The 57,671-nt window shown below is 47.4% G+C and carries 44 protein-coding genes (2 of these 44 only partly in view); 24 read left to right on the forward strand and 20 right to left on the reverse strand.

Annotated elements, in window-relative coordinates:
* The 3 genes from EYR25_RS10775 to srmB form a co-directional block, all read right to left on the reverse strand.
* On the reverse strand, positions 1-762 hold the start of the coding sequence (locus EYR25_RS10775; RefSeq protein WP_133180014.1) for an efflux RND transporter permease subunit. It extends 2,442 nt beyond the left edge of the window; the window shows 762 of its 3,204 coding nt (coding positions 1-762); it begins with the start codon at positions 760-762; its stop codon lies off the left edge, out of view.
* Positions 762-1,979, reverse strand: coding sequence for an efflux RND transporter periplasmic adaptor subunit (locus EYR25_RS10780; RefSeq protein WP_133180017.1), 1,218 nt, complete (start codon positions 1,977-1,979; stop codon positions 762-764). Before EYR25_RS10780 ends, EYR25_RS10775 begins: the two co-directional genes overlap by 1 nt.
* Before the next feature lie 244 nt (positions 1,980-2,223).
* Positions 2,224-3,486: an ATP-dependent RNA helicase SrmB gene (gene srmB, locus EYR25_RS10785; RefSeq protein ID WP_023266598.1), complete on the reverse strand. Its 1,263-nt coding sequence runs from the start codon at positions 3,484-3,486 to the stop codon at positions 2,224-2,226.
* 374 nt (positions 3,487-3,860) lie between these two features.
* Between srmB and EYR25_RS10790 the strand changes: the two genes are divergently transcribed.
* Complete coding sequence (locus tag EYR25_RS10790) at positions 3,861-7,205, forward strand: MHYT domain-containing protein (RefSeq protein WP_133180019.1); 3,345 nt, start codon at positions 3,861-3,863, stop codon at positions 7,203-7,205.
* A 2-nt stretch (positions 7,206-7,207) separates the two neighbouring features.
* Positions 7,208-8,203, forward strand: a complete 996-nt coding sequence (locus tag EYR25_RS10795) for a response regulator (RefSeq protein WP_133180021.1) — start codon at positions 7,208-7,210, stop codon at positions 8,201-8,203.
* A 56-nt stretch (positions 8,204-8,259) separates the two neighbouring features.
* On the opposite strand, the gene EYR25_RS10800 is transcribed toward EYR25_RS10795, so the two are convergent.
* Positions 8,260-8,985, reverse strand: coding sequence for a tRNA1(Val) (adenine(37)-N6)-methyltransferase (locus EYR25_RS10800; RefSeq protein ID WP_133180024.1), 726 nt, complete (start codon positions 8,983-8,985; stop codon positions 8,260-8,262).
* 524 nt (positions 8,986-9,509) lie between these two features.
* Here EYR25_RS10800 and brnQ point away from each other — a divergent pair.
* The 6 genes from brnQ (at position 9,510) to EYR25_RS10830 (ending at position 15,432) form a co-directional block, all read left to right on the forward strand.
* Positions 9,510-10,925: a branched-chain amino acid transport system II carrier protein gene (gene brnQ / locus EYR25_RS10805; RefSeq protein ID WP_023266594.1), complete on the forward strand. Its 1,416-nt coding sequence runs from the start codon at positions 9,510-9,512 to the stop codon at positions 10,923-10,925.
* An 82-nt stretch (positions 10,926-11,007) separates the two neighbouring features.
* Positions 11,008-11,910 (forward strand): site-specific tyrosine recombinase XerD, encoded by a 903-nt coding sequence (xerD, locus tag EYR25_RS10810; protein WP_133180026.1) that lies wholly within the window; start codon positions 11,008-11,010, stop codon positions 11,908-11,910.
* Positions 11,911-12,060: 150 nt separating this feature from the next.
* Positions 12,061-12,786: a bifunctional protein-disulfide isomerase/oxidoreductase DsbC gene (gene dsbC, locus EYR25_RS10815; protein ID WP_133180028.1), complete on the forward strand. Its 726-nt coding sequence runs from the start codon at positions 12,061-12,063 to the stop codon at positions 12,784-12,786.
* A gap of 92 nt (positions 12,787-12,878) precedes the next feature.
* A complete protein-coding gene (recJ, locus tag EYR25_RS10820) occupies positions 12,879-14,603 on the forward strand; it encodes a single-stranded-DNA-specific exonuclease RecJ (RefSeq protein ID WP_133180030.1) in 1,725 nt (574 codons plus the stop codon).
* 44 nt (positions 14,604-14,647) lie between these two features.
* A complete protein-coding gene (locus tag EYR25_RS10825) occupies positions 14,648-14,977 on the forward strand; it encodes a hypothetical protein (RefSeq protein ID WP_039977826.1) in 330 nt (109 codons plus the stop codon).
* A 35-nt stretch (positions 14,978-15,012) separates the two neighbouring features.
* Entirely contained in the window at positions 15,013-15,432 is a 420-nt protein-coding gene (locus EYR25_RS10830; RefSeq protein WP_023266589.1) for a GNAT family N-acetyltransferase, read from the forward strand.
* Positions 15,433-15,507: 75 nt separating this feature from the next.
* Here EYR25_RS10830 and ahpF read toward each other — a convergent pair whose 3' ends face one another.
* From ahpF to EYR25_RS10850, 4 genes are all read right to left on the reverse strand, one after another.
* Positions 15,508-17,091: an alkyl hydroperoxide reductase subunit F gene (gene ahpF / locus EYR25_RS10835; protein ID WP_133180032.1), complete on the reverse strand. Its 1,584-nt coding sequence runs from the start codon at positions 17,089-17,091 to the stop codon at positions 15,508-15,510.
* A 231-nt stretch (positions 17,092-17,322) separates the two neighbouring features.
* Positions 17,323-17,892, reverse strand: a complete 570-nt coding sequence (gene ahpC / locus EYR25_RS10840; RefSeq protein ID WP_011718128.1) for an alkyl hydroperoxide reductase subunit C — start codon at positions 17,890-17,892, stop codon at positions 17,323-17,325.
* 347 nt (positions 17,893-18,239) lie between these two features.
* Positions 18,240-19,775: a leucyl aminopeptidase gene (locus EYR25_RS10845; protein WP_023266587.1), complete on the reverse strand. Its 1,536-nt coding sequence runs from the start codon at positions 19,773-19,775 to the stop codon at positions 18,240-18,242.
* A gap of 89 nt (positions 19,776-19,864) precedes the next feature.
* Positions 19,865-20,608, reverse strand: coding sequence for a spermidine synthase (locus tag EYR25_RS10850; protein ID WP_023266586.1), 744 nt, complete (start codon positions 20,606-20,608; stop codon positions 19,865-19,867).
* A gap of 98 nt (positions 20,609-20,706) precedes the next feature.
* On the opposite strand from EYR25_RS10850, the gene EYR25_RS10855 reads away from it, so the two are divergent.
* Both EYR25_RS10855 and EYR25_RS10860 read left to right on the forward strand, forming a co-directional pair.
* Complete coding sequence (locus EYR25_RS10855; protein ID WP_133180034.1) at positions 20,707-21,252, forward strand: mechanosensitive ion channel family protein; 546 nt, start codon at positions 20,707-20,709, stop codon at positions 21,250-21,252.
* A gap of 246 nt (positions 21,253-21,498) precedes the next feature.
* Positions 21,499-22,026, forward strand: coding sequence for a DUF3332 domain-containing protein (locus tag EYR25_RS10860; RefSeq protein WP_133180036.1), 528 nt, complete (start codon positions 21,499-21,501; stop codon positions 22,024-22,026).
* A 104-nt stretch (positions 22,027-22,130) separates the two neighbouring features.
* On the opposite strand, the gene EYR25_RS10865 is transcribed toward EYR25_RS10860, so the two are convergent.
* From EYR25_RS10865 to fccA, 3 genes are all read right to left on the reverse strand, one after another.
* A complete protein-coding gene (locus tag EYR25_RS10865; protein WP_133180038.1) occupies positions 22,131-22,868 on the reverse strand; it encodes a dienelactone hydrolase family protein in 738 nt (245 codons plus the stop codon).
* Between the two features lie 67 nt (positions 22,869-22,935).
* On the reverse strand, positions 22,936-23,925 hold the full coding sequence (ldhA, locus tag EYR25_RS10870; RefSeq protein ID WP_088210283.1) for a lactate dehydrogenase LdhA: 990 nt from the start codon (positions 23,923-23,925) through the stop codon (positions 22,936-22,938).
* A gap of 244 nt (positions 23,926-24,169) precedes the next feature.
* Positions 24,170-25,960, reverse strand: a complete 1,791-nt coding sequence (gene fccA / locus EYR25_RS10875) for a fumarate reductase flavoprotein subunit FccA (RefSeq protein WP_133180040.1) — start codon at positions 25,958-25,960, stop codon at positions 24,170-24,172.
* Positions 25,961-26,458: 498 nt separating this feature from the next.
* Between fccA and EYR25_RS10880 the strand changes: the two genes are divergently transcribed.
* From EYR25_RS10880 to EYR25_RS10890, 3 genes are all read left to right on the forward strand, one after another.
* The gene (locus EYR25_RS10880; protein ID WP_133180042.1) at positions 26,459-26,869 is read left to right on the forward strand and encodes a hypothetical protein; all 411 of its coding nucleotides are present in this window, start codon (positions 26,459-26,461) and stop codon (positions 26,867-26,869) included.
* Entirely contained in the window at positions 26,866-27,390 is a 525-nt protein-coding gene (locus EYR25_RS10885; RefSeq protein ID WP_133180044.1) for a class I SAM-dependent methyltransferase, read from the forward strand. Before EYR25_RS10880 ends, EYR25_RS10885 begins: the two co-directional genes overlap by 4 nt.
* 61 nt (positions 27,391-27,451) lie before the next feature.
* Positions 27,452-27,742 carry a hypothetical protein gene (locus tag EYR25_RS10890; RefSeq protein ID WP_023266578.1) on the forward strand — a complete coding sequence of 97 codons (291 nt, stop codon included), beginning with the start codon at positions 27,452-27,454 and terminating at the stop codon, positions 27,740-27,742.
* Positions 27,743-28,107: 365 nt separating this feature from the next.
* On the opposite strand, the gene EYR25_RS10895 is transcribed toward EYR25_RS10890, so the two are convergent.
* From EYR25_RS10895 to ohr, 3 genes are all read right to left on the reverse strand, one after another.
* The gene (locus EYR25_RS10895; RefSeq protein ID WP_023268062.1) at positions 28,108-28,293 is read right to left on the reverse strand and encodes a hypothetical protein; all 186 of its coding nucleotides are present in this window, start codon (positions 28,291-28,293) and stop codon (positions 28,108-28,110) included.
* Between the two features lie 98 nt (positions 28,294-28,391).
* Positions 28,392-29,816 carry a cytochrome C biosynthesis protein gene (locus EYR25_RS10900; RefSeq protein ID WP_133180046.1) on the reverse strand — a complete coding sequence of 475 codons (1,425 nt, stop codon included), beginning with the start codon at positions 29,814-29,816 and terminating at the stop codon, positions 28,392-28,394.
* A 225-nt stretch (positions 29,817-30,041) separates the two neighbouring features.
* Positions 30,042-30,467, reverse strand: coding sequence for an organic hydroperoxide reductase Ohr (gene ohr, locus EYR25_RS10905; RefSeq protein ID WP_023268064.1), 426 nt, complete (start codon positions 30,465-30,467; stop codon positions 30,042-30,044).
* A 128-nt stretch (positions 30,468-30,595) separates the two neighbouring features.
* Here ohr and ohrR point away from each other — a divergent pair, with 128 nt between their 5' ends.
* From ohrR to EYR25_RS10930, 5 genes are all read left to right on the forward strand, one after another.
* Positions 30,596-31,093 carry a transcriptional regulator OhrR gene (gene ohrR / locus EYR25_RS10910; RefSeq protein ID WP_133180048.1) on the forward strand — a complete coding sequence of 166 codons (498 nt, stop codon included), beginning with the start codon at positions 30,596-30,598 and terminating at the stop codon, positions 31,091-31,093.
* An 80-nt stretch (positions 31,094-31,173) separates the two neighbouring features.
* The gene (locus EYR25_RS10915; RefSeq protein WP_133180050.1) at positions 31,174-32,349 is read left to right on the forward strand and encodes a glycerol-3-phosphate dehydrogenase/oxidase; all 1,176 of its coding nucleotides are present in this window, start codon (positions 31,174-31,176) and stop codon (positions 32,347-32,349) included.
* 182 nt (positions 32,350-32,531) lie between these two features.
* A complete protein-coding gene (gene rlmC / locus EYR25_RS10920; protein WP_133180052.1) occupies positions 32,532-33,695 on the forward strand; it encodes a 23S rRNA (uracil(747)-C(5))-methyltransferase RlmC in 1,164 nt (387 codons plus the stop codon).
* Between the two features lie 441 nt (positions 33,696-34,136).
* A complete protein-coding gene (chrA, locus tag EYR25_RS10925) occupies positions 34,137-35,288 on the forward strand; it encodes a chromate efflux transporter (protein ID WP_133180054.1) in 1,152 nt (383 codons plus the stop codon).
* A gap of 129 nt (positions 35,289-35,417) precedes the next feature.
* Entirely contained in the window at positions 35,418-37,082 is a 1,665-nt protein-coding gene (locus tag EYR25_RS10930; protein WP_023268073.1) for a methyl-accepting chemotaxis protein, read from the forward strand.
* 102 nt (positions 37,083-37,184) lie between these two features.
* Here the strand turns inward: EYR25_RS10930 and fdhF are convergent, their stop codons facing one another.
* Complete coding sequence (gene fdhF / locus EYR25_RS10935; RefSeq protein WP_133180056.1) at positions 37,185-41,483, reverse strand: formate dehydrogenase subunit alpha; 4,299 nt, start codon at positions 41,481-41,483, stop codon at positions 37,185-37,187.
* Between the two features lie 516 nt (positions 41,484-41,999).
* On the opposite strand from fdhF, the gene prfB reads away from it, so the two are divergent.
* Positions 42,000-43,098 (forward strand): peptide chain release factor 2 gene (gene prfB / locus EYR25_RS10940; protein ID WP_161629216.1). Its coding sequence is split into 2 segments (ribosomal slippage): positions 42,000-42,074 and positions 42,076-43,098, totalling 1,098 coding nucleotides; the frame shifts between segments, so codons are not numbered across the junction.
* Positions 43,099-43,127: 29 nt separating this feature from the next.
* On the forward strand, positions 43,128-44,630 hold the full coding sequence (gene lysS, locus EYR25_RS10945; protein ID WP_037414843.1) for a lysine--tRNA ligase: 1,503 nt from the start codon (positions 43,128-43,130) through the stop codon (positions 44,628-44,630).
* A 106-nt stretch (positions 44,631-44,736) separates the two neighbouring features.
* Here the strand turns inward: lysS and EYR25_RS10950 are convergent, their stop codons facing one another.
* Positions 44,737-45,240 carry a lactoylglutathione lyase family protein gene (locus tag EYR25_RS10950; protein ID WP_023268076.1) on the reverse strand — a complete coding sequence of 168 codons (504 nt, stop codon included), beginning with the start codon at positions 45,238-45,240 and terminating at the stop codon, positions 44,737-44,739.
* A gap of 168 nt (positions 45,241-45,408) precedes the next feature.
* On the opposite strand from EYR25_RS10950, the gene EYR25_RS10955 reads away from it, so the two are divergent.
* The 3 genes from EYR25_RS10955 (at position 45,409) to EYR25_RS10965 (ending at position 49,379) form a co-directional block, all read left to right on the forward strand.
* Positions 45,409-46,335, forward strand: coding sequence for a LysR family transcriptional regulator (locus EYR25_RS10955; RefSeq protein WP_133180058.1), 927 nt, complete (start codon positions 45,409-45,411; stop codon positions 46,333-46,335).
* 292 nt (positions 46,336-46,627) lie between these two features.
* A complete protein-coding gene (gene pbpG / locus EYR25_RS10960) occupies positions 46,628-47,596 on the forward strand; it encodes a D-alanyl-D-alanine endopeptidase (protein ID WP_133180060.1) in 969 nt (322 codons plus the stop codon).
* A gap of 205 nt (positions 47,597-47,801) precedes the next feature.
* The gene (locus EYR25_RS10965) at positions 47,802-49,379 is read left to right on the forward strand and encodes a rhomboid family intramembrane serine protease (protein WP_133180062.1); all 1,578 of its coding nucleotides are present in this window, start codon (positions 47,802-47,804) and stop codon (positions 49,377-49,379) included.
* 41 nt (positions 49,380-49,420) lie between these two features.
* On the opposite strand, the gene EYR25_RS10970 is transcribed toward EYR25_RS10965, so the two are convergent.
* The 4 genes from EYR25_RS10970 to EYR25_RS10985 all read right to left on the reverse strand — a co-directional run bounded on the left by EYR25_RS10970 (position 49,421) and on the right by EYR25_RS10985 (position 57,211).
* A complete protein-coding gene (locus EYR25_RS10970) occupies positions 49,421-50,518 on the reverse strand; it encodes a calcium:cation antiporter (RefSeq protein WP_133180065.1) in 1,098 nt (365 codons plus the stop codon).
* Between the two features lie 210 nt (positions 50,519-50,728).
* Positions 50,729-53,041, reverse strand: a complete 2,313-nt coding sequence (locus EYR25_RS10975) for a toxin-antitoxin system YwqK family antitoxin (RefSeq protein ID WP_133180067.1) — start codon at positions 53,039-53,041, stop codon at positions 50,729-50,731.
* Between the two features lie 156 nt (positions 53,042-53,197).
* Positions 53,198-54,931: a toxin-antitoxin system YwqK family antitoxin gene (locus EYR25_RS10980; protein WP_133180069.1), complete on the reverse strand. Its 1,734-nt coding sequence runs from the start codon at positions 54,929-54,931 to the stop codon at positions 53,198-53,200.
* 9 nt (positions 54,932-54,940) lie between these two features.
* Entirely contained in the window at positions 54,941-57,211 is a 2,271-nt protein-coding gene (locus EYR25_RS10985; protein WP_133180071.1) for a hypothetical protein, read from the reverse strand.
* Between the two features lie 271 nt (positions 57,212-57,482).
* On the opposite strand from EYR25_RS10985, the gene EYR25_RS10990 reads away from it, so the two are divergent.
* Positions 57,483-57,671, forward strand: the 5' portion of a protein-coding gene (locus EYR25_RS10990; protein ID WP_133180073.1) for a dienelactone hydrolase family protein. 774 nt of this gene lie beyond the right edge of the window; the window shows 189 of its 963 coding nt (coding positions 1-189); it begins with the start codon at positions 57,483-57,485; the stop codon falls past the right edge of the window.

The raw sequence follows: 57,671 nt of genomic DNA on the forward strand, positions 1-57,671 counted from the left end.
CACCCGGCTACCATCTGGGCGCGTGGTGACGACGATATTGGCAAAATCATCGCCGGTGTAAGCTTGGCCTTTGGTACGCAGCAGAATGTCACCATCCTCCGCGCGAATAGAGCCGCCGGGTAAGTCGATAGAAGAGTTTTGCACCGCCATGGCGACTTGCGAGAAGGTTAAGCCATATTCCCGCAATTTATCCTCTGAGACTTCGATGCCGATTTCATAATCGCGAACACCCGTAACTTTAGCACGGGTCACGCCGGGGAGCTGGGTCAAATCATCACGAACTGATTTAGCTAATTCCTTCATATCGTGCAGTGACATTTCACCATAGATCGATACCCACAACACAAAGTTTTCGGGCTCCACCTTAAAAATTTCTGGCTTTTCAATATTTGCAGGGAAGGTGGAGATTGCATCTAAGCGTAATTTAGCTTCATCCAACAGGTTCTGAACATCGTAACCATCTTCTACTTCAATATTGATTGTACCAACTCCTTCACGGGCCACCGAGGTGACTTTTTTGATGCCGTTGATATCTTGGATGGCTTCCTCAATTTTAATGTTAATACCTTCTTCGATTTCTTGGGGGGCAGCCCCAGGATAAGCCACTGAGATATTAAGTAGATTGAGTTCAAATGGTGGGTATACCTCTTTATTTATCAACACAGTGCTAAATAGGCCACCAATCAGCAACGCCCACATTAACAGATTGGCCGCGACGTTGTTGCGGGCAAACCAAGCTATGATCCCTTTTTGTGTGTCCATTATTTCACTCCAGTCGCCGCAATATTCGACTCAGGAGCATCTTCCTTAGGCGTTGGCGTTTGCACTGGTTTGGCATTTTCACCGATCACTTTAACTAATTGACCATTCGCCATATTGTTAAAGTGGGTGATGGCAACGCGCTCACCGGTTTTTAAGCTGTCCTTGATAAATACGTTTTCAAGATCACTGCGCACGACATTCACATGGCGCATCTCGACAATATTTTGCTCGTTAATTAAGGCGACATGCTCATTACGCACTACATGGCGCGGCAGCTTAACGATTCCATCAACAGTGCGTCCCTTAATCACGGCGTTGACAAAACTACCGTATTTCAGCGGTAAACTGCCTTGGGTTTTGTGCTCACGCAGGTACGGATCTTTAATTTCGGCCACGAGGTAAACCATGCGGTTATCGGCATCAATTACGCCTTCGCTACGAATAATATTACCCAGCCAAGTGTTTTCCTTACCCGCCAATGAGGCGCTTAAGGTGACTTGGGTATCAGGATTATCGACCGATTCCAAATAGGCTAAATCATCGTTTGAGATAGGTAGACGAATTTCGGCAATGCTAGTGTCGTACAACTCTCCCAAGTTAGTGCCTAATGTAACATACTGACCTAAATCGACATTTCTGGCTTTGATAATGCCATCAAAGGGGGCGCGTATAACGGTGCGTTCTAAATTGCGCTGTGCGCGTGCTAGTGCTGCTTGGGCATATTTCACATTAGCTTGTTCTTTTTTCAGCTGTGGAATGCGTAAACCCAACTCTGGCGGCAAGCCTTTGTCATAACCCTTAAATTCGATTTTAGCGACTTCACCACGGGCGATTTCTTCATTCAGTGCTGCGGTTGCTTGAGCCAAAGTGGCCTCAGCTTGCATTAAATCGGCTTCGTAATCCGAAGGTTCGATTTGGGCTAACTGATCACCTTTCTTCACTATGCCACCGGCCACAAATTGCGGTGAAATGCTTAGCATTCGCCCTTGGACTTCAGTTACTAGTTGCGTCTTGTATTTAGGGGTAACCACGCCGTAGGAGGGAAGATTAAGCGATACGGTTTGCTGCTCAACCTGAGTGACATCCACAACAGGGATAGGCATTTCTTCGGGTTTCTGCTCCGGTGTTTCTTTGGTTTTCATTAACAAACCAGCGCCCACAATAAAGAGCAGTAGTATAAATAAAGGAGATAATCTCCTAAGTAAGGTTTTGATCATATGATTGTTACATCCGTGCTAAATCGCTTAATGCGCCTAAAGTATCAGAGTCAGGCAGTGCAATAAATTTATTTTTGTAAATAAAATGTGTCTAAAGATGATGGCAAGTGAGTACCAGATGCCATGTCTTTTTTGATAACAGTGATGAAATACGGATTGTTAGAGCGTTTGGGTCACTATTGGTTTCGTCTCTATCAGGTATGGTGGGCATAAAAAAGCCGCATTACGCGGCTTTCGGGAGGGTTTAAGCTTGCTTCTTGCGGGCAATTTTAGTGGCTTTTTTAGCAGCCTCTTTTTTGTTGGTCCGCTTTGCCGCTTCTTTGGCTTTTACTTTGGCCTTTTTCTTGGTTGGTACTCGCGCCTCTTTATGTTTAGGGCGCAGTTCCTCAATGATTCGGCGCTTAAGCGGTTGTTCGATATAACGCTCAATCTTACCGACAATCCGCATATCGTGGGCTTCGGCCAATGAAATTGCCGTTCCTTTTGCTCCCGCTCGGCCAGTACGACCAATGCGGTGGATATAACTATCGGCAGAACGCGGCATGTCGAAGTTAATCACATGGGTGATATCATCGATATCGATACCGCGGGCGGCCACATCAGTCGCGAGTAACACATTCACTTCACCTTTGGTAAAGCGACTTAAGGCTTGGAAACGTTTCTTCTGTTCCATATCGCCACGCATAAAGGCGCAGGGGATACCAGCTTTAAGCAACTGACCTTCGAGGCTAGATACCACATCGCGAGTCTTTACGAATACGATGGCGCGTTTAACCTCTTCCTGCTTGAGTAGATGGCACAGCAGGGCAAACTTATGTTCTTTATCGTCGGCAAGGTGGATCCATTGGTGGATCTTGGCTTTCTCTTTACGCGGCGCGTCGACATCGATTTCGATAGGGTCGTTAAGTACTTCACGGGCAAAACGGATAACGCCACTGCCTTCGAGGGTAGCCGAAAACAGCATATTTTGCTTACGACCTTGGGCTTCGAGGGCGATAGCTTTAACTACGGCGGAGAAACCCATATCCAGCATGCGGTCGGCTTCGTCGATGATCAGTATGTCGACCGATTCCGCACTGAATTTGCCTTTATCTAAATATTCCATCAGACGGCCTGGGGTCGCCACCAGAATATCGATATTGTCTTTTAGGGCTTCTTCCTGCGGGCCATAGGGCACTCCGCCGGTGATAATGGCGATATTCAGCCCTTGGCCTGTGGCTAAGTGGCAGGCATAACGGTGAATTTGGCTGGCTAACTCACGGGTAGGTGTCAGGATCAAAATCCGCGCATGACCCGAATAACGACGGGGAAAGTCGATTAAGTGTTGCAGCGCTGGCAATAAGAAACTGGCGGTTTTACCTGTACCCGTCGGGGCGCGCGCTAAAATATCCCGCTGCTCTAGGGCGTGTGGCAGGGTTTCTTGTTGGATAGTGGTGGGCGACAGGTGCCCCATGGCTTTAAGTGACTCTAATAAGCTAGGGTCAAGCTGAAAATCTTCAAATTGCATGCGCGGCGTCTCGACGAATAATAGCCATGTATTATACGGCTTATGCCCATTAACTTAAATAACTTAATCCCAATCAATTTACTTTTAAGCCAGGGTCTAGGATCGAGGTTTATTTGTGAAAATGTATTCAGCGTTTTAGGTGTTTTGCCGAGATTTATGGCATCTTGAGGCAGACATTTGGCAAAAGATGTATAAGATAAAAGTGATGTTGTAAAATTTATGGCTTTTGTTGAGAGTATTCGAAGGATTGACTCGTCGTTGTATGGAGTCTTAACAATAAATTGATGCTGCCCATAGATAATGGTCATTATTCTTTGGTTTTCAAGCGTTAGCCCTGCTTGTGTTGGCAGATTTTTTGGTTTTGAATATTTTATATGGGCTTGAATTTTATGGTTTTAGATTGGTCGTCACAGTTTTTTATCTCCTCCCAAGACAGCTTATTGCTGAACGTCTATTACGACCCGTCACTGGTGGTTATCTCGATTTTGATTGCCATTTTCTCGGCTTTTATGGCATTCCAAGTGGCGACCCAGGCAGCCTATACGCAATCTAAATCTCGCCAACAAATTATGTTGCTGACTGGGAGTGTTGTCCTAGGTGGTGGTGTTTGGTCAATGCATTTTATTGGCATGTTGGCCTTTGATTTGTGTACGCCAGTAACCTATCAATTCGGTCTGACGGCACTCTCATTATTACCCAGCATTGCCGCTTCATGGGTGGCTCTTAATCTATTATCAAAGCCCAGTTTTAAGTTTGCCCAAGTATTCGTGAGCGGTGTGTTAGTGGGCGCAGGGATTGGGACCATGCATTATGTGGGGATGGCAGCCATGGAAATGGCACCATTGTTACGTTATGACCCGGTATTTTTTGCCCTATCCATTGTGGTCGCAGTGATACTCGCCGTGATTGCTCTATGGGTTCGAACTGGGTTAAATCAGTTTTTCTCCTCTAAAATGCGAACGAGTAAAAGTAATTTTATTGCTAGCATTGTCATGGGGTTAGCTATATCAGGCATGCATTATACTGGCATGGCTGCTGCACGTTTTGTTAAACCAGAAGGATTAGAATTAAGCCTTCAGTCATCGTTTATTTCCTTTTATCTTGCCCTGGGTGTTTCTGTCGGCACTGTGCTAATTATCAGCTTGGTGCTGATTGTGAATGTGATTTTTAAATATAAAGATCTGTCTCTACTGGCTAAATCTAATGAAGACAGAATGCGTGCGATGATGGATACCGCAGTGGATGGTATTATCACCATTGATGGTCAAGGTATTATTATCAGCGTCAACCAAGCGGTTACCATGATCTTAGGTTGGTCCTCCGAAGATTTGCTTGGGCATAATGTCAAAAAAATTGTGCCCGAATCGATTCGAATCCATCACGATAACTATATTGCTAAATATGTTAAAACCCGTGAAGCACAAATTATTGGTACTGGACGTGAGGTATTAGCACAACATAAGAATGGTCATTTAGTGCCAGTTCGCTTAGGTCTGGGCCATATGATGCTGGGGAAATCCCATTATTTTGTGGGATTTATATCAGATCTCAGCCAGCGACATGAGATGGAGTTAGAGTTAAAAAATAACGAGGCCAAGTTCAGATCCTTAATCAGTAATATTCCAGGGGTTGCCTACCGTTGTAAGAATGTTGATGGTTGGCCGATGGTTTATATCAGCGACGCAGTATTGAATATAACGGGTTATCCAGCCTCAGATTTTGAACTCCCACAGCCTAAACGTGCTTTTTCAGAGCTTTATTATCCAGAGGATGTTGAGGCTATTTTTGCTCAGGTTCAGCCACCAACATTTTCAATGGAATATCGGATCATTCGTGCAGATGGCGAAGTTCGCTGGCTCTTTGAGCATGGAAATTTCATTTTTGATGAACATAGTGATGAAGGATGGATTGACGGCTTCTTGATGGATATTACTGAGCGTAAGGCTATGGAGCAGGATCTCCTAACCGCTAAAGATAATGCCGAGCAAGCCGCAGCGGCTCGCGCTGCCTTCTTAGCCAATATGAGCCATGAGATTCGAACCCCAATGAACGCCATCATTGGCTTTAGTGATATTTTGTTAGAGTCGACACTGGATAGTGAACAGCAAAAACAGCTCACAACCATCAATCGCTCCGCTAAATCCTTACTGCATCTACTCAACGATGTGCTCGATAGTGCGAAGTTAGATAAAGGCAAACTCGAGCTAGAAAACCGCGTATTTTCCTTAACTGATGAAATCGATACTGTAATTTCAACCCTTTGGTTGCAGGCGAAGAAGCAGCACTTATTACTTGAGGTGGATATCGCACCAAGTATGAATGCCAACTTCATTGGCTCGCCGGAGCGGATCCGGCAGGTGTTACTGAACTTGATTGGTAATGCAGTGAAATTTACAGCCCAAGGAAAAGTCACGGTAAGAGTGTTTCCGCAAGAAAAACACAAGGTAACATTTGAGGTTATAGATACAGGGATCGGCATGTCGCCGGAGCAGCTTAATCGAGTATTTGAGGCATTTGCCCAAGCCGATGCTTCCATGAGTCGAAAATACGGTGGCACAGGTTTAGGGACTACGATTAGCAAGCAATTAGTTGAGTTAATGGGGGGAAGCATAGAGGCGGAGAGTCAATTAGGTCTAGGAAGTACCTTCCGCTTTACCATTCCCTTAGTCCCGAGTATTGAAGACTTAGCCTTGCCACAGAGTGAAAAAATCTCGCTACCGCCGCTGACTATTTTAGTTGTTGATGACATTCAGCAAAATATCGATTTACTTTCGGTTTATTTGAGTCGCCAAGGGCATAGCGTGATCACCGCCCGTGATGGTGAGCAGGCGCTGTTGCGGATGCAAAAAAATGATATCGATGTCACCCTCATTGACCTGCAAATGCCGGTTATGGATGGATTAACTGCGGCAAAACATAGACGCCAACAGGAACTCGAGTTTGGGTTAAAACCTATGCCTATCATTGCACTTACGGCGAGTGTGCTTGAGCAGGATAGAATTGAAGCTAAGCAAGCCGGTATGGATGGTTTTGCGAATAAACCTATTGATTTTGAAATATTAAATCAAGAAATAGCTCGAGTCTTAACGTTGAATCTGCCTAGTTTGCCTAATCATGCGAATGAACCAGACCGCAATGCTATTGTCGATGAGCAAAGAGGAATAAAGCTTTGGGGAAGCAAAGAAGCATTTATTCGCGAGTTAGCAAAATTTATCGCTCAATGGCCAGATAAGTACCAACAGCTTGAGCATGCCTTAAACGAAAAGCAGAATCAGCTTATCAAGCAGTTAGCCCATGGGCTAAAAGGCATATCTGGTAATTTAGGCTTATTTCGTTGTATGAGTCTATTTGCTTCATTAGAACAGCAGGTCGATGCAAGTGGTGAGTCTGCTCTATCTATTCAACAGCTTATGGCTGAAATTGTTGCGACCTTAGCTCAAGTTTCTCTCTACATTCAGCATGCCGATAGCTCCTTGTATAAGTCGCATTCTGTGGACTTAAGTGATCCAAGTGAAGTGCTAGCCCATATTGATTCTTTACTGATAGCAGTAACTCACCATACCTTTGACGAGGCTGATTTGGCTGCCTTAAATCATATTAATAAAGATTATGAGTCTTCGGTTAGCGCCATAGTTGATGCTTTAGATAATTTTGATTTTGATATTGCCCATGATGCACTGACTAACTTGCGGCTTGCCATCAGTTCTAATAAGGAATAGCTATGCAGACAGTTACAGAGGATAAGAAGACCTTATTACTGGTTGATGATGAGCCTGTTAATTTGCGAGTCCTAAAACAAATATTGCAGCAAGACTATCGGCTAATTTTTGCCAAAAGTGGTGAAGAAGCCTTGGGGTTGGCCAAAATTGAGCAGCCATCTTTGATTTTGCTCGATATTATGATGCCAGATATGACAGGGCTTGAGGTATGCAAAGCACTCAAAAGTGTTAAAGAGACGCAATCAATTCCTGTTATTTTTGTGACTGCGCTGAACGATGAGCACGATGAAGCGGCAGGTTTTGCGGTAGGGGGCGTGGATTATATTGTAAAACCTGTGTCACCAACCGTCGTTAAAGCTAGGGTAAAGACGCACTTGTCATTAGTTCAGGCTGAAGAACTTCGACGCACCCGGCTTCAAGTTATCCAACGTTTAGGCCGCGCTGCCGAATATAAAGATAATGAAACGGGCACCCATGTGCTGCGCATGAGTCATTATTCAAAAATACTGGCTTTGGCTTACGGCCTGAATGAGGCGCAGGCGGATGATTTATTGCACGCGGCGCCCATGCACGATATTGGCAAAATAGGCATTCCAGATAGCATTATGCTTAAACCCGCTAAGTTGTCTGATGACGAGTTTGCCGTAATGAAGACCCATCCCCATATCGGTGCCGAAATTATTGGAGAAGCTGATTCCGAGTTGTTGCGATTAGCCAAATCCGTCGCACTGACCCACCATGAGAAGTGGAACGGTACTGGTTATCCAAATGGATTAAAGGGCAAAGACATTCCATTAGAGGGACGGATAGTTGCCTTGGCGGATGTGTTTGACGCGCTTACCAGTAAGCGTCCCTATAAAGAAGCTTGGTCAATCGAGCAGACCATGGAATATATCCACCAGCAGAGCGGCGTGCATTTCGATCCTGAGTTAGTGCGCTTATTTACCGAAAACTTAGACAAAGTGCTTGAGATCAAAAATAAATGGATAGATAGCTGAAATTAGATTCGCTACAAAAGATAAGGCTCTTGATGCGAGCCTTATCACTATACCAATTATAGTTTTAGGTAAAAATCTTTCGTTAGTTCAATCATTTGCTCGGTATAACGGCCATCTTCCCCACGTATGGTGAGCTCTGTGTGCTGATAGGGTTCATCCTGACTTTTAGTCAACAGAGTCTTAGCCAAGAGCAGCAGCACGCGGTTTGCAATCTTATCTTCCACGCTTTTTACGCTCACTTCTTGCACAAGATAAAGTTCAGTCTGATGTAGGCAAGCTTTAAAGCGCGTCAAGCTTTGGGTGGGTAGGATCAGGCTGGCGTGGCCCTCATGCGACAGGCACTGACCGATCGCCTCGAGTAAGGGCGTAAAGCCTAAGTTGTCAGTGTGACGTGCCATCGCCCTGTGTTGTTCATTTGCCTTGGGGCCATGCTCAAAGTAGGGCGGATTGCAGATGATATGGTCGAAATATCCTTTATACTCAGCTTGTTGGCAAACGTGCTGAATATCGCCATGGATGAGCTTACATCTATCCGCCCACGGACTTTGCGTCATATTGTATTGGCACGCCGCGGCGGCTTTTTCTTCCAACTCAACGGCTGTGATCTGCCCTTGGCTGCGCTGCGCCGCCATTAAACTCAATAATCCACTTCCCGAACCAATATCGAGAATGTGCTTGGCCTGCGACAGCGGAGCCCATGCACCTAATATCACGCCGTCGGTGCTGACGGGCATACCGCAATTAAGATCGTCAATGTGGAATTGTTTAAAGGTAAATGCCATTGGATATCAGACTATCGAGTGAATTAATGGGGGCGATTTAAGATTGCCACTATTTTAAAGGGCTGCTCGCGCTTTCGCTAAGATTTTTATGGGGGCGTGAAATAAGTCTATTCTTCCATTTAGATCTATTTTTTGTATTTTTTATGCTGTTTGGAGGCGAAGTTCACTTAATTAACGGTTTAATTTATTACCTCGGCAACGCATTGTTAGCAGTTAATTAGCATTACAGGGCTTTTTTTGTTAAAAACAATCTTGTCTGTTGTATTGGTTTTTGAATTCTGATATTAGTTTCGCCCCCATTTTTAATCAATTTTATGATTAACGGATAGGTGAACGGGTTTTTAGGTGAATAAATCGGCAGTGAAGCCAATTTTTAGTTCATTTTTGTTTATAAACTCAGCAGATATCGCACATATTTACCACGGAATTGTGTAAACATAGATTTGCACTCCGGATGGGCTTTGTTTTAGCTATGGCTAATCGACACATAATCACTTAAGTTTATTAAAAAACAATAAGACAAGATGGGGCTTTCCGTGCAAGACAATCAGATGAGTATTGGGGATACATTAGGCTTAGGTTTTATGACCTTCGCGTTTTTTTTGGGGGCGGGTAACTTAATTTTTCCACCCTTTGCGGGTATGTTGGCCGGGGAAAACATGTTCCTTGCCATGTTTGGTTTTCTCATCACTGCCGTAGGTTTACCTTTAGTCGGGCTTATTGCTGTTGCTAAGGCTCAAGGTAAGGTTATGGCAATGCTGCCAGTGTTTGCGGCTACCGCATTAGCCATTGCGATTTACATTATTATTGGGCCTGCGTTTGCGGCGCCGCGTACAGGCCTCGTTGCCTATGAAATCGGTGCTAAGCCCTTTATCGACAACACTACGGCGACCATTATGCTCGGTAGCTTGTCGCTGAATCTGTCGCAACTTATCTACACTCTGTGCTTCTTTACTGTGACTATGCTGCTGGCATTGTTCCCTGGTAAGTTACTCGACAGCGTCGGTAAAGTATTAACCCCTATCCTATTGTTATTGCTGGTCGGTTTAGCCTTATCTGTGGTGTTTTTACCCGCTTCTGATGTTGGTGCTGCCGTCGGTGATTATCAAAACCATCCGCTGACCAAAGGTATCCTCGAAGGCTATAACACTATGGATACCCTAGCGTCTTTGATGTTCGGTATGTTGATTATCGATCTGCTGCGTAAAAAGGGTATCGATCAGCCAAGCGCGCAGACTAAATACTTGATCCGCGCAGCCTTTATCGCGGCTGCAGGGCTTGCTTTTGTTTATGTGTCACTGTTCTTTTTAGGTGCGACGGCGGGTGATATTGCCGTGGGCGCGAAAAACGGTGGCGAGATTTTAACTAACTATGTGACTCGCGAGTTTGGCAGTTTAGGTACTGTATTGCTGTCTACCGTCGTGACCTTAGCCTGTTTAACCACGGCGGTCGGTTTAGTGAGTGCCTGCTCAGAGTTTTTCAATGAGCTGATGCCAAAGTTGTCTTACCGTTTCTTAGTAGTTCTGCTGAGCGCCATTTGTGCCTTGATCGCAAACGTTGGTCTGTCGCAGTTAATTACTATCAGTATTCCGGTGTTGATGGCGGTTTACCCTGTCGCGATTGCCTTAGTGGCGGTGACCTTCTTGACCGAATACTTCCCGCGTCCACAGTTTGCCCATCGCGCAGCACTGTCGGTAGCCTTGCTGTTTGGTATTTTCGATGGGATGAAAGTCGCGGCGAAAAGCCTCACTGGTGAAGACGGTAAAGGCGTGACGGAAGCGGCGCAAAGCTTTATCGACTTAGTCAGTGGTATGTCTCCAACGCTGTCTATCCTACCGCTGTATGAAGAAGGCATGGCATGGTTATTACCAACGCTAGTGGTGATTGTGCTCTGTTTAATCATTCGTGGTAGCGGCGCGAAAACAGTCAGCGCTGCATAAATAAGACGCTGCCAGAAGCAGAATAATTGAGTTAATATCAACGGCATATCTTTAGAGTGCGCCGTTTTTTTATGGAGTTTTTGTGGCTAAAACCTATCAGTGCGATCCGCTTATCGACGCCTTTCTCGATGATCTTTGGTCTAGCAAGGGCTTAAGTGATAACACCTTGAGTGCCTATCGCACCGATTTACGCCATTTTGACCGCTACCAACAGAGCCAAGGCCTGCGGTTAATTGAGGTGGGACAAGCCGATGTGCGTGCCTATTTAGCCTACCGCGTCGAGCAACAATTTGCCCGCACCAGTAGTGCACGTTTGCTGAGTAGTTTACGGCGTTTTTACACTTATTTATTGCAGACCAAACAGATTGCTGGCGATCCTATGGCGTTAATTGAATCGCCTAAATTGAGTCGGCAGTTGCCCGATTCTTTAAGTGAATCTCAGGTCGATAGATTGCTGGCCGAGCCCAATGTGGATGACCCCGTCGAGTGCCGTGATAAAGCCATGCTTGAACTCTTATACGCCACCGGGCTGCGGGTGAGTGAGCTGGTGGGATTAACCATGGAACAGATGAGCCTGCGCCAAGGTTTAGTGCGGATTGTGGGTAAGGGCGGTAAAGAGCGTTTAGTGCCCATGGGCGAGCTGGCCATTACCGAGGTTGAGCGTTACTTAAGCTTTGCACGCCACGAACTCTTGGGCAATATTCAGTCAGATGTGGTATTTCCTTCGAAGCGGGCACAGATGATGACAAGGCAAACCTTTTGGCATCGTATCAAGCTCTATGCGAGCCGCGCTGGCATCGAAACTGAGCTTTCGCCCCATACACTGCGCCATGCCTTTGCCACCCACTTGCTTAACCATGGCGCCGACCTTAGGGTGGTGCAATTACTTTTAGGTCATAGTGACTTATCGACCACTCAAATTTATACCCATGTAGCTCGAGCGAGATTACACGAGTTACATCAACAACATCATCCCCGTGGTTAGGTTTTATAGATCACAAAACTACAGATGGTTGAATTTAGTTACAGTATAAATTTGCATTCTAGCGGGCTTGTCTGTAACTTTTTGCCCCCATACAGGGTCTACTAAGATGACCCATATGTCGCAGAAGCGATTAAATTAATAGGATGTCCCATGAAGTTGACCCGAGCATTATCTTTAGTTGTTGCGCTTGTTGTTGCGCCTCTGGCCAGTGCCGCTACGGCGACCACTCCCGACACTGCTGCGATCAAGCAAAAACTCAGCGAGATGTTAGACGTTGAGGTGATTTCAATGCAGGACTCGCCGATCGAAGGTTTATACCAAGCCATGACCAATCGTGGTGTGCTCTATATCAGCCGTGATGGCACAAAACTGTTCCACGGTAACTTGTACGATCTCGATAAGGGGATGAAAAACCTGACGGAAGCCGCACTTGCTGGCCCGCGTCTAGAGATGATGAAGCCGCTTGAAGATCATATGTTGGTATACAAGGCCAAGGATGAAAAACACGTAGTGACGGTATTTACCGATGTAAGCTGTGGCTATTGCCGCAAGTTGCATAGCCAAATGGCTGACTACAACAAGCTGGGCATTACTGTGCGCTACTTAGCCTTCCCACGTGCAGGCGTGCCATCTGCCAATGCCGATGAAATGCAAGCCATCTGGTGTGCGAAGGATCCATTAAAGGCTATGACCGAAGCTAAGGCGGGTAAAAAAGTCTCCGCGGCGACCTGTGATGCCAAAATTGCCGAGCAGTATGAGTTAGGCACTAGCTTCGGTGTAAACGGCACACCCGCCATCATATTGGAAGATGGCAGCATGATCCCTGGTTATCAACCACCTGCTGATTTATTGCGTACTTTAGATGCGCGTGAATAGTCCTGATTCTGGTAAATTTTCCCCATTAAAGGTGAGCTAAAAGCTCACCTTTTTGTTATCTTAGCCCCATGATTGCTTAAGAGTTTGCTTCCTTGATCCATAAGATAGTCCGTCGTCCAACCGTTGATGATAGCCATTTACCCGCGCACCTTCCGCCGTTATTAAGACAGCTTTATGCCCGCCGTGGTGTTATGCCCAACGAGTGCGAGCTAGTGCTTAAAGGCCTGTTAAGACCCGATACTATGAAGGGATTGGATCGCGCCGCCAAGTTGATTGCCGATGCAATGCAACTGGAGAAGTCGATCCTGATCGTCGGCGATTTTGATGCTGACGGTGCCACTTCGACAAGTGTGTGTATCCTTGCGCTGCGAATGATGGGCGCGAGTAAGGTCGATTATTTGATCCCCAATCGTTTCGACTACGGTTATGGCCTAAGCCCTGAGATTGTCGCCGTGGCGGCAACTAAACAGGCAGAATTGCTTATCACAGTGGATAACGGCATTTCCTCGATTGAGGGCGTAGCCGCCGCCAAGGCCTTTGGTATGCAGGTGGTGATCACCGACCATCACTTACCCGGCCATGAGTTACCAGATGCCGACGCCATAGTGAATCCCAACCAGCCCGGTTGCCAGTTTGCCAGTAAATCGATTGCCGGCGTCGGGGTTGCCTTTTATTTGATGACGGCGCTTCGGGCAGAGCTGCGCACTCGTCATTGGTATCAAGCCCGCGGCATTGCTGAGCCTAATCTCGGTACTCTGCTGGATATTGTTGCCCTTGGCACTGTGGCCGATGTGGTGTCGCTCGATGCCAACAATCGTATTTTGGTTGAGGCGGGATTGGCGCGGGTACGCAGTGGTCGTTGCCGCGTGGGCATTACCGCCTTACTCGAAGTGGCGAGACGTAACCCCGCTAGAATTGTCGCTTCAGACTTTGGCTTTGCGGTAGGCCCAAGGCTTAATGCCGCCGGCAGGCTGGATGAAATGGCGCTTGGGGTCGAAACCCTGCTGTGCGAAGACATCATGCATGCAAGGCGGATGGCGGCAGAACTCGATAGCCTCAACCAAGAGCGACGTGAGCTTGAGGTTGGGATGCAGCAAGAGGCGCTGAAAAGTCTTGAATATCTAAAGCTTAATGAAGAGCAACTCCCGTGGGGTATTGCCCTCTTTCAAGAGGATTGGCACCAAGGGGTTATCGGTATTCTTGCCTCGCGAATTAAAGATAAATACCACAGACCTGTTATCGCCTTTGCCGACGCGGGTAATGGCGAAATTAAAGGCTCGGCGCGCTCCATCAAAGGTTTGCATATGCGCGATCTGCTGGAGTTGGTTAACTCCCGCCATCCAGGGCTTATCAGCAAATTTGGCGGCCATGCAATGGCGGCAGGCTTAACCTTAAAGTCAGGCGGCTTTGCAACCTTTGCTAAAGCCTATGATGATGCGGTGCGTGAACTGTTAAAGCCTGAGCAGCTCACGGGCGAGCTGTGGTCCGATGGCGAATTAACGCCGACGGAACTTACCCTTGAAATTGCTCAGTTACTCCGTAATGCGGGACCTTGGGGGCAGTCCTTCGAGGAGCCATTATTCGATGGCTATTTTAAGATTATCCAGCAGCGGATAGTGGGGGAGCGCCACCTTAAATTAGTGCTTGAAACCCCATGCGGCACTGTGATGTTGGATGCGATTGCCTTTAATGTGGATTTACACACTTGGCCCGATGCGACAATTCAACATGCGCGCATTGTATATAAGCTGGATGTGAACGAATATCGAGGTAATTTCACTTTGCAGTTGATGGTCGAGCAAATTGAACCGATGTGATCCGCGCTGATAGCGGGCAAATAAAGGTGAAAAGGAATTTTAGATTGAAGTCACTATCAGACAAAAAGATCCGCCAGTTACTTAAGCGTTTTGCTTGGATATATGCGGTTTGCCTTTGTATTCCCTGGGTTTCGGCGGTCTTGACGACAAAGGCACAGGGGCAAACCTTGATTATCGGCATTTGGCCAGCTGCCTCATTATTTTATTTTCTTGCTTATCGCCATTTGGCTAACTCTTTTCGATTTGAGATCAATCGCCATCTTGCTTTTAGCTATCATGGTGGAGGCTCCTTTGCTGGAGCTATGTATTCATTGGCAAAAGTGGTGTTGCTGGGCATGGTGTTGATGATATTTATGAGTGCAAAACATACCTAGATTAAACGGTATTTAACGCTATATTGGAGCGACAAATGGAATATCGAGTCAGCAGTGAGCTATCGGAAATGGATTTTGATGTTATCCATGGTTTTATTGCCAACAGTTATTGGGCACAGGGTATGCCTGCCGCGCTGCTGCAAAAGGCGCTGAGCAACAGTTTATGTTTTGGAGTATTTGATAGAGATAATCAACAGCTTGCTTTTGCGCGCATGATTACTGATAAAGCCACCTTTGCCTACCTTGCCGATGTGTTTGTCCTCGAATCTCACCGCGGCTTAGGGTTAAGTAAAATGATGATGGCAGCAATTATGGAACATCCTGATCTGCAAGGATTAAGACGCATAATGCTCGCCACCCGCGATGCCCATGGACTCTACGCCCAGTTTGGTTTCAAAGCGGTCGATACACCAGAAACCCTAATGCAAATAAGGCTTGAGAATGCTTACCTGTAGAACAGGGATTGTTAGCACTAAAACAAAAAGCCAGCTTGCGCTGGCTTCTTATCTTATGCGGTTAATGATTAACGATTAAGCCGCTTTGGTGTCTGTGGTTTTGGTTTCGGTACTGTCATCGCTATGGCGAATTAAGTAATCAAATGCACCCAGTGAGGCATTGGCACCGCTACCCATAGCGATGATGATTTGCTTGTAAGGTGAGTTAGTCACGTCACCTGCGGCAAATACGCCTGGTACTGAGGTTTGGCCGCGCTCATCGACGATGATTTCGCCGCGAGGAGTCAAATCCACTGTGCCTTTTAACCATTCGGCATTGGGCACTAAACCGATCTGTACGAAGATCCCTGCCAGTGCGATATGGTGGCTTTCACCTGTTGCACGGTCGGTGTAGTTTAGGCCATTCACCCGAGTACCATCGCCTGTCACTTCTGTGGTCATCGCCTGAGTAATGATTTTGATGTTACCCATAGAGGCTGCTTTACGTTGCAATACATCGTCAGCGCGCAGTTTGCTATCAAACTCTAGTACGGTCACATGCTCAACGATATTGGCTAAGTCGATGGCTGCTTCGATACCTGAGTTACCGCCACCGATCACTGCTACACGTTTGCCTTTAAATAATGGACCGTCGCAGTGTGGGCAGTATGCAACGCCTTTACCACGGTATTCTTTCTCGCCAGGGACATTCATTTCGCGCCAGCGAGCACCGGTTGCCAGTAGTATGGTACGGCTGCGCAGTTTAGCGCCGCTTGCTAGTTCGAGTTCAAATAAACCATCGCTCGTCAGTTTAACGGCTTTTTGGTTATCCATGATATCGACTTCATAGTCGCGCACATGGGCTTCAAGGTTAGCCACCAGTTTTGGACCTTCAGTCGCTTTTACCGAAATAAAGTTTTCGATACCAACTGTTTCGGCGACTTGACCACCGAATTTGTCGGCCACCACACCGGTACGCAGGCCTTTACGGGCAGCGTAAATTGCTGCCGCAGCGCCAGCAGGGCCACCACCGACGACTAAAACTTCGTATGGGGCTTTTTGGCTCAGTTCTTCCGCTTTACGGCTGGCTGCGCCAGTATCGAGTTTATTTAAAATCTCACCAATGCTGATGCGACCGGCGGCAAACACTTCACCATTCAAGTACACAGAAGGTACGGCCATGATGTTGCGGCTCGCCACTTCGTCCTGGAACAGGGCGCCGTCGATCATCACGTTGGTGATGTTCGGGTTAATCGCCGCCATCATATTCAGCGCCTGAATCACGTCAGGGCAGTTTTGGCAGGTGAGTGACACATAGGTTTCAAACTCATATTTGCCGGGCAGATTACGGATCTGCTCGATGATGTCATCGCTGAGTTTGATTGGGTGTCCACCGCTGTGCAGCAGGGCTAACACCAGTGAGGTAAATTCGTGACCCATAGGCAGACCAGCAAAGCTAATCTGAGTATTGAGTGCAGGGTTAACCACTGTCATCGCAGGCGTGCGTTGGCCTTGAGCTTCTTTGATGCTCACTAAAGAGGAAAGGCTAACGATGTCATTGGCTAAGCTTTTTAATTCTTGAGACTTCTTGCTTTCATCTGCTGACACGACAAGTTCAACTGGTCTCTTGAGGTTTTGCAGATAGGTTTGCAGTTGATTTTTTAAATTCGCATCTAACATGATGACTCCAAAATCTTTGAAAATGAAATAATTGAAAACGCGAGGGGGCCAACCTAGAACCTTGCAGGGGGGCGGTTCTCTCTTCCTATTTGGCACCGCAGTTGCGTTGGCTGCATTTACTCACCCCAATCACTTAGATACTAAGCTCATCGGGATGCGTGCAATTGCCGTCTTACTGCGCTGCCAACTAGCTTGAGATACTAGGTTGGCGGGGTTGACCTTTAGGCTAGATTAGATTTTGCCTACTAGGTCTAAAGATGGTGCTAAGGTTTCGTCACCTGGTTGCCATTTAGCTGGGCAAACTTCGCCATCGTGAGTTGCAACGTACTGAGCTGCTTGGATCTTACGAACCAGTTCAGACGCGCTACGGCCGATACCTAGGTCATGGATTTCAGCAACTTTCACTTGGCCTTCTGGGTTGATAACGAAAGTACCACGCAGTGCTAAACCTTCTTCTTCGATCATCACACCGAAGTTACGGCTGATCACGCCAGTTGGGTCAGCCAGCATTGGGAAGTTGATCTTCTTGATGGTGTCAGAAGTATCGTGCCATGCTTTGTGAGTGAAGTGAGTGTCAGTCGATACTGAGTAAACTTCAACGCCCATAGATTGTAACTTAGCGTAGTGATCCGCCATGTCGCCTAATTCAGTTGGGCAAACGAAAGTGAAGTCTGCTGGATAGAAGAATACAACTGACCATTTACCTAACAGATCTTGTTCAGTTACAGGAACGAACTCACCATTGTGGTAAGCAGTGGCTTTGAATGGTTTGATTGTGCTGTTGATAATTGACTGAGTCATTTTATGCTTCCATTTAGTTGATTATGGTGAATTAAGTACGAGTCACTTAACTTGTGTCCCGTTGATGTGAAGCATATTACCCAGTCCAGAATGATAAATATAACGCATAAAAACTATCATCCTAATCGGTTTTGTCGAATTTAAAGGATTTGAGAGAGTGGGTTAATCGATTTTGCAGTACTGGCGCGTGTTAGCGGCTAATTGATTGTTTACTTTGGTTAAGTAGACATAAGAAAGGCAATAAAAAAGGGATATCGACGATATCCCTTCAAACATCAAAACGATTACAACAAGCTACTGAGGTTCTAGGTTCTAGGTTCTAGGTTCTAGGTTCTAGGTTCTAGGTTCTAGTTTTGCGCCTTAGGCTGAGTTAACCAAGTGCTGAGTAGGCGCACACCATAGCCAGTGGCGCCAGCTGGCACCACGGCAGTATCGGTGGCAGTTAAGGCATTGCCAGCGATATCGAGGTGAGCCCAAGGTTGCTCACCCGCAAAGTGTTTGAGGAACATGGCGGCAGACGATGCCCCAGCGCTGCCTTCTTTACCGGTATTCTTCAAATCGGCGATGGTGGATTTTAGCTCATCGTCGTAGGCTTGATCTAAGGGCAAGCGCCAGACTTTTTCACCCACCTGTTGACCCGCAAAGGTGAGCTGCTGCACTAGCGGCTCAGAATCGGTAAACAATCCCGCATACACACTACCCAGCGCGCCCACTTTTGAGCCTGTTAGGGTCGCCACATCGACGATAATCGAAGGACGATAATTCTCACGGGCATACCAGAGACCGTCGGCTAACACTAAGCGGCCTTCGGCATCGGTGTTGAGCACTTCAACCGTAAGGCCTTGGGCGGTTTTAATCACATCGCCTGGGATCATTGCATGTCCCGATACCATGTTTTCCGCCATCGGCATAATCGCAACTAGGTTTACCGGCGCCTTTTGAATAGCCATGGCCTTGACTGTGCCGAGCACGGTCGCTGCGCCCGCCATATCGGACTTCATTCGCGCGATAGAGGTGCCTGTGGCCTTGATATTATAGCCGCCAGAGTCGAAGGTAATGCCTTTACCCACCAGAGCAATAGGCGCTTCTTTGCTACCGGGCCAGTGGGCGACAACCAGCTTAGGTGGACGCTCGCTGCCTTTACCCACCGCGGCTAAGGCGCCGAGGTTTAAGCGTTCAATATCTTTGGCTTCGAGCACTGTGACTTTTACGCCGAGGGACTTAAGCTTACGCGCCTCGTTGGCAAAGCTTTCGGGATACATAATGCCTGCTGGCGCATTGGTGAGGTCCCGCGCTAAAAACACACCCGCTTCAATAGCTTGCAGATTCTTATGGTGTTTTTGGTTTAGGCTTAAGTCATCAACCCCGATTTGATAGTTCTTCTCAGCGCGATTGCTGGCTTTAAATTGAGTGTAGCGGTAGCTGCGCAGCTCAATACCATGGGCTAATTCGGAGCCAAACAGCGGCGCGTTACTTAAGCCTTGGGTTAGCACACGCACAGTGGCTTGAGGCACGGTTTCAAGCTTGGCGGCAATATTGCCCCCTAAGATGTTGATTTCACCGGGTGTTAAGGTCTTAGCATCACCAATTCCAACTAATAAAACCCGCTTAGCATCGATTTCGCTCGGGACTAGGATTTCTAAGATTTCACCGCGTTTACCCGAAAAACTGTTGTCGGCGACCGCAAGGTTGAGTTGGTCTTGAGTCGATTGGGGTAAAAAATCGAGACTATAGGTTGTCGAATCAGCGCTTTGGAACAGCACTAATGTGTCGGAATTGAGTGAGTTACGAGTGTCAAAACTAAAGGTTTCGGCGTTAGCATTGAGAGAGTTAAGGCACGCCAGAGCCATAACGCTTAACAAAAATTTATTCTTATTTTTCATGGTGACAACTCAAATCGGTAGAGAGTGAGAAGCATAGCAAAGCTGAGTCTTAGGGTTAACTAATTTAAGTCATTTGACTGAGATTAATCTTAATTCCAAGGGCCAAAGCGTGTCAGTGAACGCTCAAGGGCAAAATCCAGTTGCTGTGACAGGGTTTGCGCCTGACTCTTTAGTGCCGACGCGCCCAAAGATTGCGGTGTTTGGCTGGCAAAAATCACCCAATTGCCACCGCTGGTGAGGCAGGCATGCACGTGGGCAAAATGGCGTTGCAGATCGGCGAGTAACTCGCGATTTTGGCTGTGTTCCTTCCAGCAGTTCAACACTAAATAACCATTGGGTTTAATGAGTTGTGTGCATTGCTCAAGGAAGATTGGCGAGAGTTGCCCCGTATCGACTCCTTTGGCGCTGTAGATATCGGCAAAAATCACATCGACCTTTTTATGCTCGGCCGATGCCATAAAGGCGACTGCATCTTGGTTGATTAGATTAAGCTTTTTGCCAATCGGTAATTGAAAGTAGCGCTTGGCAAGTTCAATCACGGCCGGGCGAAGTTCAACTGCGGTAAGTTTAATTGCGGCATCGAAGCGGCGCAGGGCATGTATGAGGGCGCCGCCGCCAAGGCCGAGTACGATGGCGCTTTTGGGTTGGCAAAATAACAACACCAGTAGCATGCCTTGCACATAGGTATGTTGTGGGATGTGCGGGGCGGTTTTAAGAATTTTGCTCTGCTCATCGTTGTCGCCAAAGGACAGCACGCGGGTATCACCATAGTCGAGCACGCGGATTGGCCCTAGGGCATCTTGGGTTTCGTGTAGCAAAGTGGCGTCGGCCATGACTTATTACTCTATTTGCGTTGGGCTGATCTGGGACTCTATAACTGCTGGTGCAAAAAAGTTAGAATTCAGCTGGTTTCGTTTTTTAAGTGGCTATTATGACAAATCAAATCCTGCTTGCCTGTATTTATCTTGCGGTGTTTATCTTTTTGCAGCGTGCTTTAACCCAATGGGTGAAAAAACTCTCACTAATGAAGCAGGTGAGTGCGGCGCGTACCAGCCTTGTTACTCGTTTTATTTCCTATGTGATGTTTTTTATCACTCTGTCTTTGATGGCGGTGTCCCTCGGCTTGGGTTATCAGGACGTGTCGCTGTTTGTCTCATCTGCGTTTGCGGTGATGGGCGTCGCCTTAGTCGCTCAGTGGTCGATACTAAGTAATTTAACCGCAGGCGTGCTGATTTTCTTTGTGTTTCCGTATCGGATTGGTGAACGTATTCGGGTGGTGGATAAGGATGAAGACATCAGTGGCGTGATTATTGAAATCGCGCTGTTTCATGTACTTATCCTTAGGGACAATGGCGATACCATCACCTATCCCAACAATTTGATGCTGCAAAAGGCGGTGTTGAAGCTGGCGGATCAGGCGCCGCTTGCCGAGCGCCAAGCGTTGCTGGATGGCAAAAAGAAACTCGACCTCGAGTAACTATTCTCCTTTATGTGCGCCGCAGCAGTACATTTATTAGCAAACTGTTGTCGGCGCGTCGCGAACTGATGAGATTTATTATCTTCCCCTGAACTTTACTTGCTTGAAGTGTTTTTCATAACAAAATCAGCGTTATTGCTTACATCCATTCCCTTTTGTTTACCTTGGTTTGTGTCCCGTCGCACGGTTTAGCCCTGTCTAATCCTTAGAATTCGTGTTTTTGTTTTTACCAAGGGAACGAATCGAATGAAATCTAAACTCTTAGCCGTGACGATTGGCGCGCTGTTAACCACACAACTAACAGGTTGTATGGGACAAATGGGCCTGAGCCAAATGGTGACTAATGGCAACCTAAGCGCTGTAGATAACCGTTATGGCCGTGCGGGCTTATTTATTCTGTTAAGTCCTGTGTATGGTTTGGCGGCAACGGGCGATCTCTTTATCGTTAACACTATTGAGTTTTGGACGGGTAAGAACCCGATCACCGATAAATCCCCTGCGGTCGTTGATATGCCTGTGGACGCGATTTTTAAGGTAAATCCCCATGTGAGTGATGAGCTGAAATCGGCGCCCGTTAAACTGACTCAGGCACAAATTGCCTATCCCGATGAGCACACTGTGACCATGACCTTAGCCTACGAAGATGGCAGCTCTCAGTTACTGTCGGGACGTAAATCGGGGGATGATGTGGACTTTTTCCTCGACGAGACTTTTATTGCCCGCGTGAGCAACCAAGAGCTGGTGGCCTATAGCCAAAGTCGTTTACAAGGGTAAGTCCTGAGGTGTGAAGATATAGAGGCTTAAGCTCTCAGAGTTAAGCATTTGGCTAAGCCAACCCATTAATCATATTGTTTAAGGGGTTGGCTTGATACTTTCGCCTATCTCAATACACGGTGAAAAAACGCCACGGATTGTTGATACATTTGCAGGGCTAGCGCGGGATCGTAGCGCTCACCTTCATCACGCATAAAGGCATGCTGAGCATTAACCTCTAACCAACTGAAATTACGGTTTTTAGCCATCAACTGTTGGTGGATCAAAACTCGACCTTCGGGCGATACATGGGGATCTTGCTTGCCAAACACTAACACTAATTCCCCTTGAATATCGCCGCTGCGACTCAGTGAATCATTGCCGTAGGCGCAGGGCAGGGTATTGGAATGAATGTCGGTCGGATAGAGGCAAAACGCTCCCAAAATCTCGGGATTGAGTGCAGCGCGGTAGGCTAAGTGGCCGCCAATACACACGCCCATACTGCCGACCTTACCGGTGCAATAACTCTGCTGACGGACAAAGTCGATAAGGGCTTGGGTGTCGCTATCGTGTTGCTCTAAGGGTTTGGCAAATTTATCGGCATTGCCTTTATCTTTACCCGCATCATCATAGGCTAGTACTGTGCCTATCGGATTTAGCTCATGGAATACTTCTGGCACTAACACCACAAAACCATGGCCTGCGAGAATAGTCGCGGTGCGGGCGATGGGCGCGGTTTGCTGAAAAATCTCAGAATAGAAGAGGATACAAGGGAATTGCCCTGGGGCATCTGGGCGATAGACATAAGTGCGCATCGGCCCTGTGGGCGTGTTGATATCCTGAGTTTGCTGAGTCACTAACATATTTAGTTTCCTCTGTGAGGCTTCAATGTTGAAGCCTCACTTTAGCAGTCAGGTATGGTTCTGTCAGTTAAAACAGTTCGTTACCAGAGCGCTCACCCGCGAGTACCGCTTTGACATTGCTCAGGGTTGTGTGTGCAATCGCGCCTAGCGCTTCTTCGGTGAGGAAGGCTTGGTGACCAGTAAAAATCACGTTGTGGCAGGCGGATAAGCGACGGAACACATCGTCCTGAATGATTTGGTTCGACTTGTCTTCGAAAAACAATTCTTTTTCGTTTTCATACACATCAAGCCCTAAGGAACCAATCTGGCCGAGCTTTAAGGCTTCCATCGCATCGAAGGCATTAAGTAGGCCGCCGCGGCTGGTGTTGATCACCATGACGCCGGGTTTCATCTTGGCAAAGCTTTCTTTATTCAGCAGATGGTGGTTATCGGCGGTTAATGGGCAGTGCAGGCTGATAATATCGCTATTGGCATAAATGGTGTCCAGATCCTGATATTCCACATTGAGCGCTTCTACCGCAGGATTTGGATAAGGGTCAAAGGCTATGACTTTACAGCCAAACCCGAGCAAGACCTTAATTGTGGCGACCCCGATCTTACCTGTGCCTATTACGCCAACGGTTTTGCCAAACATGTTAAAACCGACCAAGCCTTCGAGGGAGAAGTTCGCATCACGGGTGCGTTGGTAGGCCTTATGGATTTTGCGGTTTAGGGTCAGCATCAAGGCGACTGTGTGCTCGGCCACAGATTCGGGCGAATAAGCGGGCACATTGACCACTTGCATGCCTAAGCGTTTGGCGGCGACTAAATCGACATTGTTAAAACCCGCGCAGCGCATGGCAATGATTTTAGTGCCACCCTTGGCAAGCTCGACTAACACTTCTTCACAGAGGGAATCGTTAACAAAGGCGCACACTACCTCAAAACCTTCGGCAAGCTTAACGGTTTGCATGCAGAGGCGATAATCGAAATACTCAATTTGCGCACCAAATGCGGCATTTGTACGGTTAAAATGCTGCATGTCATAGTGTTTTGCGCTAAAAAATCCAATTCTCATTTCAATCACCTAAAGGTTACATTGTTACTGGCACTGAGTGTATGTGACTCGGCGACATTTGTCCTCTGGTGTTGAATTTACCCCGCAAAAAGAGTGAGCTTTGTCATCAATTGCACAAAAAATCATAAAAAAAGCGAGCCCCTGACGGCTCGCTTGTACTGATAAGCTTGAAGATTCAAGCTGGGCTCTCATGGTCGTGCTATGTGAGCCTTAGGTTAGTCCCTTAACCTAGAAACGTTTGATATTAGTGATCTTTCGCGTATTTCGCGGCAGATGCACCCGCGATACGGCCGTAGGTCACGATATCAGAGATGGCGTTACCACCTAAACGGTTAGCACCGTGAACACCACCAGTCACTTCACCAGCAGCGTATAAACCTTCGATAGGTTTACCGGTTTTATCGCTCTTCACTTCGGCTTTAGTATCAATCACGATACCGCCCATAGTGTGGTGAACCGCTGGCGCGATTTCTAAGGCATAGAAAGGCGCTACTACTAACTCACGTGGTAAATCAGGACGCTCAAATTGAGTGTCTTTACCTGATTTCACGAAACCGTTGTAAGAAGTCACTGTTTTTGCCAGTTCAGCTGCTGGTATATCGAGTTGTTTCGCTAACTCTTCGATGGTTTTGCCTTCTTTAACGATGTTCAAGTGAACATAACCTTCGATGGCTTTTAAGCTCTTACGGATAGAGTCATCGAATACGAGGTAAGCGCTTTCGCCTTTTTGTTTCAGGATCGCAGCTGACGCTTTATCACGGGTCGTGATTTCGTTCATAAAGCGGTTACCGTCACGGTTAACCACGATAGCACCGTTACCACGTACCGCTTCGGTGATCATCACACCACCGGCTGGTGAGTAAGTTGGGTGAGCTTGGATGTATTCTAAATCACGAGTTGCAGCGCCTGCTTGCAGCGCAACGTCTAAGCCGTCACCAGTTGCACCTGGGTGGTTAGTCGCTTTAAAGCCTTTTAACTTAGGATCGTACTTAGCGACGCGATCGTTGTTTTTCGCAAAACCACCTGCAGCAATGACGACTGCATCGGCTTTGATCACATAGTAGCCAGTGTATTCACCTTTCACTAAAACGCCGGTCACTTTACCGCTTGCATCTTCAAGGATGCGTACAACACGGCTGTTTAAACGGATGTCAGTTCCACGTTTAACGGCGTTGTCCCACAGCACTTGTGCAACGTGTGCACCCACACCCGCACCACCGGTTGGGCGGTGACTACGGTTAACGCTTGCGCCACCCATACGACCCACGTCAGTCATGTCGGCACCCATAGAGGTTAACCAATCGATAGAGTCTGAAGAGTTGTTGGCCAGAACTTTTACTAATTCAGGATCGTTGATATTTCGACCACCTTTCATGGTGTCGTCGATCATGATTTGTTTCTTATCTTGGATACCTAACTTAGCCTGTGGCTTAGTTTCGGCGGCGTTCATACCACCGGCAGCCAGTTTAGTGTTACCACCTGGGATAGGTTCTTTTTCTAACAGGATCACTTTCGCGCCTGCATCACGGGCTGAAACGGCGGCAGCAAGACCTGCACCACCCGAACCGATAACTACGACGTCAGTGGTTTCTTTCACGCCAGCGGCAATGGCTTTATCTTGAGCCGCTTTGTCTGCATCAACTGGCACAAACTTACGTTCCCACTTGCCGCCAAATGGCATATCGAAGCCGAAGCTGTGGCAAGCATCACAGTAAGTGACAGATTTTTCATGGCCTTTGTGGCAGCTGGTACAAGCGATTTCACCAATTAAGTGAGATTTGTGCGGAGAAACTTTATCTTTTGGCGCAGCTGCAGCCAGTTCTTTTAGATCACCGTGGCAGCTAACGCATTGGCCATTTTCATGGGTCAGGTTGTCGTTGGTTACGCCACCTTTGTCTGATACGTGGCAGCTATCGCAGCCGCCCATTTCACCGTGAAAATCGGCTAGTACTTCTGGTGCAGCATAGGCTGTGCCAGCCATTGCACCAGAGATCAGCATGGCTAGTGCTGTTTTTTGAATCTTTCTTGTGAACATAATTGTTCCTCCGCCGTACATTTCATCTACTTAATAAGGGGTATTAATTATGGCGTGATATTTATATTTTGCGTAGCTCACGCACTTTTAGAGCATTCTCCATGAACAAAGTTATCACTATCTAAAGAGGTATATGTGTGCTTAGGTCACATAACGATTGTTACATTGAAAATTACATAATAGAAATGTGCAATATGGCTGAAAATATTAATGAAATTGAAGTTAATCACTCGGTAAGTACGGTATAACTTGCACGAGTTAACATATTTTGATGGGCTAAATTATATTTGAATCATGAATGGTAAAATAAACTGTAGTTAGTTGGTTGCTTTTAACCTTTTGATTTTATTTGTATATTTTGATGCATTTATCGTTTGGAATATTCTTTGCTCGCAGATTGAGTATTCAATAAATAATAATAGAGCGCTAGTGTATTTTTGAAAAAATACAATATATTTTTCCAAAATGTTACTTAAGTGGTGTTAAGGGGTTAAATCTATGGCGAGGCAGCAGATATCTGAAAAACGTTTTTGGATGCAGCGACTCACGAAAACGAGTTTCAGGGCTTTACATATATTGGGGATTGCTGGTGCGGGCGGCGGAATATTACTTTCCGTTGAGAAATCCCTATGGCTCAATTATTGGTATTTGGCGATGATTACCGGCAGCATATTGATGTTGTGGGAAATTATTCGAGATTGGCGTTGGTTAATTCAGCTCAAGGGGGTGTTAACTCTCGGGAAATTAGGGCTACTTTGCCTATTTGTGCCGCTTGCCAACTACAAGCCAGAACTGTTTATCTTAGTGTTATTTTTATCTGTGATAGTATCCCATGGCCCATCGGGGCTGAGGCACTATTCGATAGTGCATCGCAAACAGATAGACACTAAAAAAGAGATAAAGGGATGACACACGCTACACTCAGCACTGCCTCGAGCTTAATTGCCCAGTTTCCATGGCCTGAGCTTACAGGGCTTAAGGTATTGGATTTAGCCTGTGGTTCGGGCCGAAATGGTCTGTGGTTTCTCTCCCAAGGTTGTGAAGTGACCTTTATCGACCAGGATTTGGGTGCCTTAGCCGAGCTTACTCACGACAAAGCACATCAATTGCAATGGAATTTAGAAGACGGCAGCGCGCCTCAGTTACCCAAAGAGTCTTTTGATATTGTTTTAGTCTTTAATTACTTACATCGACCACTGTTTCCGCAAATCGCTGCGAGCCTTAAGCGCGGAGGACTCATTGTGTATGAGACCTTTACTTGGCAACAGGCGCAAATTGGTCGACCTCGCAACCCTGATTTTTTACTCACGCAGAACGAACTGCAATCCGTATTTGCTAACTGGCAACCTTTGCATTACTTTGAAGGTCGGTTAAGCGATGCTGCGGGTACTGAAAGTGCCAAGGCGCAGCTAATCGCACGAAAACCCTAGACGTTACCCCATCACGGGGCGACTGACCATATTAGTATTGAAGAAGTGTAAGAGGCCAAGGATGTTCCCGTATCCAGAGCAGTATCGTGTTGCCACGCCACCTTTAACCACGGCGCTGATGGTGGCTTGGGCGCTGTTGAGTCACAGCCTATTGGCCGATGCCAGCCCGTTTGCCTTATATCCGTTATTTATGTTGTTCCCTATGGTGATTGGCCTGCACCTGTATTTGATTTGGCTGGCCAAGGGAATGAGTCGGCTGGATCAATGCTTCTACGCCTTAGTGCATATTCCACTCGCGTTTGTGGTGTGGACATTCACCATTATGCATGTCAATGGCAATGCCTTTTCTTAGTGCTGGGGTTATACCAATCGTATTAAATATCTGTTCATTCAGCGGGAGTTAAACGGGCTTTAGACAAGGCAAAGGCTTGAAGGCATAGTGGCGCTCTGTCGAAAGCCTTAAACGCAGTATAAAGCCCGTTCAACCCCGCCCTTCGGGAGCCTCACAGGCATCTCACTCCCGTGTTACATTGACTTAAAAGGGAATAACCATTTCTTCGTCAATGCGCCTTGGATTGAGATGCCAGTGAGGCTCTGAACTGATTAGATATTTAATGTGATTGGTATTATTAAAAGCTCACATTAGCTCGTTCAATTTGACCAATTAAAAAAGCGCCCCGAAGTTCGGGGCGCTTTTTTATCAATACAGAGCGAGGATTAGGCCGTGGTGTTGATATTGTGGCCTGTATTTCCAACGGGTTGAGGTACGGCTGCGTTAATTAAATCAACGGCAATTTGACCTTCCGCCTTTTGCTGCTCCTTGGCTAACTGGGCCACTTTTACGCCAACGGCACCGTTTTCTAAGTTTGGCGTGATAGCTTGGGTGTTCAGTGAAATAGACATAACTAACCTCAATTGTAAGCTGAGTCTTTGTATCGGCAAGCTCAGGTTTTACTTTAGACCTTTATCCTGAGTTTGCCAATTCGAACCTCTGCTATTGCTTATGCCGCTTTATTCGCTTTTGCCGCGAGTAACTTACGGCTGAGTACTATGATGGCGGTTAAACCTAATGACCCCAGAATTAATCCCAGTGCTAGCCCAACACTTTGCAGCGCTGTAGGATCTAACACTAGCGCGACACCCATACCAAACATCATCACGCCCGACATCAGCTTGAGCGCTTGGCCTTCTTTTTCGGTCAGCTTGCGTTTGCCTAAGGTCGCACTAAACACAATCACAATAATCGCTAGTGGGATCACATAAACAATATTGTATAAAACCAAATACATATAGCGCTCGATGTCCGGCAGGTTATGCATGGATAGCACGCTGGTATAAATCATCGGGAAGCCCGCAGTGCAGAGTAGCTCGTAGGCGTTGGCTAAAATAGCCAGTACGGTTGAGCCGACAATCAGCGCGCCTAGGCTGCTGGAGTTCGACAGTTTGCCCATGCGTTTGATTAGGCTAGTGCGGTTTTCCGCCGACATTGACAGGGTTACTTCGCCCTTAGTGAAGAAGTAATCCTTCACGTTTATCGTACCTGCGATCAAGGCTAAGATCCCCGCGGCTAGAATGATCATCCCGCCATCGCTGCCCGCGCCTAACAGTTGGAAGATGTTTAGCCAGGCCGTCATAAACAGGAAGTAAATAAAGCCGGAGAAGAACACGAAGATACCGCCAACCAACAGCATGCGGCTGCGGCTCTTAGCGTTAACCATAATCGACAGTAAAAACAGCAACACGAAAAAGGCGCAGGGGTTAAAGGCATCGACACCCGCCAGCACTAAGGTTAATAGTGGGAGCGACATGGTCTCGGGCGTGACTACACCCACAAGTGGTAATTCAACGGGCTGCACTTCGGCTTGATCGTTACTCGCAAGGCTGGTGGCATCGCAGGTGCCTTCACCTGAGTCGGTTCCACAAGTGCCAAAAAGGGGCTCACTATTGGTCGGCGCTGTAGCTGGCGTTCCTGTGGTTGGCATATCCGCTTCACTTAGCTGGCCGCCTAGGGATAAGTAACAGTTCTTTAAGCGATTCACTAAAAACTCACCGGTCACCGCCTCGCTGGAATAACCGACAATGGCTTTCTCGCAGCTGGCCATATAAGGCACTGAGCGAGCCTCTGTCGTGGTTTTGGAGGCGATATTTTGCCAAATATCCTGCACGCCAGGAGCCGAAACCATATGGGATTCGAGTTCTATCCAAGGGTATTTCTGCGGCAGTGAGTCGATAAACGGATGGGCCTCGGCGCAGTGTGGGCAGGTTTTCGACCAAAAGAAGTAAAGCTTGATCTTCAACTCACCTTGGGCGTTCACATAATGCCAAGTTTGGTCCGGGTTATTGGGCGTTTCGGCCCAACTTGATGTGCTCAACATGGCCAATGCTAAAGAACATAGCAGAGCGAATTTGGTTAAGTATTTAGTCATAGCGCCTCCACAATAGTGGGCATAATCTGTTTAAATGGTTTTCTGACTACTACTCTACTGATTTAGATCCCCTTGATTAAATTGAGCATTAAGAAATGTTAGTTAACTCGCGATTAGCTGGTTTTTGGGAAGTGAGGCAGGTTTATGGGAAGGGCGATTCGCGGCAGATAACTAAAAAGCACCCAGAGGTGCTTTTTAGACGATAGTGACTGTTGTCTTGTGGGCTTAGTTTAACACCGCGCCATTAACACTCAGTTTTACATCGATATTATTTCGTGTGGCGTTGGAGTAAGGACACACTTGATGGGCATGACGTACTAAGGCTTCGGCCTCGGCTTGGGGCAGTTCGAGATTGACCTCTAAAGAAACGGTTAAAGCAAAACCACCTGCATCATTGGCGCCAATGCCAACAACTGCGCTGACTGGTGCTTCAGTAATCGCCACTTTGCCAATTTTGGCGACATGTAAAACCGCATTAGAGAAACAGGCCGCATAACCCGCTGCAAACAGTTGCTCTGGGTTGGTTGCCAATCCACTTCCGCCCATTGCTTTGGGGTAGGCGAGCGCAACATCGAGTAAGCCATCATCGGTACTAACTTGGCCTTGGCGACCAGCTCTAGCGGTAGCACGGGTTTCATATAATGTTTTCATATTTCGTTCCTCATAGTGATAAAAAGTAATTTGGGTTGCGTGCAATTTAATTGTGGTAAACTATAATTCGATTTTTACCCTGAATGCAAGTATATTGTGCGCAATATATTTAAGTTTTTGGATAAGCTATGCCTAACTCAGAGTTATCATCATTGGGAAATACCTCGGATACTGCTGAAAATACCCAAGCAGACAATGCCTTATGTTTAGAGAATCAGGTGTGTTTCTCTCTTTACAGTGCCGCCAATGCCATGGTGCGCGCCTATCGTCCTATGCTCGATAAGTTGGATTTAACCTATCCCCAATATTTAGTCATGCTGGTGTTGTGGCAGGAGCAGGGGATCAGCGTGAAGACTCTAGGGGATAAATTGTTCCTCGATTCGGGCACGTTGACGCCCCTGTTAAAACGTTTAGAGTCGAAGGGATTGGTGAGTCGCGGACGCAGCGACCAAGATGAAAGGGTTCGGGTATTGTCTCTGACAAGTGCAGGGCAGGCGCTAAAGCTCGAGGCCAGTGAAATCCCGCATCTGATGCGCTGTAAAATCGGTGCTGAGATAGAAGATCTTAAGGCGCTAAAATCCATGTGTGACAAAGCCTTAAAGCAATTGCACGCCAGCATCGAATAGTGTGAAAGCCAATCTGTGATAGCAAGGGAGTGGAACATGGATAAACGCACCATTAAAGCGACGGAATGGATATAGACGATATGAGTTCATACGATATTGCGATTATCGGTGGTGGGATCAGCGGTGTCGGTATCGCCCAATACGCGGCGGCGGCGGGGTATTCGACCCTGCTTATCGAAAAAGGCGAGATTGGCGGCCAAACCTCGGCCAATTCCAGCAAGTTAATCCACGGTGGTTTGCGTTATCTCGAAAGCGGGCAAGTGAACCTTGTGCGTAAATCCTTGCAGGAGCGTCGCCATCTGCTCGACTTTGCGCCAAGCTTAGTCAAAGCCGTGCCTTTTTATATTCCCGTCTATCAAGACAGTCAGCGTAACCCTTGGACAATTCGGGCGGGCTTGAGTCTGTACGCGCTACTCAGCGAATTTGATCCGCTCGGTCGCTTTGTATCTATTCCCGCCGTGCATTGGCATCGTTTTAACGGGCTTAAACTCCAAGGTTTGAAGGCCGTGTTCCAGTATTGGGACGCGCAAACCGACGATAAATTGCTGACTCAAGCGGTGGCGCGAAGTGCCGAGGCATTGGGCGCCCATGTGTATGCCGAGGCGGAGTTTTTACAGCTTAATCATCTGGGTGAGCAGATTGACCTAAGTTTTCGCCATCGCGGCGAAGTGCAGCAGATTGACGCTAAGCTGGTGATTAATGCCGCCGGTCCTTGGGTTAATGAGGTGATAGCAAAGGTGTCACCGCCACTGGCTGGAGTCGAACTTGATTGGGTGCAGGGCGCGCATTTACTGCTGGATTTACCCGCCCCTGACGGCATCTTATATTTAGAATCTTGCTTCGATAAGCGGGTGATTTTTGTGATGCCTTGGTATGGTCAACTGCTAATTGGCACCACAGAAACCGAGTTAACATCCATAGATACACCGCCCCAAGTAACTGAGTCTGAAATAAATTATCTATTAGGGATTTATCGACACTACTTTCCACTGTCGGCCTCGATTGATGAACTCAAAACTAAGATAGTGCAGACGTTTTGCGGCGTGAGGGTATTACCTAAGCAAGCGAGCTCTGCCTTTGAGCGGCCAAGGGATACTTTAATGCAAACCTCAGTTTCTCACCCAAGATTACTCAGTCTCTACGGCGGCAAGCTCACGACCTTTAGGAGCACTTCGGCCGAAGTGCTTGAGTGGGTCGAACAAAAACTCGGAAAGCGCACTCCCATCGCCGATGTAGATAGCCTGAGGTTAAGTTAATCTGAGCCGGACTATCTATCGGCCAATGCTGCACTTCAAGGTGATTTTTCGGCGCAAAAGCGCTAAAGTGTGGCGCTTTTTGACTGGGGCCTTAGTGTGTTTGTTAGGCTTCAGTTGTCATCCAAATTTCACTCGCCATCTCAATAGATAAGATAGACGGGCACTGCTGTGGGTACGATGCTGTGAGTACATTAGTACAATGTGGGTATTTTGAACGAGGCCAATGCCAATCCTGTCGCCATATTAAGCTCCCTATGGCGCAGCAACTGGCGACCAAAACCCAAGAATTGCAGCAGTTGTTAGCGCCTTTTGTCGATAACGCCGAACCACAGTTTTTACCTCCAGTTGTGGGTGACAGCAGCGGTTTTCGTAACAAGGCGAAAATGGTCGCCTTGGGCGCTGCACATGCACCTGTGTTGGGGATTGTTAGCCCCAGCGGCGAGGCGGTGAGCCTGTGTGACTGTCTGTTGTATCCTGCTGATATGCAAGCCTTACTCCACCGTTTAGAGCGCTTTGTGCAGCAAGCGGGCATTCCGCCTTACCGTGTCGATAAGGCCAAGGGCGAGCTTAAATTTATCCTACTGACGCGCAGCCAAGTGCGTGGCGAGTATATGCTGCGCTTTGTGCTGCGCTCGCGGGATGCCATCGCCCGTATTCAGCGAGAATTGCCTGCGCTGATGGCGGAATATCCGCAGATCAAAGTCATCTCCGTCAATTTGCAACCTGTTCATATGGCTATCTTGGAGGGTGAGGAGGAAATTTTTCTCACCGAAAACACTCGCCTCGAAGAGCGCTTTAACGATGTGCCTTTGTTTATTCGTCCTAAGAGCTTTTTTCAAACCAATCCGCAGGTGGCGGCAAAGCTGTATCAAACCGCCCGTGAGTGGGTGGCCGACTTCGCGCCGGCTTCCCTTTGGGACTTATTCTGTGGGGTGGGCGGCTTTGGTTTGCACTGTGCTAGCAAAAACATCCCACTGATAGGGATTGAAATTGAAGCCGAAGCCATTGCCTGCGCTAAGATGTCGGCGCAGTTGATGGGATTGGATAAAGTAGAGTTTATGGCGCTCGATTCCACCGACTTTGCCAAGGGCGAGGCGGCGCAAACTAAGCCAGAGTTGATTATTGTCAATCCACCGCGTCGCGGGATTGGTGAGTCCCTGTGTCATTCCTTAAGTGAGTTTGCGCCTAAGGCGATTTTGTATTCCAGCTGCAATCCTAAAACCTTAGCCAAAGATCTCGGCCATATCCGTGGCTATCGGTTAACTAAGGTGCAGTTGTTCGATCTTTTTCCTCACTCGGATCATTTCGAAGTGTTAGCGCTATTAGTGAAAGACTCAGCGAGCTAACTGAATGTTCTCCTAGTCAGTTGTTCGTTATCTTCAATTTAGAGGTTGATAATACCAATCGTATTAAATATCTGTTCATTCAGCGGGAGTTAAACGTGCTTTAGACAAGGGGAAGGCTTAAAGGCATAGTGGCGCTCTGTCGAAAGCCTTAAACGTAGTATAAAGCCCGTTCAACTCCGCCCTTCGGGAGCCTCACAGGCATCTCACTCCAGTGTTAAATTGGCTTAAAAAAAGAATAACCATTTCTTCGTCAATGCGCCTTGGATTGAGATGCCAGTAAGGCTCTGAACTGATTAGATATTTAATGTGATTGGTATAAAATGGAATGTTGCTCATTTTTACCTTTGGTTGAATGTTTTTTGTCTTACTGATTTTGCTTTCATCAAAATGTCTTTTTAATGGCATAATCTTGCTTATTTTATGCATCGAAAGGCAAAGCATATGCTGCAGATATTCTTACGTTTTTTTACCCTTGGTCTGTTGAGCTTTGGCGGGCCTGCTGCACATATCGGCTATTTTCGACAAACCTTTGTCAACGAACTCGGCTGGCTTGATGATAAACGCTATGCCAGCTTAGTTGCTTTAAGCCAATTTATGCCGGGTCCAGGCTCGAGTCAGGTGGGATTTGCTATTGGTTATCATCGCGGTGGATTACTTGGTGCCATAGCCGCCTTTGCCGGATTTACCTTGCCTTCCTTTATATTGATGTATTTGCTTGCTGTAACCACAGCCGCTTGGTTAGGTAACGATTATATGCAGGGCATAGTTCATGGCTTAAAGCTGTTGGCTGTGGTCGTGGTTGCAGATGCTGTGCTGGCGATGTTTAGCCAGTTTTGCCAGCGTAAAACCGCGCGTTTATTGATGCTTGGCTGCGCCGCGAGCATACTGATTTTCCCGTTCTTGTGGACCCAAATTGCGTTGTTAATCCTTGCCGCGCTTTTAGGCTTATCGTTTTTGAGTGCAACCGAGAGCGAGCCTCAAAAACCTGAACCCATTCGCTTGAATTACCTTAGCCTAGCTATATTTATCGCCTTGTTTGTGGCGAGCTTTTTTGCCTTAAATCTTGGCGTTGAAGCGGGGATATTTGGTGAGTTTTATCGCGCTGGCAGCTTAGTCTTCGGTGGCGGTCATGTGGTGCTGCCGTTGCTTGAGACGGCGGTCGGCGATTCTCTGAGTAGCGATCGCTTCCTCACCGGATACGCCTTTGCCCAGGCTATGCCTGGGCCTATGTTCACCTTTGCCACCTTCCTTGGCGCAGAAATGATGCTAGACAATCCCTTTGTCGGCGCGGCTATCGCAACGCTTGCTATTTTCTTGCCGGGATTTTTATTGATGCTGGTGGGCTTAAAGAGCTGGCATGCGATTGCGGCCAGGCCCAAGATTGCCGGCATGCTTGCCGGTGTAAATGCCGGTGTGGTGGGATTGTTAGCGGCGGCACTATATCAACCCGTATTCAGCCAAGGGGTATTGTCTGCTGTGGATATGGCGTTGGTTTTGCTCGGTTTTGGTGCATTAAAGATCTTCAAACTGCCGATGTTATTATTGGTAGTCGGCTTTAGTGTTTGTGGTATGGCTTTGATAGTATTGATGTAATGCAAAGAGAAGGTAATTTTTACAAATTAAAGGAAATTTTGTTAACTCTAACTCTGAGTGATTGCACCTTTTTGGCTATACTTCAACCAGATAAAAAATATAACCCGATTTAATCTGGAGTAAGCAAGCATGTCGAATTTAAGCCTGCGTAACAAATTACTGCTGTTATCTTTATTTCCCCTCGTATTGACCTTACTCGTGCTCATGGTGGTTTCTTATTATGTTGAGCAGGAGTCCCTCTCGGAAGAAGTTGTGACCTTTAAAACGAAATTGGTCGGTGAACGGAAGCAACAAATCAAAGAAGCCACAGAGATTGCCGCTGGAATCGTGCAATACCAATTGTCATTGAAAGATAAAGGGAATGTGAATCAAGCCCTGCGGGATATTCGTTTCGGTACTGCTGGCTATTTCTTTATGTACGACTCTCAAGGGAAAAATATTTTCCATGCCCTAATGCCAAATCTTGAGGGGCAGAACAAAATCGATATGACTGACCCTCGGGGTACTAAGATCATTGTCGGTTTGCTAGATGCGGCCAAACGCGGTGACGGTAACTTTTCCTATTACTATCAAAAGCCTAATACTAACGAGCAAATCGAGAAGATTAGCTATGTGATGATGGTTCCTGGGACTGACTGGATGTTAGGTACTGGTGCTTATATAGATGATATTGAAGCCGTGGTGGAGGATTACCGCCAAACTGTTACCGAGCAGATGACAGATAAGTCCTACATGATCCTATTAATTGCCCTCGTGCTGACGGGGATTACCGCCTTTATTATCATGGTTGCCGCCCATCGTATGGTGATACCCATTAAAAATATGGCCGTTAATCTTAATGATATTGCCAAGGGGGAAGGGGATTTAACTAAACGCTTAACCGTGAAGGGCGAGGATGAAATTGCTCAGTTAGGTCAAGCCTTTAACTTGTTTGTCGATAAACTTCAAACCATTATCGGCGATGTGGCAAACGCCACGGCAAAAGTGAAATCCGCCGCCAATGCGATTCACGATCAAACCAAAGTGATGTCTAGCCAACTGCTTAGCCACAACAACGAGACAGACCAAGTGGTGACGGCCATTACCGAGATGTCATCTACCGCGAGTGAAGTGGCGCAAAATACCACCCAAGTGGCCGAGGCGACCCAAGCTGCTACAGGTGATGTGGCTAATGCTCAGCGTTGTGTTGATGCTTCACTCGAAGAGATTGCTGGACTGATGTCGCAAATCAATAATGCCGCGGGCAGTATTAAGTCCCTAAGCGAGCAATCGCAAAAGATTAACAGTGTGCTTTCGGTCATTGGTGGCATTGCCGAGCAAACTAACTTACTAGCATTGAACGCGGCGATTGAAGCGGCACGTGCTGGTGAACAGGGCCGTGGCTTTGCCGTGGTGGCTGATGAAGTGCGTAATCTTGCCAGCCGGACTCAGGCAAGTACCTTAGAAATCAACGAAATGCTATCAGAGCTCCATAAGCTGGTGGCTATAGCGGTAAAAACCATGGACGAGAGTCAACAGAGCTGCGTACGTTCGGTGGATTCTTCCCGCGCTATTTCCGAGAGCTTAGGATCTGTGACATCGGCGGTGACCGCGATTAATGATATGAGTACTCAAATTGCGACGGCGGCGACCGAGCAAAGCTCTGTGACCGAAGAAATCAACCGTAACGTTTATGCCATCCAAGAGATCGTTAACGAGCTACTGCATTCCAGTGAAGATGCGGCCAGAGTAAGCCAAACCGTATCGCAGGAAGGCATTAACCTTGGCAAGTTGGTTGGGCAGTTTAAAATTTAATACTGATTTATTATTGGGTTATAAAATAAAACGGGAGATAACATCTCCCGTTTTTAATATTTATCTTTGGACTTAACCTTGATGTACTGTCATGTCCAAGCCTTAAGCTGTTTCATTAATGTTCGCAGTCACCTTTTCAGCCCTGACTGCACAGACCTTATATTCGGGAATATAAGCCACAGGGTCGAGCGCATTGATGGTAAGTTTGTTCGCTGCGGCTTCGACAAAATGGAACGGCAGGAACAGCACGCCTGCTTGGGCGCGTTTAGTCACAAAGGCATCGATTTCAATCTCTCCGCGGCGGGTGGTGAGGCGAAGTTTATCGCCGTTATGGATCCCCAGTTGCTCCGCATCATAAACCGAAATCATCACCTTAGGCGCGCCGAGTAAATCCAGCCCAGGTGTTTTACGGGTGAGTGTGCCCGTGTGGAATTGCTCCAACAGCCGCCCTGTTGAGAGCGTCAGTGGATAATCGTTGCAGGGCATTTCAGCAGGTAGGCGATAACTGACAGGCGTAAATAAGCCTAAGCCTCGAGTGAATTGGCTCTGATGCATAATCGGTGTTCCGGGATGGGTTTCATCTGGACAAGGCCATTGAATACCTTGAGAAATCTTACCATCTGCATCGACACTTAATCTGTCCCAACGAATGCCGCGATATTGCGGAGTGAGCTCGTTGATCTCGTGCCAGATGGCTTCCTCGTTGGCATAGTCCCAGCCTGCGCCCATGGCGTTAGCGACGGCTTGCACTATCTGCCAATCGGGTAAGGCTTCACCCGGAGAGGCGAGTGCCTGCTCGAGTCGCTGTACCCGACGTTCGGTGTTGGTAAAGTGGCCGCGTTTTTCCACAAATGCGGCGGCGGGTAATACCACATGGGCAAGCTCGGCCGTCTCGGTTAAAAAGATATCCTGTACCACCAGAAACTCAATTTTGCTCAAGGCATTAAGTACATGGGCTTGGTCGGGATCGCTGAGCACGGGATTTTCACCCATCACATACAAAGCTTTAATTTTGCCCTTGGCAATATCGTGCATCATATGGGTTGCGGTGACGCCAATCTCCCCCGATAACGGCGTTTGCCAGTGGTTTTCGAAACGCATTCTGGCATGAATATCCGTGACCTTTTGGTAACCGGTAAAATAGTTGGGCAGTGCGCCCATATCGCAGGCGCCTTGAACGTTACTCTGGCCGCGAAGTGGATTTATTCCCGCGCCAGACACACCAATATTGCCGCAAAGTAGCTGCAAATTAGAGATGGCGGTGACGTTATCGTGTCCTGTCGTATGCTGGGTGATGCCCATGGCGTAGTAAACCGCGGTCTTTTCGGCCGTGCCTATGGTACGCGCGAGGCGGGCAATGTCTTCGGCCTTTACGCCTGTGATAAGCGCCGCGTTTTCGAGGGAATAATCCTGCTTGGCTAACTCTGCATAGAGGGCCTCAATACCTTCGGTGCGCTCGGTGATATAGGCTTTATCCTGCCAATCGTGGCGAATAATTTCTGCCATAATGGCGTTGAGCAGCATCACATCCGTGCCCGGTCTGTGAGCGACATACAGCTCGGCTTTTTCGGCAATGCCAACGCGTTTAGGATCGGCGACCAGTAAACGCGCGCCGTGTTGCATCACCGCTTGCTGGATTTTTGAGGCGATAATCGGATGGGCGCAGGTGGTATCCGACCCTAAGATAAAGATGACGTCCGAGTCCTTGATGCTCGGAATATCATTGGTCATGGCGCCACTACCAATGCTCTGCTGCAAGCCCGTTACCGTAGATGAGTGGCAGAGGCGAGCGCAGTGATCGATATTGTTGGTGCCAAGGACGCTACGAACAAACTTTTGAAGCACAAAGTTATCTTCGTTGGTGGCCTTGGCAGAGGCGAGACTTGCGAGGGCATTGCTGCCATCTTTTTGTTTTATCTCACTTAAGCGTTTTGCTACATAGTCGATGGCTTCGGGCCAACTACAAGGTTGTAGCTCGCCATTTTTACGGATCAGTGGCGTAGTAAGACGTTTGTCGCTGTGAATAAAATCGAAACCAAAACGTCCTTTAACACATAACATGCCTTGGTTAACGACCGAGTCTTTATTGCCTTCAATGTGGCGAATGCGATTGGTGCTAGGGTCGATTTTAAGGTCGAGACGACAGCCCACGCCGCAGTAAGTACAAATCGTCGAGGCGGTTTTTAACTCTGTACAATCCCCTTGGCATTTATCTCGGGCATCGACCAGTGCGCCTGTCGGACATACTTGCACACAGTTACCACATTGCACACACTGGCTATCGGCCATACTCGCACTAAAGCCGACTCTCGGCGCGCGGCGCTCAAGGGTTTGGCTGATTTCCTGCGGCAGCGCTTGATAGGAATCTTGGCTAAATTGGATGGCGCAGTGGCCACTCTGCAGCTGACACACATCGACGCACTTACCGCAGCTAATACAGCGGTTGGCATCGAATTGAATAAAGGGCGCACTTTTATCCACACTGAAATGCCGTGCATTTTCAGTGGCTAAGCTTTTGGCCTCGACACCGTAATCCGTGGCGTAATCCCTCAGCTTACAGTCGGTATTGGCCTGACAGGCGCACTCGAGGCAACGCGCCGCCTCTTGCATGGCGGCATCGGCGGGAAAGCCTAACTCAACTTCACTGTAATTCAGCAGCCGCTGCAGCGCCGTGAGTTCGGGCATTTTCAAGCGGGGCTGGCGCGGGGTATGGGGATAAAGCCTTGACCCTGCTTTTGATCTTGTTTCGGTTTGCTTAATGGCGCTTGGAATGGGGGCGCTTGGAATGGTTTTAACCGAGTTAAACTCATGGGCATGTAAATCGCAGCTAAGGCCAATTTTTAGCATCTTATCAATAGCGATTGCCGCTTTGCGGCCATCGCCAATCGCGGCTACGGCGGTGGCAGGACCTCTGCGGGCATCGCCCATCACAAACAGTTTTTCGACTCCCGATGACATGGTTTGCTCACAACCCATTAGCGTGTTCCAACGGCTCAGCGCCAGTTCACCTTGGCTGAGTTGCCCCATAGGATCCTGCATAAAACTCAGATCCGGCGCTTGGGAGACGGCGGCGATAACGGTATCGAAGGCCTCGGTAAAGGTTTCTCCCGTGTCCACAGGCGCGCGTCTGCCCGAGGCATCGGCTTCGCCGAGCGCCATTTTGCTAAAGGTGACCGACTGTACTCGTCCGTTATCATCACTATGATTTTCAATGGGATTGGTTAAAAAGTGGAATTTCACGCCTTCGACTTCTGCCTCGTGTACTTCGTAGGCTTCGGCGGGCATTTCGGCGCGGGTACGGCGGTAGATTAAGGTGACATCGCAACCTTCACGCACCGCGGTGCGGGCGCAGTCGATGGCGGTGTTGCCGCCGCCAATGACCGCGACTTTTTTGCCCAACTTCAATTGTTTGTCGAGGCAGTGATCCTTAAGAAAATCCACCCCAAGGTAACAGCCCGCAAGTGCTGAGCCTTTGTAGTTCATCGGCACCGCCTTTTGGGCGCCGATGGCGAGGCACACCGCATCAAAATCGGCGACTAGCTGGGCTAAGTGAATTTCATGGCCGAGGCGAGTATCGGTATGAATGATTAACCCATTACGGCACAGCAGCTCGATTTCTTTATCGAGAATCGCCTTGGGTAAACGGTATTCGGGGATCCCGTAGCGCAGCCAGCCGCCCGCCTTGGGCATGGCTTCAAAAATCTCAACATTATGCCCTTGGTTTGACAGGTAATAGCCCGCGCTTAAGCCTGCTGGGCCCGCGCCAATAATGGCAATTTTCTTGCCTGTGTCTGCGAGGCGCGGCGGCTGATAACTGCCGCCTTGTTCATCGTCGGCCAAGTCTAAATCGGCGGCGTGGCGCTTAAGTTGACGAATGGCAATGGGGTCATCGACGAGGCCGCGGCGGCATTCGCTTTCGCAAAACGCAGGGCAGACTCGGCCGATCGACAGCGGTAGCGGCAGGGTGTCTTTAATGACTTTAATCGCTTGGGTGTGGTCACCTTGGGCAATGTGGTACAGGTAAGTTTGCACATCGACGCCCGCAGGGCAGGCCTGTTGGCAGGGCGCCTCACAATCGGCAAAGTGGTCACTTAAAATTGTGCTCAGTGCCGCTTGGCGCTGTTTGGTCAAATATGCCGATTGGGTGATGACCTTCATGCCTGCTTCAGCGGGCGTTTCACAGGCTTTAACACAGCGCAGGCTGGCATCGGTATTTTCGATTTGCACTAGGCAGAGGTTGCAGTCCTGTTTATCGGCGTTAGGAGCTGCGTCCAATTGCCGTGTCGCATCCGTTGGATCGCATAGGCTCGGAATGGCTATACCCGCCTTACGGGCCGCTTGTAATAGGTTATCGTTCGGCTCGGCCGTGACGCTGTGATTGTCGATGTTAAGTTCTATCATCCCAAGGCCTTTTATATTTGTAGGGTGCTTGCTGCTTGGCAGGCTTAAGGTGGATTTGAGTATAACTAGAGCGCTTTAGAAGACGCTTATGGGCGGGGGAAGTTTGACGCTAAATTGCTGTTGTTATCACAAACCCGTGTCAGACTGTGCGCTGGTGAGGGTTTACTGGTGGAAAGTTGTGATTTGTTTGGTATTTTGTATTGGATTTATCTGTATCTCGTTTAATCCTTTAATATTTTTAGTGATTATCACTGTTTAGCTTGCTCAAATTTATGTTTGATAGAGGCGTTAAACGGGTTATTTCATGTAAGATCACAGTCTTAACTCGGCTGTGTCTGTTAATCTGCTGGCGCCAACGGTGCTTTTTAGGCTGATAAAATCGCCCTGAAGTGTCAACACGCCCTAGGTTTACCAGCGTTGTTAGGTTAAAATGCGCGGTTGCAATTACCGTTAAGCGCCGCCTCCTTTGATGGAAACTCCATTGAAACGGCAAAAATAAAGCGAAGTTAAAAATCCATGTTTGAAGTTAATCCAGTAAAATTCAAAATTAAGGAGCTTGCCGAGCGTACGCAGCTTCTTAGGGGGTATCTTTGACTACGATGCTAAGCATGAGCGTCTAGAAGAAGTCAGCCGTGAACTTGAAAGTTCTGAGGTGTGGAACGAGCCAGAACGTGCACAAGCCCTAGGTAAAGAGCGCGCCAGCCTCGAAGCCGTTGTCAAAACTATCGATGATATGGACGCAGGTCTAGAAGACGTTGAAGGTCTGCTAGAGCTTGCCATCGAAGAAGAAGACGAAGACACCTTCAATGAAACCACCAAAGAGCTGGATTATTTAGAGAGCCGTTTGGCCGAACTCGAATTCCGCCGTATGTTCTCTGGTCAACATGACGCCTCCGATTGTTACTTAGACATTCAATCGGGCAGTGGCGGTACAGAGGCACAGGACTGGGCCAACATGGTACTGCGTATGTACCTGCGTTGGGGCGAAGCCCACGGATTCAGCCCTGAGCTGATGGAAGTCACTGACGGTGACGTCGCCGGCATTAAGGGCGCGACCATTAAATTTACCGGTGAGTATGCGTTCGGTTGGTTACGCACCGAGACGGGCGTACACCGTTTAGTGCGTAAATCGCCATTCGACTCATCGGGCCGTCGCCATACTTCTTTCTGCTCGGTATTCGTTTACCCAGAGATTGATGACGATATCACCATCGACATTAATCCTGCTGACTTACGTATCGACGTATACCGCGCCTCGGGTGCGGGTGGTCAGCACGTTAACCGAACCGAATCTGCGGTACGTATTACCCACTTACCGACTAACACGGTAGTGCAGTGCCAGAACGACCGTTCGCAGCACAAGAACAAAGATTCGGCAATGAAGCAGTTAAAAGCCAAACTGTTTGAATTAGAAATGCATAAGCAAAATGCGGAAAAGCAAGCCGCCGAAGATGCCAAGTCTGATATCGGTTGGGGCAGCCAAATTCGCTCTTATGTATTGGATGATTCCCGTATTAAAGACTTACGCACTAGCGTGGAGACGCGCAATACCCAAGCGGTACTCGATGGCGATCTGGACAAGTTTATCGAAGCCAGTTTGAAATCAGGGCTGTAATTAATTCAAAGGTATAGACGAGAAATAAGATGACTGAACAAGTACAAGATGAAAACAAACTGATTGCCGAGCGTCGTGCCAAGCTAGATAGCATTCGCCCGAACTGCAGCGCTAATGCTCACCCTAATACTTTCCGTCGCACCCACAAAGCGGCTGAGTTGCAGGAAAAATACGGTCAAAACACTAAGGAAGAACTCGAAGCCTTAGGTTTTAGAACCAGCATCGCTGGCCGTATCATGGCAAAACGTGGCCCATTCCTAGTGATCCAAGACGTGTCAGGTCGTATCCAAGCTTATGCTGAAAAGGGCGTTCAAGCTGATCTGAAGGATAAATACCAAGGTCTGGATATCGGTGACATCATCGGCGTAACGGGTCAGTTGCACTTGTCTGGTAAAGGCGATCTGTACGTGAACATGGAAGAGTACCAACTGCTGACTAAAGCACTGCGTCCTCTGCCAGAAAAATTCCATGGCTTAACCGACCAAGAAACCCGTTACCGCCAACGTTATGTGGACTTAATCGTTAACGAAGAATCTCGTCAAGCCTTCGTCATGCGTTCAAAAGTGGTTGCTGCTATCCGTAACTTCATGATCAAAAAAGAGTTCATGGAAGTTGAAACCCCAATGATGCACGTGATCCCAGGCGGCGCTTCTGCCCGTCCATTTATCACTCACCACAATGCGCTGGACATGCCAATGTACCTGCGTATCGCGCCAGAGTTATACCTCAAGCGTTTAGTGGTAGGTGGTTTTGAACGTGTGTTCGAAATCAACCGTAACTTCCGTAACGAAGGTCTGTCGCCACGCCATAACCCAGAATTCACTATGATGGAATTCTATATGGCCTATGCAGACTACAAAGATCTGATGGACTTAACCGAAGAACTGTTAAGCTCTATCGCGATTGAACTGTTAGGCAGCGCGCAAATGCCATACGGCGAGCACACTGTTGATTTTGGTGGCCCATACGCGCGTCTGAGCATGTTAGAAGCGATTCAGAAGTATAATCCTGACAACGCGACTATCCAAGCCATGACCTACGAGCAAGTGAAAGATCTTGAATTCATGCGTGAACTGGCTATCAGCCTAGGCATAAAGATCGAGAAGTTCTGGACCTGTGGTCAGCTATTAGAAGAAATCTTCGGTGAAACTGCTGAATGGCAGTTAATGCAACCGACTTTCATCACTGGCTACCCAGCGGACATTTCGCCACTGGCACGTCGTAACGATGACAATCACTTCATCACCGACCGTTTTGAATTCTTCATCGGTGGCCGTGAAGTGGCTAACGGTTTCAGCGAATTAAACGATGCTGAAGACCAAGACAGCCGCTTTAAAGCACAGGTTGACGCGAAAGACGCGGGTGACGACGAAGCCATGTTCTACGATGCAGACTACATCACTGCACTGGAACACGGTTTACCACCAACAGCGGGTCAAGGTATCGGTATCGACCGTTTAGTGATGTTATTCACTAACACTCACACTATCCGTGACGTGATCCTGTTCCCAGCGATGCGCCCACAGGCCTAAGCCTGATTGGAGTTGTTGATTAAACACCAACTCCAGCATTTAGCGAACAATAAAAAACCAGCCAATTGGCTGGTTTTTTTATTGGGTCATTATTTAATAGCCTGACTTATTGATAAGCACCGCTGGCATAATGTAGCTCATAGCTATGGCTATAGATTTCGAGGATATTGCCAAAGGGGTCTTCCATATAGATCATGCGGTACGGCTTTTCGCCTGGATAGTAATATCTCGGCTCCTTCATACGTTTTTTACCGCCAGCGGCGACAATTTTTTCGGCAAGTTCTTCAAGGTTAGGATCTTGCACGCAGAAATGGAATACGCCAGTTTTCCAATATTCAAAGTTGTTCTCTGGGTTCACTTGATTCGCGAATTGGAATAGCTCGACGCCAATTCGGTCGCCCGTCGATAAATGAGCAATTTTAAAAGAGCCCCAATTAGGACCAAATACATCGGTGCACATCTCACCGATAGCCGAGTTGTCTTCAATAATTTCTGTTGGCTGCATGATCAGATACCAGCCAAGTACCTCAGTGTAAAACTTAACCGCTGCCTCGAGATCGGGGACCGAAATACCAATATGCGAAAAGGTGCGTGGGTAAGGTGTATTCATATTAACTCCTAGTGCGAATGTAATGTGCCCAAAAGCCGAATCATCACAGCTTCAGTAGCGATGGAGTCAGTTTATGGCGTTCTATTAACAATTAAAAATTATCAAATTTTCTTATTTTGATAATTTATGTTTATGCTTGGTGGATGGAATGATCGATAGAGAGTGCATATGCTGAATCAACAATGGCTGCAGACCTTCGTGACCTTGATTGAGGTCGGGCACTTTACCCTGACGGCTAAAAAGCTGTTTATGACTCAACCTGGCGTTAGCCAACATATTAAAAAGTTGGAAGAACAGGTGGGGGTGTCTCTGATTCAGCGGCAGGGCAAGCGCTTTGAGCTGACTGAGGCGGGTAGCATTCTCTATCAACATGCCTGTGACTATCTACAAGCCGAAATTGAGCTGTTAGCACGATTACAAACCGACGATCGCTATATTGGTGAGTGCCGTTTTGGTTGCTCGGGGGCGATAGCAAGTTTGCTCTATCCGCACTTTCTAGAGAGACAAATTCAGTATCCCGGCTTGAATGTGATGCTAGAGGCGGCGCCCAACCAACGTATAGTGTCGGGCATTTTAAATAACCAGCTCGATGTGGGCATAGTCACTAAGCGCACAGATGAAGCTGAACTCAGTTATCAAGCCATAGGCTATGCGGAGTTAGCTTTAGTGCTGCCAAGTCAGTATCGAAGTATGCCGTTAGATAGGGAACGCCTTGAACAAATAGGCTTTATTGATCATCCCGATGGACAATATTATCTGCAACAAGTCCTCAGGGCCAATTTTGGCGACGCTGAAGCGACACTCAATGCCCGTAGGAGTAAGCGACACGCGAGTGGCATCGTCCAGCAGATCCCACGCAGGGGATATGTTAATCAGCTCAATCAAATCTTACTGCCAGTCGCTAAAGGCATTGGTTTTACTGTGCTTCCTTTAACTACGGTCAACGCCTTTAAACCTAGGGAGAGTTTATGGGCGGTAGAACTTGAGCAAAAAGTGCAGGAGTCGCTGTATTTAGTGCATAAAAACACTCGGCCTTTACCTTCTCGCTTTGAGGCATTTATTGACTTAACGATTCGTCTGATTGCCAACGAATAGCGGCTAAAAATTCCCTGATGAATGTGATTGTTTGGCTTGTCATACTAAAAATGACATAGTTTTCAGTATTGATAATTGCAGTTAGAATTTTTATTGGTATTAAGTACTTAATTGATGAGTTTTTTAGCGTATTAACAATATAGAAATATTTTGCGAATTAAGGCTAAAAACTGCTGATATTGCTGATAAAAATCGAGTTGTGTTCTATTCCTTTATGCGCAGACCTCTTATACTTAGCTTCAACCCTGTGCCGTAGCACATTCGACTTATTTAACGACTCAGTGAAATCTACATGAAGATCCCTTCTCTGCTTGGTAGTTTTATCTTGGTATGCAGCAGTTTAACTGTTGCCGCGACAGCGCATTCTGCCGATTCGGCCTCTGTCACTACAAAAAGCACCGCCACAAAAGCAACCACTAGTAAAAAAACTACTGCAAAACAGCAGGAAGTGGCGGCCAATAGTGCAATGGTGGTGGATCTTAAAACTAATGAAATTCTCTATTCCAGTAATCCCGATGCCGTAAGGCCGATTGCCTCTGTGACTAAGCTGATGACCGCCATGGTGACCTTAGATGCTAAGTTACCCATGGATGAAAAGCTTGCTATCAATATCAACGACACTAAGGAAATGCGCGGTGTGTACTCTCGAGTGCGTATCGGCAGTGAAATCAGCCGTAAAGATATGTTATTGCTGACATTAATGTCATCTGAAAACCGTGCGGCGGCGAGTCTTGCCCACCATTATCCCGGTGGTCATAAGGCTTTTATTAAGGCGATGAACGCTAAGGCAAAAGCCCTCGGCATGAAGAATACTCGCTATGTGGAGCCAACTGGGCTGTCAGAGAAAAACGTTTCGAGTGCCCGCGATCTGGTGGTACTGCTCAAGGCGAGCGAAGGTTATCCCATGTTAGGTCAGTTAAGCTCGACCGAAAAGAAAACTGTTACCTTTGGTAAGCCTAAGTACAGCCTCGACTTTAGAAATACTAACCGATTGGTTTACAAAGATAATTGGAATATTCACCTCACCAAAACTGGCTTTACCAATGAGGCCGGCCATTGTTTAGTGATGCGTACTGAAATGGCTAAGCGCCAAGTGGCCTTTGTGGTGCTCGATGCCTATGGTAAATACACCCATATGGCGGATGCCAACCGTTTACGAAACTGGTTAGAAACCGGCAAAGTCACACCGATCCCTGCCGAAGCTAAACAGTATAAAAAGCAGCGCAGTCAGCAACAGTTTGCCAAAGTCAGCGAGACCTAAGCTCACTGCAACCAGAGGCAGGCATTAATTGCTTATCTATCGAACAAAAAGGCCAGAATTCTTCTGGCCTTTTTGTTGGTATTTGCCTAGTCCTTTGTTGTAGAGGATTGATTGGCTTCACTAAAAACCAAGCAATCACCCCGCAAAGGGTGCTTTATGTGGCGATACGCCGTATCATTGGCGGGATTTTTCTCTCAAGGATGATATGCGTGTGGCGTTAGTCTTAAAAAAACTCCAGCTGATTTATGTGCCCTTTATGCTGCTCTGCCTGTTATATGTCTCAGGCTACAGCTTGCTCCATTGGTTATTGCTTATTAAGTTCCAACTGCTAAGCATCGACGAATCGATTATTAATTTCTGGCTGCCGCTGATATTGCCTTGGCCCTTGCTGTTTTTCTACTTAAGACCGCGGCTTAAGTTATTCCGCTTTACCAAGAGTAATAGCCGTTTTATCTATTTTGTGATTGCCGTGCTGTTACTGGCCGTGCCCACTATCGTGGCGCAGGAATACCTTAATAGCGCAACGGGCAAGTTGACTCAACTCGAGTCCATCAATGGGCTATTGCACCAACCTCAGACTAAGTATTACCAATTAAATCAGTTTTATATCGATAAAAAACACATAGGTGTGCAGCGTAATATTGAGCCGATAGGCAAGGGCAACAGTGAGCTGCGTATGAGCTTGTATATTGCGATGCCGATTTTTGCTAAACGCAATGAGAGTTGGCGGGTCGGTGCTAAGGCCTTGGCATGGTATGGCAAAGTCTATGAGAAAACGATCAGTAATAGACTGGAGCCGCATGAGAAAGAATTTCTATATCAAGAGTTTATCCATCAAAGTCAGCAAGCGTTTAATGCATTTAATCCCGATGAATTTGTCTATCTTGACCGTATCGGTCCATCAACCCGCTACACTCAACTACTCAGTGCAGCCCAAAAAAGCACTGTCTACTTCGAGGGTTATCAAACCGTATTGATGCCAGTGAATCAACCCTTCGAGGCGCGTAATGGCCATAAACTGGCGTGGATTATCGCTTGGTTAAGCTTTGGGGCCATTCTATGGTTGTTGATGAGTCTGATGCTAAAACTGGATGAGACGCAGGCGTCTAAGCCCTTGGCTGCGCAGCTGAGTATGGCAAAACCAAAGGCTGAGCTTTATGGCTTTTTGGCCGAATTTAAACCTCGGCCGGGCTTTGTTATCACGCCTATCTTGCTCTATATCAACACCTTGATATTTGTATTGATGGCCTTTGCCTGCCAGCACTTTATTGCCTTACCAAACAGTGTGTTACTCGATTGGGGGGCAAACCTCCGTCAGTTGGTGCTTGAGCAACAAGTCTGGCGTTTAATCAGCAATGTGTTTTTGCATGGCGGCCTGATGCATTTGGTTTTTAACTTATATGGGCTGTTTTTTGCGGGGATGTTTTTGGAGCCTCTGCTGGGCAAATGGCGTTTACTTGGGGTTTATTTGTGCTGTGGCTTAGTGGCGAGCATGGCCAGCATTGGTTGGTATGAGGCGACGATCAGTATCGGAGCCTCGGGCGCCATCATGGGGCTATTTGGGATGTTAATGATGTGGATATGGTTGGGCTTATTGCCCTTGGCGGACAATATGCCACTTGCCCTGAATCTCACTCTATTTGTTACTGTAAGTCTTGTAATGGGGCTTTTGGGCGGGGTGGATAATGCCGCGCACCTTGGCGGTTTGGGCTGTGGATTGTTGCTTGGGAGCTTGTTACGGCCAAATAAGGTGCAACCGCAGGCCAATAAAAAGCCGAGGTAAATCCTCGGCTAATGGGTTTTACTATTGAATGTAAAGGGTATTTAGGCGTGCTCAAACATCAGGAAAAGGTACACAATAAACAGCACTATATGGGTCGCCCCATGGAGTGCATTGGTTCGACCACTGCTAAAACTGACTTTGCAGACCATTAAACTGGTGGCTAAAAGCACCATATCCGCCGCAGAAAGGCCTAAGTGTACCTCTTGATTTATCACACTTCCGATAATCAATACTGCCGGCACTGTGAGTGCAATGGTGGCGAGCACTGAACCAAAATAGAGGTTCATCGCCCGCTGCAGTTGATTGTTGAGCGCAGCCTTAAAACCACCCACGGCCTCTGGAGATAAGATTAAACAGGCGACAATAAAGCCGCCCAGTGCTGGGGGCGCACCGAGTGATGCCACGCTGTAATTGATTGGCATCGCAAGGGTTTTGGCGAGCAGAATCACCACCAGCAAATAACCAATCAACAGCACTGTGTGGTAGATATTGCTACGCAGTATGCCGTGATGCTCTTCGTGGTCCTCGTGGTCGGCATCAACGAAGAAGTGGCTATGGCTCTTAGTTTGGATCACCAAAAAGATACCATAGAGCAAAATTGAGATGATGATCAGCATCCAAGACATGGGCTTGGACATGCTGCCAATGGTGCCGCCCTCGGTAAAGTTAGGTAGCACTAAACAGAGTAGGGCGAGGGGAATAATCGCCACTAGATAGGATTTCACCCCATCCAAATTAAAGTGCTGGGTATGATAGCGCCAGCCGCCAAGTAGCAATGTGATACCGACTAAGCCATTGGTAATAATCATGACTACGGCAAACATGGTATCCCGAGCCATGACGGGGTTGGGTTCGCCAGTTAACATTACCGAGGAAATCATCACCACTTCGAGCGAAATCACCGACAGGGTTAAAATCAAGGTGCCGTAAGGGTCTCCGAGCTTGATGGCAAGCGCATCCGAGTGACGCACCACGGAGAAAATAGCCCAAGTCACTACGCCTAAGAGGGCGAGTGAAACGGGAATATAGGTTGAGAGTGCCGTGCCATCGGCGAGCAAACTATCACCGCCCGTCTTGAAGAATACTAATGTGAGTATTCCGAGCAGTAGGGCAAATTCGTCTTTGATAAATGTCTTCATAGGCAGTTGATCCAAAGCGGAAAAAGGCCGTTAGTATAGACATTGGTTATGGCACACTTTGCATGAATAATCCTTTAGATTTGGGGTTAGGCATAAAATTTTGAGCGAGATCGCTTTTTTATTCAAAACCCCAGTGTTCGGCTAATACCTTTGACTTAGCTGATGTTGCGCGCAGATTTAGGCAAGTCGCATAAAGGCTTAGACCGTGCCTTAGCCATGGTGCTCAGTATTAATTAACTTGCCGAGCTGATCGTAATTATTCCAATCACCCGCTTGGCGGTCAGCTATGTAGCTGCCTTCACTGCGTTTTTCGCCATTGGGCCAAAACTGTTGCCATAAACCTTCCCTGCGATCCTTAAGGTAAGAGCCTTGTTCGGCGAGTTTGCCATTGGTGTGGTAATAGCTGGCATTGCCTTCCTTCTGGCCTTTTAACCAAGTTTCGCTCAGTTTGGGTTTGCCATTTTGATGGTATTCCCTGCGCTCGCCGTCGAGCTCGCCTTTTGTGTACTGGGCTTCGAGTTTGAGCTGGCCATTGCTGTAATATTCTTTGCTAGTGCCATGTTGCTGATTATCTAAAAATTCGCTGCTGGCGGCTAAAATGCCATCCTCATACCAACTTTCCCACAGACCCGTTTGCTGACCTTTATCCATAGTACCGCTGAGTTTGAGCTGGCCATTGTTTGGATAATATTCGGCATAGGTGCCTGTTTTATCATTGTTATCATAGGTTTCTAAGCGATAAACCACTTGCTTAAAGCTGTAGTACTCGCTGGTGCCGTTACGTTTATTGTCCTTCCAATGGGTTTTCTGGCTGATATTACCCTCGGGAATTGCGCCGTAGGTTGGATCTTTGGCTTCATAGCGGTAATCAATCCAGAGACCCGTTTTTTGATTATCCTCGTATTGGCCGGTGACGCGGCGTCGACCTTGGTAATATTCGGCGTAATTGCCATTGAGTTTGCCGTTAACAAAGGTCTGCTCTTTTTGTTTTTGCCCCTGCTGATATTGGATCCACAGCCCCTCTTTAACGCCGTTTTGGTAATCACCTTCCTCATTGAGATCGCCATTGTAATACCAGCGACTAAAGTGGCCATCGAGGGGATAGCTATTACTGTTATCGGGTTTTGTGCGGGCGTAGTGGGCGAGCTCTCTGGGTTTGCCATTGTCGTAAAAGGATTCGTATTTACCAACCCAAGCGCCTTCGATACGCTCGCCTCGCTCATTGAGTGTGCCATCTTCATAGTAGGATTCGGAGCGGCCAGTGAGTTTGCCATCCACATAAACATCTAAGCTGCGAAGCTGGCCATTGGTGTGGTAACGGCGAAATTCTCCGTCCCGTTGACCTAGCTTCCATACCTCTGCGGTTTGCAGTTTACCGCCGTTGTAGCGCTCAAATAATCCATCCTTTAAGCCCATGTTGTAGCTGCTTTTTTCGATAAGATTACCGTCCGCATCGTAGCGTTCGGAGGGGCCATGCAACGGATATTGACCATTATCGGCTAATTGCGAGTCCTGATAGGTTCGCAGCTCTTTAAGTTGGCCGTTGGAATGGAAATACTTTTGCGTGCCAGCGAGCATATCCTGCTTGTAGTTCAAATCGCTGGTCAGTACACCTTCGAGGTTAAAATACTGCTGACGTCCCTCTAACACATCGTTGAGGTATTGCTCCTCCACTTGGAGTTTACCCAGTTCATTGAATTGCTGACATTTACCATGGCGCAGCCCCGCCTGATAGTGGCACAGGCTTGCCAGTTCGCCATTGGGATAAAAGGTGCGTTCTTCACCCTCGAGTTTATCGAGATTAAATTGGCTGGCACTGGCCTTAGTGCCATCGTCGAAAAAGGTTTCCCATAACCCTTGGCGGCGACCGTCGGCATCAAAACGCCCATTAACCACAATCTGGCCTTCGGAGTTTTGTTCAAGATAGGGGCCGGTGAGTTGGTTGTTGGCGTAGGTTTGGCTCTGGGATAGGGTGCCGTTTTCATAAAAGCTTTCCCATTTGCCATGGCGTAGGTTATCAAGATAGCTTTCTTGCGCCTGCAATTTACCGCTGGGGAAGAAGCGCTTAACTTGGGACTTTTGACCATTTTTATAGAGGGTACTTTGGGTAACGTTGCCTGTGGCACTAAATTCCTTCCATTCGCCAACGGGGACACCTTTGGCAAATTGTTGCTCCTCGGTTAGGGTGCCATCTAAATCGAACAGTCGCCAGGTGCCATCTTGGTAACCCAGTTGATAGTTACCTTCGACGATTCTACTGTTATTACTATGAAATACCTGCCATTTCCCATTCGGTATTCCCTGCGAAAATTGCCCTAAGGTATAACCTTGGTTATCGCGGACAATGGCGATATCACCATTTAAGGGCATGCCTGTGGCGAGATTGTAATAGCTGGGTATGCCGTCCTGCTGACGGATTTCGACCATCATGGAGGAGAGGTTTTGCGCCGCCTGTGCATAGGCACAAACTAGGCTGGTTCCGGCAATGGCGAGGTTAATAAAGCGAAATGGCGTGTTGTACATGCTGATCCTTTGCTCTGGGTCTTAGGGCCGCTTAATGGCGGCCAGTATAAGAATCCTAACGTTTACATAATGTTGATGCTGTGCACTTTGGTCGAGTGTACAGCACGTCAGTGTACGCGAATGGCGTTAAGCTAAACAGCTTACCGCCACAGGCTATTAATAAAAGGGAAAGACGTTATCTTCAACCGATAAGGCTGGCGGCGGAGTTTCCTGATTTAAAAACTGGCCATGATTGTAATGATTCATCACCCGTATCCAGCCATGTTCATCAAATTCGTATTGCTTACCGTGTAACTTACCTTGGTCGTCATAGTTGGCAATTTCGAGCACATAGTCTTCGGTTGAGCGCAGTTCCCAATGGCCGACTTGTTTACCCTGCTCAAAACGGCCATGCCAAGAGCGTCTTTCAGGATTCGGCCTTGGGCGATATTGGAATTCGTTATCGGTAAATATCCAATCACCCTCACGTAGATCATTACGGTATTCGCCTTTTTCATACACTTGGCCGTTACTGGCGTAACGCTGGACTAATCCATCGGGTTTGCCATGTTTAAAGTGCATGGACTCAAGCAACTGGCCAGAGTTGGTCTTGTTGAGGTATTCACCGTGGAGCTCACCATTATCATCGTGGCTATAGGTGAGGGTGGCGTCGTCCTGAAATTTCTTCCAAGTGCCTGCTTGTTTATCTTTGGCATATTGACCTTGCTCTACTAGCTGACTTTTGCCTGTGGCTGGCTCAATTTTCACCGTCTCATAGGCGCCTTCACGCTTACCCGCCTGATAATATTCGCGGGTGAGGGTGATGACATCGTTGTAGTCGAAGGATTTGATCTGTAAGCCATTCAATTGCTTATTGAGTCGCTCCTGGCGCTCGATTAACAAACCTTTTTTAAAGGTTTCGGAAAGCGACCAGTTTTTGAGTTTGTCCTCTTCGTGAGTCTCAATTAGTTGGCCATCACGATAGCGCTGCTGTTTGCGATAAACCCAGCGATTACCTTGGTATTTGCTGTCGGTGGTGCGTTTAATCTCACCCTTGTCATCGTATTCGATAGCCTGGATGACATCGCCCTTATCGTTGGTGACTTCCTTTAATTTTATCTGGCCATTTTCAAAGTAAGTAAGCTGTTCACCAACCTTATAATTCTGTTGATATTGAAAATGTTGCTTTACCTTACCATTGTCAAAATAGGCAAAATAGTCGCCGTGTTTTTTATCCTTAAACCACTCTTGGGTGGAGATGACTTGCCCATTCAGTCCCCAAGTGGTCTCTGTGCCTTGCAGTAGGCCATCAACCTTATGCTCCTCTCGATTGAGCTTGCCTAGGTTAAAATATTGGCTCACACAGGTAGGGTCATGGCAGATTTTGGCGGTGACTTCACCTTCTGGGCCAAAATGTTCGCTGATGCCGACTTCTTGGCCATCTTTAAAGGTGGTTTTGTAGCGGATATTGCCGCCATTCCAATAACCCGTTTCTAGGCCTTGCTTTACACCATTTTCATAGTGTGACTCAGTATATAATTGGCCAGTGGCTATGTACTTTTTGATTACGCCATCGAGCTGGCCCTGCCCGTTACGAAAGCCCTGTTCGTAGGGTTTTCCATCGTCGAAGTTACATTGATAAGGCCCGCGAAATTGCTCGCTGGTGAGTGCCTTGCCGATATTTTTATCGGCGATGGCCGTTGAGCAGAAAAGCCTATTCTTTTCTTTGTAGTAAACCTCGACCTTGTAGTAGCCATCAGTCAGATCAACGGGTTGCTCAAAATAGTACAGAGCCTGTTTTTCATCCTTGATGACATTCCAGTGGGCATCGAGTAACACTTTTTCCGCATTGGCATGGGTAGTGATGAGGGCGAGTGCTCCTAGGAGCAGTTTTACAGTAAATGGACGCATAACCGCTCCTTAAGGCAAAGGTTTAAAGGTGAATTCATAGGGAATATCGACAGCATCTTGGGAGATCGTCATATAACTCACCTTAGCCGCGGCGCCTATCACACTTAAATAGCGGCCATCGACTAGCACCTCGTTAATTCGCTGCTCAGTGTTTTCGGGGAGTCGAATGGTTAATGGCTTACCTTGGGCATCTTCGACCTTAAAGTAATTGTTAAGATCGCTACTCGGCTCATTGCCATATCCGGTTTGCGTAAGCCAAGACTGTAAATCGATTAACCAAGGGCGGTGAGTGGCGGGCAGCTCTAAAGGCTGCCAATGGATTTCACCTTGGCAGCGGATCTTGCCCTTGATCTGTTTATCGTAGAAAAACTGCCGTACACGATCCGGAGTCATCAAAATATAGGCGGCACCGTTTGGGCCATTGGGAGCAAACTGCCAAGTGACGGGATTTTTACCCTCATTAAATCCTTGTTCTATTTCAGGTTTACAGGCGGTTGCCAAAGCAGCTGACATGGGAATATACAGATTATGCCCATTATCAGTCACAGGTTTTATGCCTTGGATGGTATTGACCTCATTTTTCGCGCTATCGAGAGCCGGATTGCTGAAGCTGCCTAGGCTAGCGTTACCAAATTCGGTGGGAGGATTCGCCAGATTTTTGTTGTACTCGGTAAATTGTACAAAGCGAATCGTCTTGGTTTGAGTCAACTCCGGCTGGGGTTGTTGCTCGATTAACACCACAGTTTTGGGGATCTCATCGAGTTTGAGTAATAGCGAATTGCTGGTGAGGTGATGGCTGTCATCGGCCCCAATCAATTGTTCTAACAGCTCCTTTTCCGTCGCCGTTAGCCAAGAGGGATAATTACCTTCACGACGGCCCTCAGCTATCATGCCTTTAAACTGTTGAAAAGGCATATTAATACTTTGAACCTCACTCTGCCTTGAGATGACTTTAAACAGCTTTGCCTCGGCATCGAGCACTTGAATTGTTAGGCTGGCATCGCCAAAGGTGTAGGGTTTTGCTACCAGTTCATCCCACGACTTTTCGACGATATTATTCGTTTGTGGGATAAGCGTTAGCTTGGCATTAATATGGTCTATCTGCTTGAGTTTATTCGCGGTGTTATCCCAACCTGTAGCAATAATATCGGTTGAAGACTCAATCGAGGGATTGTAACTCCTCGCCCAACCTTTGCCATGCTGCCAGAAGTGAATGTCAATCGCTTTGCCGTTAGCATCATAGGCGCTTAAGTCTTCATAACGCACATCGGCGGCCACATATTGTGGACTCAAATTGTGCACAAAGTGCAATTGCAAATCTTCAGGGGTATCAGTGCCCCAAGGGCCAACATTATCTAAAATACCTTGTTGCTCAGGTAATAAGGATTTAATAAATGCCTCGTCATTAGGGCGATATTGCTGCGGTACCTCGCTAATGCGGTACAACTCCTTTTGCCTATCATCCCTATCGCGCTCAGCATCAAATCTATCATCGGCATGCCAAAGCGTGCTCATGATATAGGGTCTATCCTTAGGCGCCATCACGGTACGGTGGGTGAAGGTACTCCCTTGACGCTCTTCCCGTTGAAAAAACGCCATGCTCTCTAACCAACCGGTTTTGCGGTTCACTTCGAACTTGCCGAAGGCCTTATACTTGCCTTGTTCACCTTGTAATACGGCGACCAACTTATCTTCGCTGACCTGCTCAACCGTCCAAGTTAAGCGCGCATCCATGGGCGCGCTAGTGCTAAATCCCACGCGAGGCTCAAGCGCCACAGGCAAGGTTGGGGCTTGTTTAAACAAGTTATTAAGATTCTGCCAGCGCTCAAATAACTCCTTGATATCCTTTTGATCAATCTTGGCAATGGGGGTTAATTGGCGGACTTCACCATTGTTAAATTCCACCTTAAAGCCATCTTTAACCAATTGAACGATTTCATTGGATGTGGCTCTAGGGTCGATATTACTCACTGGAATTGGCATACCATAATCGCTAATTTGTAGCAGATTAGGTTGGATAAAAAAGCGGGCGTTATGGGTTAATGGCGTGGTTAAGCTGGCCGCCTTACCCTCTGCATCCTGCAATTGGTAATCCAGCAGCATTCTTGCCTGTAACACTTTACGGGTTTCGAAACCATCGTTAAGGCTTATGGTGGAAATAATCTGATACTCGCGCTCAGAGGGGATGCCCGCCGACGAGGAAGAAACGCTATTATCGCAAGCGGTTAACAGCGTGAGCGTGGCAGTGATGCAAATTATCCTACATATCCCTATAGCCATCTGAACTCCATTAGTAACTTATGTTATTGAAATGTAAAAGTATTAACCTGTGGTTTGGCGACATTATACACAAAAACGCCCCTAGGAAATAAAAAGCACACGCCGATATGGGAGCAAGATCAGTCATAAGTTTGGCTGATGAACTTCAGCCTAAGGCGAGAAAGCCGATTGCTCTAATCAGGCTTCATCCTTTACTCTTGTGAGCACAGCTAGATAACTCACAAGCTAGGGAAGATAAACCTGTGGTAGCTTGTTCAATGGAGAAAGAACGATGAGCCCACAACCTAAGTCCAACAATAATGCCCATACTTCTCAGCCTATCCCGCAGGAAGCTTTTGATTGGTATGATGAATATGCCCACGGCATCATCGACCGCCGTGAGTTTATGGCTCGCCTCGCAGGCCTTGTGGCACTGGGATTTACCATGACAACGCTTACTGGCGCACTCATGCCCAACTAC

This window comes from Shewanella decolorationis, assembly GCF_004354305.1.
In the GTDB taxonomy this organism is placed as follows: Bacteria; Pseudomonadota; Gammaproteobacteria; order Enterobacterales; family Shewanellaceae; genus Shewanella; species Shewanella decolorationis.

Bases quoted from the DNA above. Each gene is read 5' to 3' on its own strand.
- EYR25_RS10780 (WP_133180017.1), bottom strand. From the start codon at position 1,979: ATGATCAAAACCTTACTTAGGAGATTATCTCCTTTATTTATACTACTG.
- srmB (WP_023266598.1), bottom strand. From the start codon at position 3,486: ATGCAATTTGAAGATTTTCAGCTTGACCCTAGCTTATTAGAGTCACTT.
- EYR25_RS10790 (WP_133180019.1), top strand. From the start codon at position 3,861: ATGGGCTTGAATTTTATGGTTTTAGATTGGTCGTCACAGTTTTTTATC.
- EYR25_RS10795 (WP_133180021.1), top strand. From the start codon at position 7,208: ATGCAGACAGTTACAGAGGATAAGAAGACCTTATTACTGGTTGATGAT.
- EYR25_RS10800 (WP_133180024.1), bottom strand. From the start codon at position 8,985: ATGGCATTTACCTTTAAACAATTCCACATTGACGATCTTAATTGCGGT.
- brnQ (WP_023266594.1), top strand. From the start codon at position 9,510: ATGGGGCTTTCCGTGCAAGACAATCAGATGAGTATTGGGGATACATTA.
- dsbC (WP_133180028.1), top strand. From the start codon at position 12,061: ATGAAGTTGACCCGAGCATTATCTTTAGTTGTTGCGCTTGTTGTTGCG.
- EYR25_RS10830 (WP_023266589.1), top strand. From the start codon at position 15,013: ATGGAATATCGAGTCAGCAGTGAGCTATCGGAAATGGATTTTGATGTT.
- ahpF (WP_133180032.1), bottom strand. From the start codon at position 17,091: ATGTTAGATGCGAATTTAAAAAATCAACTGCAAACCTATCTGCAAAAC.
- ahpC (WP_011718128.1), bottom strand. From the start codon at position 17,892: ATGACTCAGTCAATTATCAACAGCACAATCAAACCATTCAAAGCCACT.
- EYR25_RS10845 (WP_023266587.1), bottom strand. From the start codon at position 19,775: ATGAAAAATAAGAATAAATTTTTGTTAAGCGTTATGGCTCTGGCGTGC.
- EYR25_RS10850 (WP_023266586.1), bottom strand. From the start codon at position 20,608: ATGGCCGACGCCACTTTGCTACACGAAACCCAAGATGCCCTAGGGCCA.
- EYR25_RS10855 (WP_133180034.1), top strand. From the start codon at position 20,707: ATGACAAATCAAATCCTGCTTGCCTGTATTTATCTTGCGGTGTTTATC.
- EYR25_RS10860 (WP_133180036.1), top strand. From the start codon at position 21,499: ATGAAATCTAAACTCTTAGCCGTGACGATTGGCGCGCTGTTAACCACA.
- EYR25_RS10865 (WP_133180038.1), bottom strand. From the start codon at position 22,868: ATGTTAGTGACTCAGCAAACTCAGGATATCAACACGCCCACAGGGCCG.
- ldhA (WP_088210283.1), bottom strand. From the start codon at position 23,925: ATGAGAATTGGATTTTTTAGCGCAAAACACTATGACATGCAGCATTTT.
- fccA (WP_133180040.1), bottom strand. From the start codon at position 25,960: ATGTTCACAAGAAAGATTCAAAAAACAGCACTAGCCATGCTGATCTCT.
- EYR25_RS10880 (WP_133180042.1), top strand. From the start codon at position 26,459: ATGGCGAGGCAGCAGATATCTGAAAAACGTTTTTGGATGCAGCGACTC.
- EYR25_RS10885 (WP_133180044.1), top strand. From the start codon at position 26,866: ATGACACACGCTACACTCAGCACTGCCTCGAGCTTAATTGCCCAGTTT.
- EYR25_RS10890 (WP_023266578.1), top strand. From the start codon at position 27,452: ATGTTCCCGTATCCAGAGCAGTATCGTGTTGCCACGCCACCTTTAACC.
- EYR25_RS10895 (WP_023268062.1), bottom strand. From the start codon at position 28,293: ATGTCTATTTCACTGAACACCCAAGCTATCACGCCAAACTTAGAAAAC.
- EYR25_RS10900 (WP_133180046.1), bottom strand. From the start codon at position 29,816: ATGACTAAATACTTAACCAAATTCGCTCTGCTATGTTCTTTAGCATTG.
- ohr (WP_023268064.1), bottom strand. From the start codon at position 30,467: ATGAAAACATTATATGAAACCCGTGCTACCGCTAGAGCTGGTCGCCAA.
- ohrR (WP_133180048.1), top strand. From the start codon at position 30,596: ATGCCTAACTCAGAGTTATCATCATTGGGAAATACCTCGGATACTGCT.
- EYR25_RS10915 (WP_133180050.1), top strand. From the start codon at position 31,174: ATGAGTTCATACGATATTGCGATTATCGGTGGTGGGATCAGCGGTGTC.
- chrA (WP_133180054.1), top strand. From the start codon at position 34,137: ATGCTGCAGATATTCTTACGTTTTTTTACCCTTGGTCTGTTGAGCTTT.
- EYR25_RS10930 (WP_023268073.1), top strand. From the start codon at position 35,418: ATGTCGAATTTAAGCCTGCGTAACAAATTACTGCTGTTATCTTTATTT.
- fdhF (WP_133180056.1), bottom strand. From the start codon at position 41,483: ATGATAGAACTTAACATCGACAATCACAGCGTCACGGCCGAGCCGAAC.
- lysS (WP_037414843.1), top strand. From the start codon at position 43,128: ATGACTGAACAAGTACAAGATGAAAACAAACTGATTGCCGAGCGTCGT.
- EYR25_RS10950 (WP_023268076.1), bottom strand. From the start codon at position 45,240: ATGAATACACCTTACCCACGCACCTTTTCGCATATTGGTATTTCGGTC.
- EYR25_RS10955 (WP_133180058.1), top strand. From the start codon at position 45,409: ATGCTGAATCAACAATGGCTGCAGACCTTCGTGACCTTGATTGAGGTC.
- pbpG (WP_133180060.1), top strand. From the start codon at position 46,628: ATGAAGATCCCTTCTCTGCTTGGTAGTTTTATCTTGGTATGCAGCAGT.
- EYR25_RS10965 (WP_133180062.1), top strand. From the start codon at position 47,802: ATGCGTGTGGCGTTAGTCTTAAAAAAACTCCAGCTGATTTATGTGCCC.
- EYR25_RS10970 (WP_133180065.1), bottom strand. From the start codon at position 50,518: ATGAAGACATTTATCAAAGACGAATTTGCCCTACTGCTCGGAATACTC.
- EYR25_RS10975 (WP_133180067.1), bottom strand. From the start codon at position 53,041: ATGTACAACACGCCATTTCGCTTTATTAACCTCGCCATTGCCGGAACC.
- EYR25_RS10980 (WP_133180069.1), bottom strand. From the start codon at position 54,931: ATGCGTCCATTTACTGTAAAACTGCTCCTAGGAGCACTCGCCCTCATC.
- EYR25_RS10985 (WP_133180071.1), bottom strand. From the start codon at position 57,211: ATGGCTATAGGGATATGTAGGATAATTTGCATCACTGCCACGCTCACG.